The 49,483-nt window shown below is 55.6% G+C and carries 36 protein-coding genes and 1 pseudogene; 16 read left to right on the forward strand and 21 right to left on the reverse strand.

The annotated features are described in order from the left end of the window. On the forward strand, positions 1-912 hold a 912-nt coding region (locus H5P30_RS14780; protein WP_185693688.1), incomplete at its 5' end, for a transposase. 6 nt (positions 913-918) lie between these two features. Here the strand turns inward: H5P30_RS14780 and menH are convergent. The 6 genes from menH to ilvB all read right to left on the reverse strand — a co-directional run bounded on the left by menH (position 919) and on the right by ilvB (position 9,410). Next, entirely contained in the window at positions 919-1,671 is a 753-nt protein-coding gene (gene menH / locus H5P30_RS14785; protein ID WP_185693689.1) for a 2-succinyl-6-hydroxy-2,4-cyclohexadiene-1-carboxylate synthase, read from the reverse strand. Continuing rightward, entirely contained in the window at positions 1,668-2,444 is a 777-nt protein-coding gene (tpiA, locus tag H5P30_RS14790) for a triose-phosphate isomerase (protein ID WP_185693690.1), read from the reverse strand. Before tpiA ends, menH begins: the two co-directional genes overlap by 4 nt. A gap of 20 nt (positions 2,445-2,464) precedes the next feature. Next, positions 2,465-3,664, reverse strand: coding sequence for a phosphoglycerate kinase (locus tag H5P30_RS14795; RefSeq protein ID WP_185693691.1), 1,200 nt, complete (start codon positions 3,662-3,664; stop codon positions 2,465-2,467). A 172-nt stretch (positions 3,665-3,836) separates the two neighbouring features. Next, positions 3,837-4,862, reverse strand: coding sequence for a type I glyceraldehyde-3-phosphate dehydrogenase (gene gap / locus H5P30_RS14800; protein WP_185693692.1), 1,026 nt, complete (start codon positions 4,860-4,862; stop codon positions 3,837-3,839). A 168-nt stretch (positions 4,863-5,030) separates the two neighbouring features. Beyond that, positions 5,031-7,349 carry an alpha-amylase family glycosyl hydrolase gene (locus H5P30_RS14805; protein ID WP_185693693.1) on the reverse strand — a complete coding sequence of 773 codons (2,319 nt, stop codon included), beginning with the start codon at positions 7,347-7,349 and terminating at the stop codon, positions 5,031-5,033. Positions 7,350-7,619: 270 nt separating this feature from the next. Further along, positions 7,620-9,410, reverse strand: coding sequence for a biosynthetic-type acetolactate synthase large subunit (gene ilvB, locus H5P30_RS14810; protein ID WP_185693694.1), 1,791 nt, complete (start codon positions 9,408-9,410; stop codon positions 7,620-7,622). A gap of 95 nt (positions 9,411-9,505) precedes the next feature. Here ilvB and H5P30_RS14815 point away from each other — a divergent pair, with 95 nt between their 5' ends. Further along, positions 9,506-10,309 (forward strand): TIGR00282 family metallophosphoesterase, encoded by an 804-nt coding sequence (locus tag H5P30_RS14815; RefSeq protein ID WP_185693695.1) that lies wholly within the window; start codon positions 9,506-9,508, stop codon positions 10,307-10,309. On the opposite strand, the gene holA is transcribed toward H5P30_RS14815, so the two are convergent. Then, positions 10,306-11,421 carry a DNA polymerase III subunit delta gene (gene holA / locus H5P30_RS14820; protein WP_185693696.1) on the reverse strand — a complete coding sequence of 372 codons (1,116 nt, stop codon included), beginning with the start codon at positions 11,419-11,421 and terminating at the stop codon, positions 10,306-10,308. The two genes, H5P30_RS14815 and holA, sit on opposite strands and share 4 nt — an antisense overlap. Continuing rightward, a complete protein-coding gene (locus H5P30_RS14825; protein ID WP_185693697.1) occupies positions 11,414-11,998 on the reverse strand; it encodes a flavoprotein in 585 nt (194 codons plus the stop codon). The genes holA and H5P30_RS14825 overlap by 8 nt, the downstream gene beginning before the upstream one ends. Before the next feature lie 311 nt (positions 11,999-12,309). Here H5P30_RS14825 and msrB point away from each other — a divergent pair, with 311 nt between their 5' ends. Beyond that, a complete protein-coding gene (gene msrB, locus H5P30_RS14830; protein WP_185693698.1) occupies positions 12,310-12,858 on the forward strand; it encodes a peptide-methionine (R)-S-oxide reductase MsrB in 549 nt (182 codons plus the stop codon). An 18-nt stretch (positions 12,859-12,876) separates the two neighbouring features. Here the strand turns inward: msrB and H5P30_RS14835 are convergent, their stop codons facing one another. From H5P30_RS14835 to H5P30_RS14855, 5 genes are read right to left on the reverse strand one after another with little or no spacing between them, the layout of a single operon-like run. Beyond that, a complete protein-coding gene (locus H5P30_RS14835; RefSeq protein WP_185693699.1) occupies positions 12,877-15,561 on the reverse strand; it encodes a hypothetical protein in 2,685 nt (894 codons plus the stop codon). A 13-nt stretch (positions 15,562-15,574) separates the two neighbouring features. Next, positions 15,575-17,635 carry a DUF4340 domain-containing protein gene (locus H5P30_RS14840; protein WP_185693700.1) on the reverse strand — a complete coding sequence of 687 codons (2,061 nt, stop codon included), beginning with the start codon at positions 17,633-17,635 and terminating at the stop codon, positions 15,575-15,577. A gap of 3 nt (positions 17,636-17,638) precedes the next feature. Then, positions 17,639-19,123: a GldG family protein gene (locus tag H5P30_RS14845; RefSeq protein ID WP_185693701.1), complete on the reverse strand. Its 1,485-nt coding sequence runs from the start codon at positions 19,121-19,123 to the stop codon at positions 17,639-17,641. Continuing rightward, on the reverse strand, positions 19,120-19,884 hold the full coding sequence (locus H5P30_RS14850; RefSeq protein WP_185693702.1) for an ABC transporter permease: 765 nt from the start codon (positions 19,882-19,884) through the stop codon (positions 19,120-19,122). Before H5P30_RS14850 ends, H5P30_RS14845 begins: the two co-directional genes overlap by 4 nt. Then, on the reverse strand, positions 19,881-20,903 hold the full coding sequence (locus tag H5P30_RS14855; RefSeq protein ID WP_185693703.1) for an ABC transporter ATP-binding protein: 1,023 nt from the start codon (positions 20,901-20,903) through the stop codon (positions 19,881-19,883). Before H5P30_RS14855 ends, H5P30_RS14850 begins: the two co-directional genes overlap by 4 nt. A 26-nt stretch (positions 20,904-20,929) precedes the next feature. Between H5P30_RS14855 and H5P30_RS14860 the strand changes: the two genes are divergently transcribed. The 3 genes from H5P30_RS14860 (at position 20,930) to H5P30_RS14870 (ending at position 24,420) form a co-directional block, all read left to right on the forward strand. Beyond that, positions 20,930-22,135 carry an ABC transporter ATP-binding protein gene (locus H5P30_RS14860; RefSeq protein WP_221774379.1) on the forward strand — a complete coding sequence of 402 codons (1,206 nt, stop codon included), beginning with the start codon at positions 20,930-20,932 and terminating at the stop codon, positions 22,133-22,135. A 25-nt stretch (positions 22,136-22,160) separates the two neighbouring features. Continuing rightward, on the forward strand, positions 22,161-23,801 hold the full coding sequence (locus tag H5P30_RS14865) for an extracellular solute-binding protein (RefSeq protein ID WP_185693704.1): 1,641 nt from the start codon (positions 22,161-22,163) through the stop codon (positions 23,799-23,801). Positions 23,802-23,904: 103 nt separating this feature from the next. Next, positions 23,905-24,420, forward strand: a complete 516-nt coding sequence (locus H5P30_RS14870) for a hypothetical protein (protein WP_185693705.1) — start codon at positions 23,905-23,907, stop codon at positions 24,418-24,420. Between the two features lie 98 nt (positions 24,421-24,518). Here H5P30_RS14870 and H5P30_RS14875 read toward each other — a convergent pair whose 3' ends face one another. Then, a complete protein-coding gene (locus tag H5P30_RS14875; RefSeq protein WP_185693706.1) occupies positions 24,519-25,193 on the reverse strand; it encodes an outer membrane protein in 675 nt (224 codons plus the stop codon). 176 nt (positions 25,194-25,369) lie between these two features. Between H5P30_RS14875 and H5P30_RS14880 the strand changes: the two genes are divergently transcribed. Next, positions 25,370-25,981 (forward strand): HNH endonuclease, encoded by a 612-nt coding sequence (locus H5P30_RS14880; protein ID WP_185693707.1) that lies wholly within the window; start codon positions 25,370-25,372, stop codon positions 25,979-25,981. A gap of 67 nt (positions 25,982-26,048) precedes the next feature. After that, on the forward strand, positions 26,049-28,475 hold the full coding sequence (locus H5P30_RS14885; RefSeq protein ID WP_185693708.1) for a circularly permuted type 2 ATP-grasp protein: 2,427 nt from the start codon (positions 26,049-26,051) through the stop codon (positions 28,473-28,475). Between the two features lie 57 nt (positions 28,476-28,532). Here the strand turns inward: H5P30_RS14885 and lpxA are convergent, their stop codons facing one another. Further along, the gene (gene lpxA, locus H5P30_RS14890) at positions 28,533-29,306 is read right to left on the reverse strand and encodes an acyl-ACP--UDP-N-acetylglucosamine O-acyltransferase (RefSeq protein WP_185693709.1); all 774 of its coding nucleotides are present in this window, start codon (positions 29,304-29,306) and stop codon (positions 28,533-28,535) included. A gap of 4 nt (positions 29,307-29,310) precedes the next feature. Beyond that, positions 29,311-30,648, reverse strand: a complete 1,338-nt coding sequence (locus H5P30_RS14895; protein ID WP_185693710.1) for a bifunctional UDP-3-O-[3-hydroxymyristoyl] N-acetylglucosamine deacetylase/3-hydroxyacyl-ACP dehydratase — start codon at positions 30,646-30,648, stop codon at positions 29,311-29,313. A 133-nt stretch (positions 30,649-30,781) separates the two neighbouring features. Here H5P30_RS14895 and H5P30_RS14900 point away from each other — a divergent pair, with 133 nt between their 5' ends. The 4 genes from H5P30_RS14900 (at position 30,782) to H5P30_RS14915 (ending at position 34,661) form a co-directional block, all read left to right on the forward strand. Then, positions 30,782-31,750 carry a transposase gene (locus tag H5P30_RS14900; RefSeq protein WP_185693711.1) on the forward strand — a complete coding sequence of 323 codons (969 nt, stop codon included), beginning with the start codon at positions 30,782-30,784 and terminating at the stop codon, positions 31,748-31,750. A 17-nt stretch (positions 31,751-31,767) separates the two neighbouring features. Continuing rightward, entirely contained in the window at positions 31,768-32,808 is a 1,041-nt protein-coding gene (locus H5P30_RS14905) for a tRNA dihydrouridine synthase (RefSeq protein ID WP_185693712.1), read from the forward strand. Positions 32,809-32,871: 63 nt separating this feature from the next. Then, positions 32,872-34,020 (forward strand): homoserine O-acetyltransferase MetX, encoded by a 1,149-nt coding sequence (gene metX, locus H5P30_RS14910; protein WP_185693713.1) that lies wholly within the window; start codon positions 32,872-32,874, stop codon positions 34,018-34,020. Continuing rightward, on the forward strand, positions 34,017-34,661 hold the full coding sequence (locus tag H5P30_RS14915) for a methionine biosynthesis protein MetW (RefSeq protein WP_185693714.1): 645 nt from the start codon (positions 34,017-34,019) through the stop codon (positions 34,659-34,661). Before metX ends, H5P30_RS14915 begins: the two co-directional genes overlap by 4 nt. Positions 34,662-34,715: 54 nt before the next feature. Here H5P30_RS14915 and H5P30_RS14920 read toward each other — a convergent pair whose 3' ends face one another. Further along, the gene (locus tag H5P30_RS14920) at positions 34,716-35,678 is read right to left on the reverse strand and encodes an alpha-E domain-containing protein (RefSeq protein ID WP_185693715.1); all 963 of its coding nucleotides are present in this window, start codon (positions 35,676-35,678) and stop codon (positions 34,716-34,718) included. Between the two features lie 2 nt (positions 35,679-35,680). Next, the gene (locus H5P30_RS14925) at positions 35,681-37,120 is read right to left on the reverse strand and encodes a circularly permuted type 2 ATP-grasp protein (RefSeq protein WP_185693716.1); all 1,440 of its coding nucleotides are present in this window, start codon (positions 37,118-37,120) and stop codon (positions 35,681-35,683) included. A gap of 120 nt (positions 37,121-37,240) precedes the next feature. Between H5P30_RS14925 and H5P30_RS14930 the strand changes: the two genes are divergently transcribed. The 4 genes from H5P30_RS14930 to H5P30_RS14945 all read left to right on the forward strand — a co-directional run bounded on the left by H5P30_RS14930 (position 37,241) and on the right by H5P30_RS14945 (position 44,221). Further along, positions 37,241-39,112: a glycoside hydrolase family 15 protein gene (locus H5P30_RS14930; RefSeq protein WP_221774380.1), complete on the forward strand. Its 1,872-nt coding sequence runs from the start codon at positions 37,241-37,243 to the stop codon at positions 39,110-39,112. Positions 39,113-39,186: 74 nt separating this feature from the next. Continuing rightward, positions 39,187-39,639: a bifunctional nuclease family protein gene (locus H5P30_RS14935; protein ID WP_185693717.1), complete on the forward strand. Its 453-nt coding sequence runs from the start codon at positions 39,187-39,189 to the stop codon at positions 39,637-39,639. A 3-nt stretch (positions 39,640-39,642) separates the two neighbouring features. Beyond that, entirely contained in the window at positions 39,643-43,449 is a 3,807-nt protein-coding gene (locus H5P30_RS14940; RefSeq protein WP_185693718.1) for an AsmA family protein, read from the forward strand. Between the two features lie 61 nt (positions 43,450-43,510). Next, positions 43,511-44,221 (forward strand): SDR family NAD(P)-dependent oxidoreductase, encoded by a 711-nt coding sequence (locus tag H5P30_RS14945; protein WP_185693719.1) that lies wholly within the window; start codon positions 43,511-43,513, stop codon positions 44,219-44,221. On the opposite strand, the gene H5P30_RS14950 is transcribed toward H5P30_RS14945, so the two are convergent. The 3 genes and pseudogenes from H5P30_RS14950 to H5P30_RS14960 form a co-directional block, all read right to left on the reverse strand. Beyond that, entirely contained in the window at positions 44,218-45,120 is a 903-nt protein-coding gene (locus H5P30_RS14950; RefSeq protein WP_185693720.1) for a squalene/phytoene synthase family protein, read from the reverse strand. The two genes, H5P30_RS14945 and H5P30_RS14950, sit on opposite strands and share 4 nt — an antisense overlap. Positions 45,121-45,125: 5 nt before the next feature. Next, positions 45,126-48,851 (reverse strand): chromosome segregation protein SMC, encoded by a 3,726-nt coding sequence (gene smc / locus H5P30_RS14955; protein ID WP_185693721.1) that lies wholly within the window; start codon positions 48,849-48,851, stop codon positions 45,126-45,128. A gap of 107 nt (positions 48,852-48,958) precedes the next feature. Further along, positions 48,959-49,483 (reverse strand): annotated as a pseudogene (locus tag H5P30_RS14960) (transposase); the annotation flags it as partial.

Consider the following 49,483-nt stretch of genomic DNA (forward strand, 5'->3'; position numbering starts at 1 on the left):
TACTACCATGTGATGAGTCGAACGGTGAATGGGGAGGCTCTCTTTGGGGATCGGGAGAGGGAGGTTTTGCGGAAGATGATTTGGCAGGTGGCTGATTTCTCGGGGATTCGGGTGGTTACCTATGCGGTGATGAAGAACCACTTCCATGTTTTGGTGGAGGTGCCGGCGGAGGTGAGTATTTCGGATGAGGAGTTGGTGCGTCGGTATCGTCGGCTCTATCCGAAGCCTACGCCTTGGAATCCGATGCGGGCTGAGGTTTTGGAGGGGCACCTTCGGGATCATACTTTGGAAGGGATGGACTTGCGGAAGAGTCTGTTGCGACGGATGGGGGATGTTTCCTGGATGATGAAGACCCTCAAGCAACGATTCACGCTTTGGTTTAATCGGTCGCGGGATCGTTTTGGACCGCTTTGGTGTGAGCGGTTTAAGAGTGTTCTGGTGGAAGGGGATCGTTGGGCGCTGCGGACGGTGGCTGCCTATATTGACTTGAATGCGGTGCGGGCGGGGTTGGTTGAAGATCCTAAGGATTATCGATTTTGTGGGTATGCCGAGGCGATTGGAGGGGGGCGGATGGCTCGGGCTGGTCTTTCGGTTGTGGACAAGGATCTGGCTGGGTATCGCCAGACTTTGTATGGTGCCGGGGCCGGGGAGAAGGATGAGAAGAAGTCGATCTCTCGGGAAGAAGCGGTGCGGGTTTTGGAAGAGGAGAAGGGAAAGTTGCCCCTGTCTGTGGTTTTACGATGCCGGGTCCGGTATTTTACCGATGGAATGGTGCTGGGATCGCCCTCGTTTGTGGAGGAACAGGTGCAGCAGGATGCGGGGAAGCGTCCGAAGCGGGCGCATGTCATGACGGGAACCGACTGGGGAGGCTTGGCAGTTGGGACGGGGTTGCGGGCGAAGTTGTTCCGCTGATGGTGATTATTTTAGGAATCTGAGAATTGCTGACGCCAAATCTTCGGGATTTTCTAGATGTGGGGAGTGTCCTGCATGGGGGACGATGGAGAGATGAGAGTTTTGGAGGCGATCGCTCATTTCTGATGCAATCTGATTGAATTTCGAATCGGTTTCCCCGACGCAGATAAGAGTGGGGATCTTGATGTTGATGAGTTTATCCCAGAGGGAAGGGAGGGCTCCGGTGCCGTGATGCTCCAAAGAATGAATTAGTCCTTGGGCTTTGTTTTGTCTTCTTCGCTCGAGGAGCGCGTCGCGTTTTGGCGCTGGCAGCTGGTCGAGAGTTTGGAGCACGGGTTGTTTCCACCACTGATCAAGGAACGAGGAGATGCCTTCCTGATGAAGAAGGTCGATCCATCGCTTGTCTGCTCGTCTTCGATCTTTTCGTTCCTGTAGGGTCGGTAGACCTGGGCTTGTGCTGATCAGGACTAGCTTCTCGAAGGCGCTTTGGTTGCGGATAGCGAGATGCAGGAGTAATCGTCCGCCCATGGAATAGCCTATTCCGATTTGTGGGCTTCCGGAAAGGTTGAGGAGTTGATTCTCCAGTGCTTCCCATCGGAAATCTTCGGCCGGTGCGTCGGCATGGATTCCGTGTCCTGGAAGGTCGGGGCAGGTCCAGGAGCCACCCACACAAGAAGAAAGGGCGGAATAATCCGCCCCTTCTCCAGTAAAACCGTGCAACGCGAGGATTCGGGTTGCCGATGAAAGTAGTTGGCTCAACTCGTTTGCTTGGCAGCGGCTTCGACAATGCCGACGAAGGAGCGGGCTACGAGAGCTGCTCCCCCGATGAGGCCTCCGTCGATGTCGGGCTGGGCGAGAAGTTCGTCAGCATTTTCCGGCTTCATCGATCCGCCGTATAGGATGCGGATCTTGTCGGCCTTTTCTTCGCCGACGAGCTCGGCGAGAACGGAACGGATCGCTTTGTGAACTTCCTGTGCCATTTCGGGAGTGGCGGTTTTGCCGGTTCCGATGGCCCAGACGGGTTCGTAGGCGATGACGAGGTTCTCGGCTTGATCAGCAGTGACGCCTTCGAGTCCTTTGCGGACTTGGCCCGAGACGATGTCGATCGTCTTCTCGGCTTCGCGCTCTTCGAGGGTTTCCCCAACGCAGAGGATCGGCTTCAGGTTGTTGGCGAGAGCCGCGAGCACCTTCTTGTTGATGAAGGCGTCGTCCTCGGCGAAGAGGGCGCGGCGTTCGCTGTGACCTAGGATCACGTGCGTGACGAAGAGGCTGCGGAGCATTTCAGCGGAAACTTCGCCGGTGTAAGCTCCGGAAGCTTCCGGGTTCATGTTCTGCGCGCCCAACTGAATGTTGGATTCGTTGATTGCTTTTCCAACGCTTTCGAGGGCGGTGAATGGAGGGCAGATGACGACGCCGACGGAGGTTTCGTTTCCGAGTTGGGAAACGATGTCTTCGGTCAGCTCAACGCCTTCACTGGCGTTTTTGTTCATCTTCCAGTTTCCGGCAATCAGATATTTGCGGGACTTGCTCATAATTTTTTCAGTTTGATGGATTACTCTTGGTCGAGTGCGGCAACGCCAGGAAGGGTCTTGCCTTCGAGGAATTCGAGGCTGGCTCCGCCGCCGGTGCTCATGAAGGTCACCTTATCGGAGAACCCGCTCTTCTTGATCGCTTTGACCGAATCTCCACCACCGATGATGGAGGTTCCGCTGCTGGAGGCTACTGCATCGGCAACCGCGAAGGTTCCTTTGCTGCATTCTGAGATCTCGAAGATCCCCATTGGGCCGTTCCAGAGGATGGTCTTGGCGCTCGCGATTTCTTCGGAGAAGGCCTTGATGGTTTCGGGGCCGATGTCGACGCCTTCCCAGCCATCGGGGATGTTGCCGGAAATCGTGTCGGTTTCGGCGACGGACTTTTCCTTAAAGTCCAAGCCCTTGGCGATCAGGTTGTCAGTCGGGAGGAGGAGCTTGACGCCCTTCTCAGCGGCCTTGTTGATCGCGGCTTTGGCGGTCTCGACTTTGTCGATTTCGCAGAGGCTGTCGCCGACGGTGCGGCCGTTAGCGAGGGCGAAAGTGTAGGCCATCGCGCCGCCGATGAGCATTGTGTCGGCTTTATCGAGGAGGGAGTCGATGACGGCGATCTTGTCGCTGACTTTGGCTCCTCCGAGAATGACGACGAAAGGATGTTCCGGGTTTCCGGTTTTCTCCCCGAGATAGGCGAGTTCCTTTTCGATCAGGTAGCCAGCCACTTTAGGTGAAAGAAAATCGCAAACTCCTGCGGTCGAGGCGTGGGCGCGGTGAGCGGTGCCAAAGGCGTCGTTCACGTAGGCTTCGGCGATCGAGGCGAGTTTTTCCGTGAAGGCCGGATCGTTCTTTTCTTCGCCTTCGTGGAAGCGGAGGTTTTCGAGAAGAAGAATTTGGCCGGGTTCAAGCGCTTCGGCAGCGGCTTTTACCTTGTCACCGATGCAGTCATCCGTGAAGGCGACGAGCTTGCCGAGTTTGTTGCTCAGTTCTTTGGCGACGGGTGCGAGGCTCATTTCAGGAACACGCTTGCCCTTCGGACGACCAAGGTGGCTACCGAGGATGATCTTGGCACCCTGCTCGATGAGTTTGTTGATGGTCGGGAGAGCCGCGACGATCCGACTGTCATCGGAGATGGTGCCGTTGCTATCAAGCGGAACATTGAAATCAACGCGGACAAAGACCCGCTTTCCCGCAAGATCGACCGAATCGATGGTTTTTGCTTTCGACATAATAGTTTGAACTTCTGGTTTTGGAAATTTCTGAAAGGGAGGTCGAGTCGACCTCTTCATTGTATCTAAAGAGAAAAAAGGCCGTCACGGAATTGGAAAATCACCGTGACGGCCTGAAATCTTAGCACACCTTGATCGTCTGAATTAGATCAAGGTCACTGGACACTGTCGTTTAGAGAAGCCCCCGGACTTTCTGGAGGAGCTCGACGCAGCGGTTGCTGTAGCCCCACTCATTGTCGTACCAGGAGACGAGCTTGACGAAGTTGTCGTTCAGGCCGAGTCCGGATCCGGCATCGAAGATAGAGCTCAGTTCGCAGTGGATGAAATCCGAGCTGACGACTTCGTCTTCGGTGTAGCCGAGGATGCCCTTGAGGCTGCCTTCGGAAGCTTCCTTCATCTTTGCGCAGATGTCGGCGTAGCTGGCAGCCTTTTCGGTGCGGACGGTGAGGTCGACGACCGAGACAGTCGGAGTCGGCACGCGGAATGCCATACCGGTCAACTTGCCCTGCACTTCTGGGAGGACGAGGCCAACGGCCTTAGCAGCACCCGTGGTGGAGGGGATGATGTTGATCGCAGCACTACGGCCACCCTTCCAGTCCTTGCGGCTTGGGCCGTCAACGGTCTTCTGGGTTGCGGTGTAGCTGTGAACTGTGGTCATGAGACCTTCCACGATACCGAAGTTGTCGAGGACAACCTTGGTGATCGGAGCCAAGCAGTTTGTGGTGCAGCTCGCGTTGGAAATGATGTTGTCCGAAGCTTCGAGGGTGTCGCAATTGACGCCGAGAACGACAGTCTTCACTCCGTCGCCCTTACCAGGAGCGGAGATGATGACCTTCTTGGCACCTGCGTCGATGTGGCCTTGAGCAGCGGAGTCCTGAACAAAGAGTCCGGTAGACTCGATGACGATGTCGACGCCGAGCTTGCCCCATGGGAGAGCCTTCGGGCCTTCCTTGATGGACAGTGACTTGATGGTCTGACCGTTGACGATAAGGGTGTCGTCGTCAGGAGCCTCAACCGTGCCGTTGAAGCGACCTTGGATGGAGTCATACTTCAGTAGGTAGGCGAGGTTGTCGGCGGGGACGAGGTCGTTAATGGCGACCACTTCCACATCGCTGCCGAGCAGCCCTTTGTCCACGATGGCCCGGAAAACGAGCCTTCCGATACGGCCGAAGCCGTTGATTCCGATTTTTGTCGGCATGTTATTTCCTGTTTTTTGGATTAGAGAAATTAATTATCTGTTTAGCTGATTATCAGAGAAAGTCTCTTTCAATCAACAGATCACAGCGCCACAAGGCAAGAGAATAACGCTGGGATTTGTCGTCAGAGTAACTTTCCCGACGCAGAGTGAGACACAATGATACGACTTTTAGGTTCTCCAGAGTCCGCAGGAGAGAGCGGGTAGATAGATCCCATTCGCATTGATTCTGTGTAGTGCTCCTTCGAGTCCTCCCCGGTTCACCCTTTCCTGGTCGGCGATCTGTATCCATTCGTGCGCCGGACTCCGATGCGGAAGAGGGATCATCGCTGGCTCCAGGTGTGGGTTGATTGCAAAGAGCATCTGATCCTCTCCGTCAGCTTGATCAGCGTTGTAGAGGCAGGCGATGGCCGAAGAATTTTCCGGTCCGGAAAAAGAGAGGTAGTTGTCGCGGTGCTTGCCCGGACGGAGAAGGCGGCCGACTGGGGAAAGACGGAGGCGTGTCCACTGGGCAAAATAGTTGGCGGTGCCGGAGTAGTAGGTGCGCCGTTCGTAGTCGATGGCGTTCAGGTCTCCCCGTTGGTAGGTGTTGTGGATACCTCCTTTGGTTCGGAGTGCGTCCTGTCCAGCAGAGATCATGGGGATGCCGAGGGACGCGAAGAGGAAGGCCGCCATTAGGTGGGTGCGTCGCCGATCGGAAGGAGTTGGGCTCCACCCTTCGTGGTCGGGGTTTTCGGTGATACGGTCGAGCCAGCAGTAGTCGTCGTGAGATTCGGAGTAATTGACCGTCTGAGCTGGCCACTCCGTGCGGCTGTGGGGTGAGCCGGCGAGGAAGTAGCAGGCGGCGTCGCGATTGCTGGTGCCGCGGACATATTCAGAAAGAAAGTCTCGGTATCCGTCATTCCATGACGCCCAACCAGTGTCTTTGAGGGCGTCGGCGAGGTGTCCGCGAAAGCTCCACGGTTCGGAGATCAGAATGAGGTGGGGGAAGCGTTCCTTGAGGGCGGCCTCAATCGCCATGAGTGTAGGCTTGCCCACGAGGTCCGCGAGGTCGAAGCGGAAGCCGTCCACTCCGTACTGTTCGACGAGGTGTATGAGGCTTTCAATGATGATCCGACGCACCATCGGGGCATCCGTGCGAAGGTCATTTCCGCAGCCACTCCAGTTCATCAGGTAGTGGTGGGTGTTTAGGTGGAAATAGTAATACTTGTCGAGAAAGAGAAGATTGTTGGGCTCGCCGATGTGGTTGTAGACGACGTCGAGAATGACGGTGAACTCCTGCTCGTGCATGGCGCGGACGAGGTCGCGGAATTCTTCTACTTGGCTGGCCTTCTCCGGATGCTTGGCATAGGTGCTTTCGGGGGAGAAGTAGTTCACTGGCATGTAGCCCCAGTGGTATTCTTCTTTGCTTTGGCTGTCGAATTCCTGAATCGGCTGAAGCTCGACCGCGTTGATCCCGAGCTCGTGCAAGTAAGAATGTCCACTGCGGACCCACTTTGCCAGTCCGCTGTATCCGAGGCGGTCCTCTTCTTTCATCGGGTCGGGGACTCGGGCGAGGAGATCGCGCAGATGGCATTCGCAGATGACGAGATCATCCCAGCGGGGTGGGGTGAATCCCGGATCGACGCCTCCTTTGGGAAAAAATGAGTCCCCGAGAATAATACCTGGCCCGGAGCGGGAGTAGGCCGCCTTCGCGTAGGGATCCAGAATGGCCATATCCGGGTTGAATCGGGTCGAAGTATCCGGGCTCTCGCCGTGGACCCGATAGTGATAAAACCATTTTTCGAGATTCCGCCCTACGGATCCTTCCCAGATCCCGTCGGTGGGGCCTGCGAGCTCGAGCTTCTCCGGGTTGCTCATGGAGGGGTCTTGCTGGAATTCGACCACCACCCGGTTGGCCCGGGGAGCGAAGATTCGGAAAGTCGTCCCCTTACGGCTTGGGAGAGCCCCAAGTTCGGCATCCGAGTGGAGCTCGAGAAAGGTATGGGTCGGGGGAAGGTGCCGTATCTCTTCGCCTTCTTCTGAGGACCAGATCACCTGTTCCTGTCCGTCCGTTTCGTAATTCTCGCCGACGGCAAAGGTGAAGATGTGTTGCCCGGTTCTATCGGGATGAAACTCGAGGTTGCAGGCGCCGTTTTCGTCGAACACGGCGTTGGGGGCGCTTTGAGAGACGTCGAGCCAGGCTCCGTCGCCCGCCTGAAATTTGAAGGTGAAGGTCTGGCTGATGTCGATTTTATCCTCGGGAATACGGAGAGCGGCAATTTCGATCCCGTTCAAGCGGGTCCGTTGTAGTCGCCATTGTTTTCCTTCTTCGAGGGGGTTCCAATCGTTGAAAGATCCGGCGACGTAGACGCCTTTTTCGGCGAGCTCAGAAAGTCCTCGTTCGGGAAGCTCGAAAGTGAAAAGGAGCTTTTTGCGAAAGCGGATATACCCGGCCATCTGGCCGTAGAGGAGCGGGTCGGTCCGCTCCAGACTCTGGAAGGGTCTCATCGGTGGGCCAAAAAAGAGAGGTGGTTTCTCTTTCCGGCTGACCCAGTCGCGCGTTAGTACGACGAGTCCGGTTTGACTGGATTCCCAGTAGGCTTGAAGGATCTTCGGTTCGCCGCTCACGCCTTTACAGCAACCAGCTGGTAGGCGGTTGTCAACTGGACATGCTGAGAATTGCGGTGGGTTGAAACGTTTTCGGTACGCTTCCCCACTTCAGGGAAACGAGCGCGGAGCAAAGTGAGTGATGACCTGAGGTCGTCAGGTGCTCGGGGATCACTCTGTCAGGATTTCCTTCGCGGACTTACCTTGGGGAATCATCGGAAGAACGTGCTCGGTGTAGGGGACCACTACGTCGAGGAGGTAGGGGCCATCATGGTCGAGCATCTCTCGGATCGCTTCGCGGAGATCTTCCTTGCGGATCACACGGCGACCTTTGACGCCAAAACCTTCGGCGATCTTCACAAAGTCGGGATAGAGACCGTCGATGTTCTCGGGGCTTCCGATGTTTTCTGGATCGCCGAGGATCGTTTGGCCGCGGCAGCCCTGATAGAAACGGTCTTCCCATTGCACAACCATACCGAGGTGCTGATTGTTCAGGAGGAGGCACTTCGCGTTGATCTTTTCGATCTTGGCGGTAGCGAGCTCCTGGACGTTCATGAGGAAGGAGCCGTCACCGTCAATGTCGATGACTTCCTTGTCCGGGAACGCCGTCTTGGCGCCCACAGCGGCTGGGTATCCGAAGCCCATCGTCCCGAGCCCGAGAGAGCTGATGTAGGTCCGGGGTTCTTTAAAGCGGTAAAACTGGGCCGCCCACATTTGGTGCTGGCCGACTCCGGTCGTAATAATCGCGTCCCCCTTGGTTTCTTCGTAGAGGGTCTTGATCGCCTCCTGTGGGAGGATGTGAGGGCTTTCTTTGAAGGTGAAAGGGTATTCCTTCTTCCAGCCGTCGAGCTTGGCCGTCCATTCGGAAAGATCGGGCTTCTCGAACTTGGTGGAGTCGACCAATTCATTCATCCGCTCGAGGGCGTGGCGGATCTCTCCGAAGATTGGGAAGTGGGCCTTCTTGTTCTTGTGGTGCTCGGAGCGGTCGAGGTCGAAGTGGATGATCTTTGCGTCCGGCGCAAATTTTTCAACTTTACCGGTGATGCGGTCGTCGAAACGGGCGCCGGCGCAGATGAGGAGATCGCTTTCGCAGACTGCCCAGTTACCAGCGACAGTCCCGTGCATGCCAAACCAGTAAAGAGAGAGTGGATGATCCGGATCCATGCAGCCGAGGCCCATGAGGGTGGAGGCTACTGGGACGCCGGTCTTCTCTGCGAACTCGCGAAAAGCCTTCGTGGCGTCGCTGCTGATGATGCCTCCGCCTGTGTACAGGACCGGGCGCTTGGCCTTCTGGATGAGACCGAGAACCTGGAGCAGATCATCGTCCGATGCAATCGGAGGCTCCGGGTAACCGGGGAGATGCAGCTCGAGGGGGAACTTGGGCTTAAAGACCTCCTGTTGAATATCCTTGGGGATATCGATGAGGACTGGCCCTGGGCGGCCGCTTTGGGCCACGTGAAAAGCTTCTTTGATGACGGTCGGGAGCTCTTCGGCGGTCAGGACCATGTAGCTGTGCTTGACGACAGGCATGGAGATCCCCAGCACGTCGGTTTCCTGAAAAGCGCTCTTCCCGATTAAAGTCTGGTAAACCTGTCCGGTGATCGCGACGAGCGGAACGCTATCCATATAGGCGTCGGCGATGCAGGTGATCAAGTTGGTCGCTCCGGGGCCGCTGGTGGCCATGCAGACGGAGGCTTTTCCTGTCGCACGAGCATGACCGTGGGCCATAAATCCTCCGCCCTGCTCGTGGCGCGGGAGGATCGTGCGAATCTTTTTGGAGCGGACGAGTGCTTGGTGCAGTTCGAGAGAAGCTCCGCCAGGATAGGCAAAGACTGTGTCGATTCCCTCCCGTTCGAGGCAGGAGACGACGACGTCGGCACCCATCATTTCAGGTCCTTCCTCATACTGAGGTTGGAACGGAAGAACGGTTTCCGGCGATGGCTTTGCTGTTTTAGTGGACATGGTGGTAGGGAAAAGGGTGGAAGGAAATCGGGGTTGGCGCTGAGAGGCAAGCATTTCATCCTTCCCTTTCGGGGAAGGGAGTGAGTCAATGAGGGATGCCACGCATTTTGTTTTTGGGCGACATCGTTGGTCGCCCCGGTCGTCAGATTCTTCAACAGCGCCTACGCGAGGTTCGCCAGACCCGTCAAATCGATCGAGTTATCGCGAATGGGGAGAACGCCGCGGCGGGAGCGGGGATCACGGGGAAGTTGGCTCGTGAAATCCTGGACGCCGGTGTCGACGCCATCACTCTCGGTGACCATGTCTGGGATCAGCGGGGATTTGCCGACGAGATTGGGAACCTTGATAAGGTGTGCCGTCCAGCCAATCTGGACTCATCCTGCCCGGGTAGGACTCATTTGATCGTCGATGGGGGAGGGTTTCGACTGGGGGTCTTCACCGTGCTCGGCCGCGAGTTCATGAAGATCAAGTCGAGCTGTCCCTTCCGGGAAGCCGAGCGCCTGGCCGCTGAGTTACGACCCAAGGTCGATGCTCTCCTGGTAGAAATTCATGCCGAGACCACCTCGGAGAAGATCGCGATGGCCTGGATGCTCGAGGGTGTCGCCACGGCAGTCGTCGGCACCCACACGCACACTCCCACAGCGGATGCACGCGTCCTCCCGCGAGGAACTGCGGCGATTACGGATGTCGGGATGACCGGTCCATACCGATCGGTGCTCGGGCGAGAGGTGGATCCCGTACTCGGGCGTTTCCTCGATGGTATGCCCCGAAAGTTTACGGTTGCTCAGGAGGATGTTTGGATGCGCGGAGTCCTGATCGATTTCGACGAAACGGGCCGTGCCACCTCGATCGAGCTCTTGGCCGTGCCGGATACGGCTAGCGAAGTAGGGCTACTCTAGCGCCGTTTGGGCGTGGGAGCGAGGCAGCGGACCGCGAGTTCGCGGAAGACGGCCTCGTGGTCGTTGGGGCGATTGACCATCTCGCGGAAGGTATCCACGAAGGCGGTCTGGAAATCGAAGAGACGGCGCAGTGGGATGCGGCGGGCGGCCTCAGCGAGGTTGCCCAAATAGAAAGGATTCTGGGCGAAAACGTTGACTGGAGTTTTTTTGGATGTGTCTCCATACCACGGTTCGGCCCAAGCCGCTGCTTCCTTGAGGCTGGCCGCATCGACGCGGCGTCCACTGGCTTTCAGCATTCCGCTGTCGGAAAGGACACGCGCCTGAATCATGAGCCGATTGCGGTTCATTAGGTTGGAGAGGAGAGGGCGTCCCTCCTTCTGATTAAAGAAATGACGACGGAGCGCTTCGAGTGCGTCTCCTAAATTGCCACGGAAGAACTTGTCGGCCGCTTCGAAAAACTCGGGTTCGCCGAATTCAGGAACCTCCTCGGCGACCTGTTTCTCGGTGATCTCCTTTTTGCCCTCGGGGAGGGCCGTGATCAGCTTGCGGATTTCCTCAACCGCCATCCGGATTTCTCCGTTCAGCTTGGCACGGAGAACTTCAAGGGCCATACGGGAAAGGGTGACACCGGCGGATTTGCACTCGTCTTCAACGACCTGCTGAAAAGCGGCGGCTCCGGCCTTCTTCGCATCGATCCCCTCAAATCCCGTTTGGGTGGATACCCATTTGTAAAAAGAACGCCGCCGATCAACTGGAGCTCCGGAAATGAGAATCTTCGATTCGCTGCCCGCCATACCTTTGAGGAGCTCCTGAAGTCGTTCCACTTCCTGTTTGGCTCCGGCACTCTGGCCAAGGCGCCCATCTCCGAGGAAAGTCAGATTGCGCAACCAGACGGTCTTGGCCCCGCCCCCGAAAAGAGAGTCGGTCTGCGCGGATTCGGCAAATCGGGTGACCGCGGTCACTGCCTCATCGACAGTCTGAGCCCGCCCATCGACGATCTCGACGGAGTATTCATCCACCGCTTCTTCTTTCCACGGCTTGAAAATTTCTCCTGCGCGACGGTCGACGAGGAATTCGTCATCGCCCAGAACCATTCGGAGAGAATCAGACATCTTTTTCGGATAGCAGTGAGGTTGCGGCTGCGATGATTTCTTCGACGGGAGCCAGGCGTCCTTTGCCTTCGTAGCCGCAGGCCAGCATGCCCTCTGCGGGCTCGACAAAGTGATGACCCCGATTGCGGAGAGTTTTCAAATTTTCCTCGGTGGCCGGATGGGTGAGCATTTTCCCGTTCATCGCGGGAGCGATCAGGACCGGAGCGCGGGTAGCCAGATAAATGGAGGTGAGGAGGTCGGGAGCAAGCCCTTGAGCGAAGCACGCCAGAGTGTGGGCCGTGGCCGGGGCGACCAAAAAGAGATCGGCGTTGTCCGCGAGCTCAATATGGCCGGGCTGCCAACCTTCGGCCTCCTTCCAAAGATCCCAAGCGACCGGATTTCGGGCGAGAGTCTTCAGGGTCAACGGAGTGATGAGTTGGGTGGCCTCCTTAGTCATCACCGGAAACACCGACGCGCCCAGTTTGGTGAGTTGGCTCGTGATGTCCGCCGCACGATAGGCGGCAATACTTCCGCAGACCCCGAGGATGATGGTTTTCCCGGCCACGGGAGAGGGCGCACTGTTTTCCAGATTGGTCATGGTTATTCGAGTCCTTTTACGATGAGTAATTGACGATTGGCCGCAACGGAGAAAACGAGATGTCTGATGTCAATTATTAAACCATGTTAAAATATTGGCAACATCAAGGGTTCTGGTTTGTTTTTGGAAATGCGACAAGCGAGGGTTTTAATATGTATGGGTAAGCGGCTAAATATCCTTCCTGGGGGGAGGTTGCAATCTTCAGGGATACGACTTCGTTGCGTATTATGAGAAATCTTTTCCTGCTGGTCATTGGCTGCTTGGGAGCAGCTTTGGCTGTTTCTTTAATTTTCCCCCACGCTTTTCACTTTATGAAATCAGAATCTTGCAACGATGGTGCCTGCGGAACGCCGAGCGGAAATGTGGCCGCTGGCCGGGCTGAGGTGGTTCAACTTTCCGAGAGCCAGTGGGAGGAGGTTTTGACTCCTGCACAATTTCAAGTCCTCCGGGATCACGGAACTGAACGCCCTTTTCAGAATGCTTACTGGGACGAGAAACGACCGGGAATTTACGTCTGTGCGGCGACGGGGACTCCTCTTTTTTCGAGCGAGGATAAATTTAAGTCGGGAACTGGGTGGCCTAGCTTCACTCAGCCGATCGAAGAGGGAGTTGTCGGCGAAGAGGTGGATACTTCCTACGGCATGCGCCGGGTCGAGAATTACTGCGTGGATTGCGGCGGGCATCTTGGGCATGTTTTCGAAGACGGCCCTGCTCCGACCGGTTTGCGTTACTGCATGAATTCGACGGCAATGGAGTTCATCCCTGCAGAATCAGTCGAAGCGATTCCGGCCTTGGTGGAAGAGCAGAAGAAAGTCGCCGCCAAGCGAATTTCCGAGCTTCAGGCTCTGGGAAATTCTTGATCCGGACGGGGAGTTTTCCTACCAGCTGCGCGGATCGAGGTAGAGTCGCCAATCGAGGTCGTCGAGCTCCCCCCAGATCCGGAATTCGAAGACTCGCCCAAACGGTTTGAGAAGCATTCCGATTTGGGCCAGAATGGGGAACTTGACCGAACCCAATAGCTGCATCTGGGCGTTGAAATCGATGGATTTTTTCGCCATCTCGTAGATTCCAGAGGAGATCAGTTGGGAGCTGGGGCTCTTGAGAGTCAGATTGGGGAATTCTACGAGTCCACGATTGAGGAGGAAAGTGGAGGAGGCACTTTCGAATTGGAAGGATCCTAACGTGACGGGCAAGGGAAGCTCTTCTGAAATGCGGGAGAGAATGCCGAGGAGGCGAACGTTGGCGAGGTTTGGCGTGATGAGATTGAACTCGCCGGCCCCGATGAGGCTTTCGGGAGATTCAAGATCGCCCGAGAATTCGATGGAGAAATCCAGCTTGTGGTCCTCCGGGTCTTGGTCCTTTCCGTGATCGATTCGGTCGCCGACGGTTTTTTTGAGTTGAGGGACTGCGTCGACGACATGGGCGGGGATGCCGTCGGTAAAAGTGAGTTGAATTGAGTTGCGCCCTTGAGCGGCGCTATCGGGTCTATTGACGATCCATCCTCTACCGGTTCCTCCTCCGAGCCCAAAGGTGACGGGATCCAGGCGGAGGGTGTCGATCGAGAAAACCGCGGAAAGTTCGAGGTATTCCAGTTGGATGTCGCGAAAGGTCAGAGGTTGGTCTGTCGAAGCATCGACTTTTAGGTAGTCGCCGGGGGAGTCTTTCCCTTCGATCGGTGGATAGAGAGTTCCTTGAATTTTCAGATCGGGTGCGCCGATTAATTTGAATTGTGCGAAATGGTCCTCCAGGCTCTCCCCGAAGAGTGGGGCTATTTTGTCGAAGTCCATGGAGGTCTTCAGGTCGTATTCACGAGAATACACCTCTCGTGTCTCCATATCCAGGAGGACGGCGTAGTAGCCGGAGGCCATGCCTTCCGGGCGGTAGGCATGAAGATCGAGGAGTTCGAAAAGGTAAGGGAGATTTCGTAAGCGCGCGTAGCCGCGATCGACATGCATTTCTTTGAGGAGAATATTGCGAAACCGAAGGCCCCCGAAAATCTCCCGTTCATCGTGGTGATCCCAGTCTCCAATGATGGCGAGGTCAGCATAGGGAATTTCGTAAAATTCGAAATCTTTCCAGACTGTGTCCCACCAATCCCTCATCCACCCGCTGATGTCCATGGGCAGAAATCCCCCTTTGATCGTGAACTCAAATTCGTTGGAGATAAAATCGTGTCGATAGGTGCCTTGGAGGTGATACTTTTCCTTTTGCACCGAGAGGTCATCTACTTCGAGGACAAGGTCTCGGGGCAGAATGTTTCCATCGGCTTCAGCGTAGATACCAGTGAACCCCATGATATCGAAGGCTTCGGTCTCCGCGTGGTATTGAATCGTTTCCGGGATCAGTTCTCCTTTCTGGAAGCTCGTTCTCAGATCAAGGTAGACCCCTTGGTCAAAGGCAATGTGATGCTCCCTGGCAAGTGCTGGAACGGCGGGGTGCTTAATGGCGGCATCGATGGGGAGAGTGCCGGTGGCTCTCAAGGTTCCGCTTCTGCGGAGAAGGTTGACTGTGCCGCCTAGTGCAAAGGGACTCCCGTATAGGCTGGTCTGTCCAGAAAGGGTTGCCGTAAATCCAAGGCCCATATCGATGGAGAGAGTGGGATTCTCAAGATTTACGTAATCATTGGAGATTTCGGCGGCGGAAAGTCGGATGTCGGCTCCTGCGATGAAGGCTGCTGAGGAAAGGGTTCCGGGAGGGTCTAGCCGTAGGTTCGGATTGCTCAGTGTTGCGTCTTCTCCGTAGTAGGCTTTCTCCGACCGAAGTTGGATGGGGCCAAGTTTTAAAAAGTTCTGCGAAACAGTCATTGAGGAGGTGAGGCGAACCTCCTTTTCGAGTCTTGCACCGAATGGGAGTTCGACGCGGTCCGCAGAGAGGGAGAGATGGGCCAAGGTTTTTGCGTCCTCAGTGGCGGAGAGCCGGATGGACAGAAAGGGGTTCTTGAGACGCTGGAGTTCGGATTCCAGGCGGTAGATTTTTTCGAGGATGGGAGGAAGAGGGTCTTCGGCGTCAACAATTTCATCACTTTCGATCTTACGAATCGACTTGGGCAATGCTCCCGAGGCCGAAATTTCGAGGCCTTCTTCCCAATAAATTCGGGCGTCGTCGAGTCGCCAGGTATTGTCCTCGCGAATGATGTTGAGTGCTTCGAGAGTGAGAACCGATTCGGAGATGCCGAGGGGCTCGCGGAGGTCGAACAGTTCCACATTTTTTGCTTTGAACTGTTCGGGGTTGAAAATGCCAAATACGATGGAGGGGAGGTAGAAGTCGACTTGGATCGACTCGGCGCGGGCGATCTCGCGTCCATTGAAGTTTCGAATTTGCAGGTCTTCGAGTTCGATTGTTCCGTCCTCATTCAAATTCGCTGCGCCCACCGAGACTTTATAAAGGTCACCGATTCTGTGGTTGATGGCCTTCTCCACCCAGGGGGCGGGAATCATTAAATCGCGATGGAGGGAGAGGAAGAGAACCAGTGGAATCTGGATGACTAGGAGAACTCCAAGGAGGGCGGTGAAGACCCAGAGCAGGCAGCCGACCCACTTGCACTCGCGCTGGCGACAGAACACAGTAAGCCTCTCCTCAGCCGGCAGGTTCTTTGTTCTGACCGGAGCCTACACTTTCGGGAGTGGGCAGCACGGGTGTGAGGTTGAGTTCAGACTCCCCTGGAGAGGTTTTGTCGGGGGTTGCAGATTCGGGCGATGATTGCAGTTCGTCCTGAGAATTTTCCTTTTCGGCCTCTTCTTCGATCTGGGGAGCCGTTTTCTGGGCGGCTTCCAGTGCGGCTTCCTCATCATATTCGTCGGGTAGGGGCCGAGTCGGGAAAAGGTCTTCCCAGGCCTCAATAATCGTTTGCGGGAGGGTGAAGGTCACGTCCTTCTCCTCGGAGCCGCCTCCTTGGAGAGTGCCTTCAATCCGTTCGGTGAGGTAGTATTTTTTGGTGACGACAGTGGAGTCGCCACTGCCGGGAAGGACGACTTCCGCCTCCAGTAGGTATCGCCAAGGAATGGTTCTGTCGGCTTCGATTTTGAGTCCGTCGGTGAAAGTTGGCGAAAGGTAAGAATCTACCCGGAAGTTACGCAGCTGCTTGAGGAGGGTAACGAAAGAGGTTTTGGGTGGCTGGTCCGGATCGTCGAGCTCACCGAACGTCCAGGATTTTCCACCCTCGCCCAGCGTGCGATCAAGGAGAATTTTCTCTGTATCGAGATCCCTGACCACAACCGAGCGGATCTGCCCAGTGTCGGGAATTTGGTCGAGGAGCCGGAAACGATAGGCGAGAGCGGAGACTGGCAGGTCGCGGATGATGTCCATCGGCACAGCGTAGACGAAGGGTTGGCCCTCAACCTTGGCGTAAATGAGCCGGGTGTCCGGGTCTAGGTCGCCGAGAAGGAGTTTATGGTTGTTTTCGCCGATGATTTCCACGGTGCGCTGTGGGTCATTGAGTCCGTATTCCCGGAGGTCCGAGTCGGAGGGCGCGTCGCTGATAAATTTTTTAGCGCGGAGGGTGATGAGAGATTCGACGGTTTTCGTCAATACGCCGGGATCGGCTGGGTAGCGCACGGGTTCGACCTCTGCGCCGGAGGCGCTGACCTGCCAGGTCTGGTTTTCGAGTTTCTGCAGGCTGATCGTCCGGTCTCCCGATCCGATTTGGAGACTGGTGACGAGGGGGACGCGGAAGAGGAAAAAGGACTTCTCGCGAAGGTTGGTCAGAGCGTCGTTGAGTGTGAGGAATGCTTCTTCGGGAACGGTGACCACGGTGGGAATGCCTTCGATCTTGCCGTAGGCGTTGCCTTCTTGGTCCGGAACCGGTTTGCCGAGTAGAAAGGTTCTACGGGTGCCGCCATCTTCAAGGGAAATTCTCATCCGGGGCTCGACGAGTCCCGATTCGCTTGGAGAAATCTGAGTTTCGGGGATGAGGGAGACGACCGATGTTTCCAGAATTCGCTGGAGGCGGGAGTCGACGGCAGGTGCGCTGGCGCGGGTCTGGATCGGAGCTTCAAACATCCATCCGTCCTCAATTGCGGCGAGCCGAATTTGGAGGCTCCGACCGTTACCTGGCTGGAGGGAGATCTCCTTGATCCCAAAGAAGTCCATGGTGAAGAGGTTGCGGCTCCGGAGGTCCTGCAGGTCGAGGGCCACGGAGCGGACGACTTCCTCATCGACGACGAAGACTTCCTCGCCTGAAGGTCCGAGCAAGTAGAAGCGTCCGCCGACATCGGTGGGCGATCCGATCTTGATGGTCGTTGTTTTTCCATCACGAACGAATGAGATGACGAGAACCGGGGTATCGAGGCCGTAGTCGGCGAGGGTCTGGTTGTTTCGCTCGATGTCCTCCATTGTGAAGCGGATATCTTTGCGGAGAAAAAGGAGTGCGCGAAAGATGCGGTCGATCGCGTTGGGATTGGCTCGCCAGACGATGGGCTCTTCGAGCATCCAGGAATCGTTGCGGCGGGTGAGCACTCGGCGTTCCGGAACGGCTTCCCCCGTGATTTCGATGCGGGAGCTTTCTGCAATCGAAGAAGCCAGAACCGGTTCGGCCCGTCGTTGTTCCGGGGCCCCGTCGTTGCCGGCTTCGAGGTAATAGATAACTCCGAAGGCCAAGAGGTTCAGCAGGCCGAGGAAAACTGTCAGTTTTAGTCTCATGGGTTAGCGTCGGATGATTGCGACCAGGATGCCAATCAGCGCCAGTGCCGCTGCGGGAGTGATGAGCCAGAGGAGAAGGTTCCGCAGTTCGGTCTGGCTGAGGATGATCATATAGCCACGGATATCCTTGGCGGCGATGTTGATCTCACTGCCTTGATCCATGCACCAGTTCAGAGCACTGAGAAATAGGAGTCGGTTGCCGAAGGCGTCGATTCGCGAGTTGGTGATGAAATCAGCATTTCCAATGACGAGGATGCGTCCGCCTTGAACGGCCGAGAGATCGAAGTCGAAGGAAGTTTCGGCCTGCCGCTGCGAGGCCACAGCGATGGGAACGGGACCTTTTAAGTCTGCCCCTTCATCGAAAGAAATCGTAGATCCGGGGCGGAGCTCGCTCTCGGCCCAGCTCTGTTGGGAGCTCAAGAGAATGGTTTCGAGCTTGAGCGTGTCAGGATTGCGGGCCTCTTCCGGAGCGGGGAGGATGGGGCGGGGCAGTCCGAATAGAACTGTGACCCCCATATTCCTGAGGAAATTTCCGACCGGGTGGTCGGTAAAATCGCGGATGATGAGGTCGCCGGTGGCCGATTGGAAATCGGGGCCAACGTCGACCACGATCCGGTCGTCGATGCGGATACCCCATTCGAGTGCCAGTTCTTCGAGTCCGGTTGTTTCGCCAGGTTCCAGGAGGGCGAGAAGACTTCCGTTCTCCTCAGAGAGATAGTCCCGCAGCAGGCTCGCCTCTCTCTCGCGGAAACGGGTGGCTGGGGCGGTAATGACGACGGCTCCAGCATCCTCGGGGATACGCGCGTAATTGGTCAGCTCGATCGCTTCGACCGAGAATCCTCGTTCCTGGAGAAACGAGTTCAGGCGTGAGAGACCTTTGAGGGGGTCGACACTGTCGAGATCGAATTCGCCTTGGCCGACGAGGAAATAGACGACGCTGTTGCTCTGGCGTGTAACTTGAAGAATCGCGGAAAGGAATTCCGATTCCCCGCGGAAGGATCGCATCTTCCCCTCTTCGAAAGTGTAGAGGGAGTCGATCGAGATTTGCTTCAGGCGATTGCCGGAAGTGATGAGAATCGAGTTTTGGGTAGAGATGTTGTATCGACCGAGGATTTCCCGGGCTCGGTTACGCTGCCGGAAGACATCAATGAACTCCACGTTGATGTTGCCGTTTCCATCCGTGTCCGAAAATAGCTGGATGTTGGACAGCAGCTTCCGCAGGTCCCGAAGAACCCGACGATTGGTTTCGTCGGTTTCGATGTCGGGGATGATGATGTAAATATCGACGGGTTTCTCGACTGAAGAAAGGTAGGCCTCCGTTTCGGGCGAGAGGGAGAACTTGCGATCCTGAGTGAGGTCGCGTCGTTCAAAGTGGCCGGAGCCCAAGTGGTTGATCGCTGCGATCAGGCTGATGCAGAGCAAGACTTGCAGGAAGGCATTGAGGCGCCGCCAACGATTCGTACGCCGAAAATCATCGCGTGTAGTCATGCTTTTCTTTCAACGAGAATGACGGAGAAAATGAGGAAGAAAATCGAGCCCGACAGATAGTAAACGAACGGGCGGGAGTCGATGATCCCGGCACTAAAGTCGAGGAGGTGCTCGAAGGTCTGAAGATATTGGAAAAGGCTGTTCAGGCTGCCAACCGGGCCCGTCTCGGGCAGGGGCACTTCGAGTAGGAGACGGCTTCCGGCGATGAGAAGGAAGAGGCCGGTGAAGCAGAGCATCCCCGCGACCAGTTGCGATCGGGTGAGGCTGGAACAAAAAATCCCGAGAGCGATGAAGAGGGTGCCGCTCAGGGCGACAAAGAGATAGCCTCCAAGGAGGGAGGCGGGATCGAAGAGGATGGTTCGCGCCTGATCGACCGAGGTCATTTCACTCGCGAGCAGCGGGAAAGCGATGGTGCAGCTCCAAAGGAAGAGATAGAAGAGATAGATCGCGCAAAACTTCGCGAGGACGACGACAACCGGTCCGGTTGGGGTCGTGAGGAGTGTTTGCAGGGTCCCGAGTCGGCGCTCTTCGGCCACGCTCCTCATTGTCAGTAGGGGGACGACGAAAAATGCGGGAATCCAGAAAACCCGAAAAAACTGGGTAGCCGGGGTGTCTTCTTGCGGCGCGAGGGTGAAGCTTTTCAGGATTGCCCAGTAAATCAGCCCCATCAGCAGAAGAAAGAGAACCCCTGCGACATAGCTCGACGGAGAAAAGAGAATGACCCGGATTTCGTGCCGGAGAAAGTTGATGAAATTTCTCATTCGGAGAGTTCCTCCTCCATGTCGCGGGGTGCAGCGGAAGGGTCTCCTCCCTCTTTCCACGTCCGCTTCGTGGCGGCGAGGAAGATGTCCTCCAGCGAGGCGCGGCGAATGCGAATCTCTTGAATGACGGGTAGATCCGGACCTTGCAGCGATTCGATGATGCGGGGGACGAGGTTCGTGTTGCAGTTGGAGGAAAAGGTGATTCGGCGGACGTTTCCTTCCGGCTCGCGGTAGGAATCCTGAAGGACGAGGCTATGGTCCACGGTTTTGATCCGTTTCTCGACTTCGGAGAGAGAGCCTTCGACTCGCAGTTCGTAGGTCTGGCCCGGCGAGAATACCTCCCGCAGCTCGGATCGAGTGCCGGCGGCGACGACCTGCCCGCGATTGAGGATTACCGAGCGGTCACAGACTTTCTCGATCTCCGGCAGGATGTGACTGGAGATGACGAGCGTCATCCGGCCCCGCAGTTGCTGGATCATTTGGCGGAAACCGAGAATTTGATGCGGATCGAGGCCGATCGTCGGTTCGTCAAGGATGACAATCGGGGGTTCCGCGAGAATGGCATCGGCGATACCGACGCGCTGCCGGTATCCTTTACTGAGGTTGCCGATTAGTTTGCGCTCGGTCCCATGTTTGAGGTCGCAGAGCTCCAGAACCTCGTCGATGCGGGTTTTTCGGATTTTCCGGGAAAGCCCTTTAATCCGGGAGCGGAAGCGAAGGTATTCAGTCACCCGCATGTCCTCGGGGAGAGGGTTGTTCTCCGGCATGAATCCGATGAGGTGGCGGATCGCGGCTGGTTCTCGGGCGACAGATCGTCCGGCGACCCAGGCTTCTCCTGATGAGGCGCTCAACAGACCCGTGAGAATGCGCATGGTCGTCGATTTTCCGGCGCCGTTCGGGCCGAGAAATCCGACAACTTCTCCCGCACCGACCTCGAAGGAGATCCGATCAATTGCGCGGTTGGGGCCAAATCGCTTCGTTAGGTCGACGGCCCGAATGCTGGGGACTAGAGATACCATGGGTTCAAAGTCGGAATTCTTAGAGGATGACTCGGAGAGATTCCACAATATTCCTCGACTATGTCGAATCCTCCGCTGTTCGCGCAAAATCAGGATTGTCGGGGCCCGATTTGCATTGGGCATTGACTTGGAGGCGTTGCGGGCAAGAACCGAAAGGAATGATCGGCATCGAAGTGCAGGGAGTGGTGAAGCGTTTCGGGGAAACCGTAGCCCTGGGGGGGATCGATCTCTCGATCGAGCCGGGCGAGCTTTTCTTTCTCCTCGGTCCCAGCGGCTGTGGGAAAACAACTCTCCTGCGGACCTTGGCTGGTTTTTACTTCCCCGATGAAGGTTCGGTGAAGTTCGGCGATAAGGATGTATCGCGCCTCGAGCCTCATAAACGGCGAACCGGGATGATGTTTCAGAGCTACGCGCTTTGGCCTCACATGACGGTTCGGGAGAATGTGGCTTTCGGTTTGAAGCAGCTCAAGGTCGGCAAATCTGATCGTGAAGAGCGTGTTCGCGAGGCCTTGGCTTCCGTCCAGATGGAGGAATATGGCGAGCGGAAGCCGAATCAGCTCTCGGGCGGGCAACAGCAGCGGGTGGCATTGGCCCGGGCCTTGGTCGTCCGACCGCGGTGTTTACTCCTCGATGAGCCTCTTTCCAACCTCGATGCTCGGCTGAGGAATGAGATGCGGCTGGAGATTCGCCGGATCTGCAAAGAATTTGAACTGACGACGGTCTACGTCACTCACGATCAGAAGGAAGCTCTCTCCATCGCCGATCGGATGGCGGTTTTCGAAAAGGGCAAGATCCTTCAGATCGGCACGCCGGAGCAGGTTTATCGTCGTCCGGAGAGCCGGACTGTGGCGTCGTTCATCGGCGAAGCGAATTTTGTCCCCGGTTCCATTGTGCGGGCCGGAGTGGGCGAGGCCCTGGTGAAAACTCCCTTGGGAGACCTTACTGGACGACTTTGTGGATTTGATGGGGATCCGGCAGAGGGCAGCTCTGTCACTGTCTGCATTCGCCCGGAAACGCTGAAGATTTTTGAAATGGATCCGGAAGAAAACAGTATTCCCGGACGGATCGGGGAGTCTGTCTACTTTGGAGAGGTTGCGCATCACGAGTTTTTTCACGGAGAAGAGTGTATCCGGGTCTCGGAGTTGAATCCTAAGCCGCGATCGGGTTCTCGTCGGGAGGGGCTCTACCTCTACGCCGATTCGGAGGATGTCGTAGTTCTTCCGAGCGGATGAGTATTCGGAGAGTCGAGGAGTCATTGTGTCGGGTTTGAAGACAGTCCTTATCCTCGCGATCATCACGGTTGTGGTCGGGCTGCCGTTTCTTTTTCAGAGATCCGAAAAGACGATTGGCGACTCGGACGACGTAGTCGTTGTCATCACACCTCACAACGAGGCGATTCGCCGTGAGTTTGAGCGGGGTTTTCGGAAGTGGTATACCCAGCGGACCGGCAGGACCGTTGATGTCGATTGGCGAGTGATCGGGGGGACCAACGAAATTGTCCGTTACTTGGGTTCCGAATTCGAAAATTCATTCCGAAATTATTGGACCAAGACGCTCGGCCGGGATTGGACTTCCGAGGTTTGGCGGGGTTATGGCGATCGTAGAATGGAGGTCCCGGAGAATCCGGCTACGGAGGCTGAAGAGGCCCGGCAGGCTTTTCTGGATTCTGATGTTTCAGTGGGGATCGATGTGTTCTTCGGTGGGGGGAGCTACGATTTTATCAAGCAGGCCGAGATCGGAACCCTCGTTCCTTGGCGGGATGGGGCAACTTTGGCGGAAATGTTTCCCGATGAGGTTTATCCTCAAAATTTTGTCGGCGAGGTCTTCTGGGACCCGGAAGGGCGCTGGATCGGGGCAGTTCTCTCCAGTTTTGGGATTATCTATAATGTGAATTCTCTGGAACGGCTGGGAATCGAAGAAGCGCCTACGAAGTGGAGTGATCTGGCCGATCCTCGGCTGCTCGCTGAGGTGGCTTTGGCCGATCCGACCAAGAGCGGCTCGATTACCAAAGCCTTTGAGATGATCGTCCAGGAGCAGATGGACATTCGGGTGGATCAGTTGCTCGAGGAGGGGCTGACTCCGGGCGAAGCGGAGGCGCAGGGAATTTCCGCCGGGTGGATGGATGCGATGCAGCTGATTCAGAAGATCTGCGCCAATGCCCGCTACTTTACCGATTCGGCGACCAAGGGTCCCGCCGATGTGGCGAGTGGCGATTGTGCGATCGGGATGTCGATTGACTTTTATGGACGTTTCCAGTCGGAGATTGTCATTGCCCGCGGGGGAGGCGAGCGTTTGCGCTTCACCACTCCCGAGGGGGCCTCAACCCTGTCGGCGGATCCGATCGGGATCCTCCGTGGTGCTCCCAATCCGGAGGTGGCGGACCTGTTTCTGGAGTACGTTCTATCGGAGGACGGGCAGCGTTTGTGGGGATATCGTGTCGGTGCCGAGGGTGGCCCCGTGGAATATGCACTCCGCCGGAGTCCGGTCCTGCGTCCCATTTACGAGGGGAGCAGTCGGTTGAATCTTTCCGAGCCCGAGGTGAATCCCTACGAGAAGGTGCGCGATTTTGTCTATCGGCCGCAATGGACCGGGAGACTTTTTACCCCCCTGCGGTTCCTGATCCGGGTGGCTTTTATCGATCCGCACGATGAATTGGTTGAGGCTCGGAAGGCGATCATTGGAGCATTGGAGAGAGGCGATATCGAGGCGGCTGAAAAGGCTGAAGCCGTTTTCTCCAATTTGGATTCGATCCGTTTCGATGAGGTGGCGGGAAACATTGCCGAGACTTTGCGCACGGGAGATAAGATCGAAGAAGTCCGGCTTTCCCGTGAGTTGGCCGACTCTTTTCGTCGGCAATACCGCCAAGCCAAACGGATAGCCGATGGCCGAACCGACTGAGGCCTCGACGGACGCCGGTTTTCGGGAGAGATCCATCGGCCCTTTGCTGTATTAACCGAGATAATCCTCGTCAGAAGTGTCTCCTGAGGTCTAGAAACCTCGGATGCTATTCTTCGCTTCAGCTTGGGGTATTCTTGGAGTCCTGGCGATTCTGTCTTGCGCTGTGTATCGGTTGCTTCCGCTCGCACTGACGGCCTTCCATGAGCATTCATTCGGAGCTTTGGAATGGATCGTATTGATCGTCTGGATGGCCTTCATGATTTATGCCGAGGGATATAAGGGGTTTCACAAAGCCTTCTCGCCCCGGGTAGTGGCCCGCGCCCGCGCATTGCGCAAACGTCCGCGTCCACTCGCCTGCATCCTCGCTCCTTTCTACTGCTTTGGATTCTTTTACGCGACTCGGAAGCGCAAGATCGTTTCGTGGTCGGTGGCTCTGGGAATCGTCGGGTTGATCGTCGCCGTCCGGTTTCTCAATCAACCTTGGCGGGGAATTATCGATTGTGGGGTGGTTGTCGGCCTCGGTCTGGGGATGCTCTCGATCCTCTATCATACCCTTCGGTGGATTGCCGGTGCGCCTAGCGATCATCCAGCGGATCTTCCGGAGCCTGAGTCCCAGTAGTTCTGGCTCACTTTCTTTGCTCGTAGCGTCGGACACGGGCACAAAAAAAGCGGAGGTTGCCCTCCGCTTTTTTTGTGAAAAAGAGATCAGATGATTTTTTAGAACATGTAGGAAGCGGAGAGCTCGAGGGATTGGTAGTCGTAGCTGTCCACGGGAACGTTCTGGTTGAAAAGGGTGAAGTTTGAGTTCTCCGGAAGAGTGTAGCGGTAGGCGAAGTCGAAGCGAAGGTGCTCGATCGGCTCATAGGAGATGCCAGCGAGGAACTGATAGGTGAAGAGCCACTTGTCGTTCGAGTCCGAAACGGTTCCGCCGGGGCCGGAGATCTTGACCTTTTGATGCAAGTTGGTTGCACCGATTCCACCACCCGCGTAGAGACCCCAGTTGGTTTCCAACGAATCCAAAACGTCGTAGTAGACGTTCAGGGCGTAGGTGTAGTTCTCGGCATTGTTCTTCGTGTAGTAGGTGCCGGTTCCGAGGTTCGATCCGGTTGCGGCGGCCGACTGGGCTCCGGTGGCCTGGCTGGTCACGCTGGAGTCAGGCTCGAAGTATTGGAATTCAAATTCAAAGTGCCAGCCGTTGGTCGGGACTTTGTAGCCGATGTTTGCGATGGCACCGATGCCGTCTTCCGGGTTGCTTTCGCCGCCCGAAATAATTGAGGTGATGGAGCTATCGGACTCCGGGAAAAAATATCCGACGCCTGCGCCGAAGTAAATTTGCCCGAAGGCAGTCGATCCTGTCGCAAGCAGAAGGGGAAGAAGAACGGATTTTTTCATGGTTACGTAGAGGTTCGGAGGTTGGCTGGCGGAGCCATTATTGTCAAACAGGTTTCCCTGCAAGTCGATTGGCGGCAGTTTTGTGAAGATTTCGTTGGATAACTCGGTATGTTTGTCGGAACTGCTTCGTTTGCAGTTGCTTCCGGTCCGTCAATTGCTTTTATCTCAGGTCCAAGATGGAGTTATCTGGTCAGCATTCAATTGAAAATGCCTACCGGATTCTTGTTCTCAATCGGGTATGGCAGCCGGTTAACATCGTGGGTGTTCGACGGGCTGTGGCGTTGCTTTTTCAAGACAATGCTCAAGTCATCAATCCCAATCAGGGGAATTATGAAATGCTTTCTGCCGAAGAATGGGTGGAGCGCTCGATGACTCATCCTCCTCGGGCCGATGAGCCCTCGATCCGCTCGGTTCGATTGGACTTACGGCTGCCGCAAATCTTATTGCTGCGAGAATTTGATCGTGTTCCTGTCCAGGATACGAAATTGAATCGAAGGAACATTTTTGAACGCGATCAATACCGGTGCCAATATTGTGGAGAGATTTTTCCCGAAGCGAAACTCAACTTGGATCATGTCATTCCGCGCGACCGCGGCGGGCGGACCAGTTGGGAAAATTTGGTGACTTCGTGTATCGAGTGCAACAGTCGCAAGGCCAACCGACTTCCCCATCAGGCGGGATTGGTGCTGCGACGTCAGCCTTTGCGACCGAAGCATCGACCGTTTCTATCCGTATTGCACCGCAACGGGTCGAGAGAGGTCTGGAAACCGTTTATCGGAAAAGCCTGATGCATTCGCATATCGTTCCTCCGAGAGGCGAGCGGATGTCTGAAAGATGACGGCTAGCCCTGATCAGATGAATCTACCCGTAGTGGCGGGTGGGTTTCCTCCGGATATTCTCACTTCCCGGGCTCGTGGCCTGAAGAGGATCGCTTCCGAGATTCGGCACCACTTCTCCCTGGCTTCCGATGAAGGAAATGCGGGAGGGTGGGATTTGGATATCTTTCCGCGTCTCCTCTCAGCCCCCGAATGGGAGCAGATTCGGGATGGAGCTGTGCAGAGAATGGAGGCCTTTAGCCGCTTTACGGCGGATGTCTACGGGAAGCAGCGGATCGTTTCTGAAGGAATACTCCCGGCTGACGTGCTGCTCGGAGTCCCCGGTTATTACCGAGAGCTTTTGGGTAAAGGAGGGCCGGAGAATTTCGGGTTTCTCTTTGGGGCGATGGATTTGATTCAGGGAGAAAGTGGAGATTGGTCCGTATTTGAGAACCACTTCTCCTTTCCCCCGGGGATTTCCCACGTCATCCAGAACCGGAGAATGTTGGCTCAGGCCTTTCCGGAAGTCTTCGAAGGACACTCCGTGGCCCCGGTCGCCGGTTTTGGCAGTGAGCTGGTTGAGGCCTTGCGCGGGAAGAAGGCCAGTCGGGATCAGCGGATTGTCCTGTTGACCCGCGGCGATACCCTTCGGCCTCATTTTGACGATTCGTTTCTCGCTCGTCACATGGGGATCGTCTCGGCGAGGCCGGCGGATTTGATTGTCCGCGATGGGCGCGTTTTCCTGAAGACGATTGATGGGTTGGAGCGGGTCGATGTGATCATGCGCAAGGTGGAAACCAATGCCGTTGACCCGATTACGTTCGTGGAAAATCCCGATCGGGGTGTCCCTGGGCTGGTTCATTGCGTCCGCCGAGGAACAGTAAGAGTGGAAAACGTTCTCGGGGCGGAGGTCGCCGACAACCGGGCGTTGCTGCCGTTTAGTGATGCGATCATTCGCTTCTACATGAACGAGGAGCCGATCTTGCCGACCGTTGAAACCTTTCACTGTTTCGACCGGGATCAGTTCGAGTGGGTCTCTTCGCGGCCGGATGAGTTCCTTTTCGATTACGTGGCGACTCCGCGCGTCATGATTTCCGCCGATGATATGGGTGCCTCGAACCCTCAGGCTGTCTCGAGTCCTTTGATGAAGGGCCCACCAGAGTGGACGATCGCCCGCCGAAAAGTGAAGGCGGCACGACTTCCATTGTGGTCGGATGGAGGAACGGCTGAGGCTCCGTTCTTTCTACGAATTTTCGGGATCCTTCGCCCGAGGCCAGTGATTCTCCCCGGCGGATTGTCTTGGCAGTCGGGGAACGCGAATTCGATTGGTTTCATCGGGGGGATGAAGGACACCTGGGTCATTGATGAGAGGCTGGGACGTGCCACTCACCAGAACAATGACCTGGAAGAGGACTTGGCCCCGGCGATTCTCTCGGCACCGAGTCGCGTCGCCGATGGTCTGTATTGGATGGCTCGCTACCTGGAGCGGGCTCGGAATGCGGCTCACCAAGCGGGCCTGTTGGAGAATATCCGTCTCACCGAACTGGGGCCCTCGGATGTGAATTACTATTGGCCTTTGTGGCGTGGAGTCGCGGCCGCTGCGGACTTTTCCCAGATCGCTGATATTGAGGAAACTCCGGCCAATTTCCCCCGGCTATTTCGCGAGTTTGTCGGGAAGGCAGCCGATCCAGCGTCGGTCATTTCGAGTCTCTACGCGGCTCGGAACAATATGGATCGTATCCAGGAGTGGGTGACTCCGGAGATGTCCGATGTCTTTTATCAATTGATCGAAGAAGTTGAGTATGCCCTCCATCGTAAAGGGCGGCTGGCGAACAGACGGAATCTGGATGCTTGCCTCATCGTTTCCCGCGAATATTCACGGTTCCTCGGAACGATGGAGAGAACCCTGTCGCATGATTCTGTCTATCGGTTCTGGGTCTTGGGCTCCTCCATTGAGTGGGCCATTGGGTCGACGCTGTTGCTTGAGTCGATCATCCCGAGTCGAATCTCGATGCAGAAGCGACATTTGGAGGACGACACCGACCTTACTGCGTTGCTTCGGCTTTTGGGGTGCTTGGATGCTTACCGTCGGGAATACCGGTCGAGGGCTTATTTGGACCGAGTGATTCGCTTGGTCTGGCGCAACGAGGATCTTCCCGGCTCGTTTCTCTATAATCTTTTCCGTATTCGCGACTCCTTACGAGCGATCGAGGATGACACGCCTATGCATTCGAATGCACCGCTCCGGCGCAGAGTGAGTCGCATGATCAATCGGGTAGAGAACTTTCCGATTGAGGAAGTTTTCCCCGCGCGGATGGTCCATCTCGATTTTGGCTCTGGGACCGATCAGGTTCATGCCAAAACCTTGAGGAAAGTCAGCTCCGAGTTGGAGTGGCTGCGGAAGAGCCTGCGGTCACTGCACGGGCAGATCGAAGATCGCTACTTCAATCACCAAGTCGGCCGGTAGTCCGGGAGCGTGGGACTCGCGGGGGAATCGCGAGAAGGCTAGCCCGGAGATGAGGGCCTAGCAGACTCCGCGGGTGCTCTGGCGGTAAAAGCTGATGATCTTCGAAAGGATTGGCTCCGAGGCGCTCGGATGTTCCTCCAGCTTGGCGAGAGATTGGCTGCGGTTGAGTCCTTCGCGGTAGAGAATCTTGAACGCTTGATGAACGAGCGAAATCTCTTCGGCGGAATAGCCTGAGCGCTCTAAGCCGATCCGATTGTGGGTGCGGGCTTTGGCCGGGCCTCCTTCGGCGATGAAAAACGGGGCTAAGTCCTGAACCAGTTTGGACGACGCCCCGACCATCGAGTGAGAACCGAGGCGGCAGAACTGGTGAATTCCGGCACCCCACCCAACATTGACATGATCTTCGCAGATCACATGCCCACCGAGGGCTGCATGACTGCTCATGATGAGGTGGTTGCCGATTTGGCAATCGTGGGCGATATGGCTGTAGGCGAGGATCGTATTGTTGTCGCCCAGAACCGTGAACTCCTCGTCCTTAGTGGCGAGGTGAACCGTTGAATATTCCCGGAATACGTTGCTGTTTCCAATCTTCAACCCTGGGTGTCCCCCGGTGAACTTGAGATCATGGGTTTTGCCACCAATCATGGCATAGGGGAAAACCTCATTGTCCCTTCCCATCTCCGTGTATCCCTCGACGGTGGCATGATGATAGACACGGCAGCCGGGGCCGAGTCGAACCTCACCACCGATGTAGGCATAGGCGCCGATCTCAGCGGAATCGGAGATTTGCGCTCCGTCTTCAATGACCGCGGTCGGATGAATCGTAGGCATCGAATCAGTGGGCTTCGCCGGCTTCGACGATCGTGAACATGAGCTCAGCGGAAGAAACGACCTTGTCGCCAACTTTGCACTTACCCGCGGCCACCGCGAGTTTGTTACCTCGCTTCTTGATTAGACGCACATGGATCGCGATCTGGTCACCGGGCTCAACGGCAGTACGGAACTTCACCTTGTCGCAGCTCATGAAAAACGCGATCCGGTTCTCGGCCGTAGTGTGGCGTAGCATGAGAATCCCCGCGGCTTGAGCCATCGCTTCGATCTGAAGCACACCAGGCATCACAGGCCGCCCTGGGAAGTGACCTTGGAAGTAGGGTTCGTTGATCGTGACATTCTTCACCGCGACCAGTTCGTCGTCTGATTTGATCTCGATCACCCGGTCGATCATCACAAAGGGATAGCGGTGCGGGATCGTGTCGAGGATCCGGCGAATATCCAGAGCCTTTTCATTCGCTGTGATCGTGGGCTGGCTCGCCGAACGTTTGGTGGGTTTCTTTCCGGAAGACTCTTCCCTGAGCTTCTCAGCCAAGGCTCGAGTAAGGCCGGCATTGAGAGCGTGACCCGGGCGAACCGCAACGATGTGTGCGTTCAACGAGCAGCCCAGCAGCGAAATGTCGCCCAGGATGTCCAGAATCTTGTGACGAACGAACTCGTCCTTAAACCGGAGGGGTTCCTTCGAGAGAATCTTGTCCCCTTTGATCACAATCGCACTGTCGAGACTCCCTCCTTGGATCTTTCCAAGCTTCAGGAGCTCTTCGATGTCTTCGTAAATAGTAAATGTGCGGGCCGAAGCGATCTGGGCCATGTAGACATCCGGATCGATTTCGAGAGTGAGGTGCTGCGTATGGATCCCGCGGTCATCGGAAGAAGTGCAGGTAATCTTCAGCTTGTCGGAAGGCAGAGCGATGATGGATCGATTTCCCTCGGTGATGGAAATCGGTTCCTTCAAATTAAATACCTTTCTCTCTTTCGTCTGCTCAATCGGCTCCGCTTTCTGGATCAGATTGACGAAATGCTTCGCAGATCCGTCGAGGATCGGAGGCTCACTCGCACCCATTTCGATAATCGCGTTATCGACGGCGCAGCCACTCAGAGCGCTAAGGATGTGCTCGACAGTGTGAACCTTCGCGTGTCCGGAAGAGAGGGTAGTGCTCCTGACCAGTTCGGTGACCAGAGACACATCCGCCTTGAGCTCCGGCTTCCCGTAGAGGTCCGTGCGTCGAAACACGATACCAGTGTCTTCCGGTGCCGGCTTAAGAGTAAGGGTAACTTCTTCCCCGGTATGGAGCGATTTTCCGCTCACCGAGGATTCCCGCAGAATCGTCCTTTGTTTCATTCAGTTTCGGTCTATATTGTGCTTCAAGAAGCAATCAGCCGAATTCGAAGGATGCAAGATTCTCTTCGCATCATAATAAGGGACAGAGTTTAATTACTTGACTCAGATTTTCGAATAGCAGAAGCTCTCCCCCATGAGAAAGGGCAGGGTGGTCTTGAAAGGGGTTGATTCGGTTTTTCACTGCATGAGCCGGACTGTGAATGGTGAGAGGGTCTTCGGTCCGGATCATTTGAAGAAATTTCGGGATGTCCTTGCGAGGGTTGCTGATTTTTCGGGGGTTTCGGTGATTACTTACTGCCTGATGGAGAATCACTTCCATGTTTTGGTGCGGATTCCTGCGGAGGATCGACCTTCGGATAAGGAGTTGGTTCGGCGCTTTCGGGTCCTCTATCCCAAGCCCGGGGCGCATCCGGTTCTCTCGCCGGAGAAGTTGGAAGATATTTTGAGTTCGGGGGGAGATGAGGCTGAACAGTTGCGTGCTGTTTTGATGGCTCGGATGGGGTGTGTTTCCGAATTTATGAAGACTCTGAAGCAGCGCTTTTCGGTGTGGTTCAATAGTGTTCATCGCCGGTACGGGCCTCTGTGGAGTGATCGTTTTAAAAGCGTACTTCTAGAAGGGGATGAGTTTTCTTTGAAAACGGTCGCTGCCTATATTGATTTGAATCCGGTTCGGGCGGGTATCGTTGCCGACCCGAAAGATTATTCATTCAGCGGATATGGCAGAGCCGTTGCGGGAGGGCGCTTTGAGAGAAGAGCCTTGGAGGCCCTGGGGGGATGGGTTGGATACCGTTCTACTCTCTTTGGGAAAGGGGGGATCGAGGAAGAATCTCGGGAGGATGGTCAGGAGAGGGAAGCCGAGGCGGATCCGGCTCCAGTCGGGTTTCGGTCGGCTTCGTTGCTTCAGACGATTCGTCATTTTTCGAATGGGAAGATTCTTGGATCCGAGGGGTTTGTCCGGCGCATTTTGGATGAGTTTGAGGTGATCCACGAGGGGGTGACGCGTCGCCGATGTCCGGTGGATGTGGGGAATCATAGCGGGCTTTTTTCGGGAACACGGGTTCGGCGACCGAAGACTTGTCTCGCAGACAGGGATTCTGTGTAGTCCGTCTGATTTCCTGAATGAGTAGAACTTTACCCGACCCAATTGAGGCTGGAGCGATTCGCACTGCGCTGGCCCCAATGCAGAACGTGACCGATCACGCGTTTCTTCACGTGATCGCGGAGATCGGACCTCCTGACTATTTCTTTACGGAGTATTTTTCGGTACATTCGACGACTTCGCTCGATGGAGAGACGCTCCGCTCGATCACGGAAAATGAGACGGGGCGGCCAATTTATGCTCAGGTTTTGGGGAATGATCCTGCGGCTCTGGCCCAGGCGGCCGCTTCGCTGGAAGATTATCCGGTTGCGGGAGTGGATCTAAATCTGGGATGTCCTGCGCCGAAAATTTATAAGCGCAACGCAGGTGGCGGATTGATGAGGGATTCTGCTTTGGTCGACGAGATCATTGCAGCGATGCGGGAGAAGGTGAAGGGGAGTTTTTCCGTGAAATGCCGTCTGGGGTTTGCGGATGATTCTCCTTTCGACGCCTGTGTGGAATCGGTGGCCCGGCACAATGTCGATTTTTTGACGATCCACGGACGAACGGTGAAGCAGATGTATCGGGGAGAGGTTGACTATCAGAGTATGAAGCGGGCGGTGGAGCGATTGGATTGCCCGGTTTTCGCCAACGGAAATCTGACCTCTGCCGCGGTTGCGGTTCAGGTTTTGCAGGATACAGGGTGCCAAGGGGCGATGATTGGGCGTGGGGCGATCCGGAATCCTTGGATTTTCCGCCAGATTCGGGAAAAGTCGTTAGGAAGAGAGGTTTTTCGCCCCACTTTGCTCGATGTTCGCCAGTATATCGAGCGGCTCAATCAGGCAAAATTCAATCCCAGTGTTGGGGATCGCTATCGGATTGCTCATTTGAAGCGCTATCTGATTTTCATTGGGGAAGGGGTCGATCCCGAGGGGCAATTTCTTTTCGATGTGCGCCGGGTGAAGGATGAGTCGGACCTCTTTCGGGTGTGCGACCAGTATCTAGTCGATGGCGGTAATGGTGCGAAACCTTTTGCGGATGAGCCCTTCCCGGGAGTGACCGCCCGTCCCAATCAGGAATAGCCTGATCGATGGACGGAAAACGAAGTTGAACCTTCGTCCGCCTATCCGCATTTTCCAAGGGCTATGAATGACGCAACCCAGCTACTTTCCGAGAACTCGTCCGACGGCGAGGTGGGGATTGTGCGTCATCATGATTTTCGATCAGACGAAGAGTTTCGATTCGAGTGTGGAGAGACGATTCCTTCGTTTCAGCTTCGCTACGAGACTTATGGCAATCTGAATAAGGATCATAGCAATGCGATTCTGGTTTGCCATGCACTCAGCGGAGATCACCACTGCGCGGGTGTCTATTCGTTGCAGGATCGTAAGCCTGGTTGGTGGAATCAAATGATTGGCCCGGGGAAGCCAATCGACACGAACCGTTTCTTCGTTATTTGCAGTAACTGCATCGGGGGGTGCCAAGGTTCGACAGGGCCGACCAGTATCAATCCTGAGACGGGCTCACCCTATCGGCTTTCCTTTCCGCTTCCGACGATTCGCGATATGGTCGCGGCGCAGGCCCGGCTGATCGATTTCTTGGAGATCGAGCGCCTCGCTTGTGTGATCGGGGGGAGCATGGGGGGGATGCAGACTCTCCAGTGGGCTATCGATTTTCCGGATCGGGTAGAATCCATTTTGGCCTTGGCGACGACTCCCCGGCAGAACGACCAGGCAATCGCCTTTAACGCGGTTGGGCGAACGGCGATCCTTCAGGATCCGGGTTGGCAAAACGGCGAATTTACCTCTGGCGCCGGTCCGGATGTGGGGCTTTCCGTCGCGCGGATGATGGCCCACATCACCTATGTCTCTGATGAAGGGTTGGAGCAGAAGTTCGGGCGGGCCCGTAGATTGTTGAATCCAGAACAGACCCTGGAGGAGATCGAATTCGAGGTGGAGAGCTATTTGCGCTATCAGGGGCAGGTTTTTGTCAGTCGTTTCGATCCGATTACCTATATCTATTTTACGAAGGCTCTCGACCGTTTCGACCTATACGGCAAGTCCGGTTCCCTTGAGGATGCTTTTGCCAACGTAACCGCACGCGCCTTGGTGATCGGTTTTACCTCCGACTGGTTGTTTCCGCCGGAGCAAAACCGTCGTATCGCCACAGCTCTCCTTCGGGCGGGGAAAAACGCGTCTTACGCTGAGGTGGATATGAAGTTTGGCCACGATTCCTTCCTGCTTGATTCTCCCGAGTTGAGCCGGTTCATCCGTAATTTCCTGATCAACCGATGACGGAACGTTTTCCCAAAAGTCCTTTTCTCCGGCGGACGAATAAGCGACGGCAGATCGATTTCGAGATCATGGTCGACTGGATCGAGGAGAAGAGCCGCGTGCTCGATCTGGGATGCGGTCGGGGAATTCTCCTTCGCGAGCTCATGGATCGGAAAGAGGTCTACGGGGTTGGAGTCGATTCGAATCCAGAGAAGATCGCCTCCTGTGTGAAGCGCGGGGTGAACGTTTTTCAGGGCGATGTTTCCAAAGCGATGGACCGCTTTAACCCGAGTTCATTCGACTATGTTGTGCTCACCCGAACACTGGAGCTCATCGAGGAGCCCGGAGAGGTGATCCGCCGGGCTTTGGGGGTTGGTCGTTCGGTGATTGTTGGGGCCGTCAATCGGGGTTACTGGCGCAATCGTATCAGCTTTATGTTACGGGGACGAACGACGCGCAATGCGGTGTACCCGCTGTGGTGGGAGGACTCGCCGTTGTCGAACCACTTGTCAGTCGGCGAACTCTATGGGTTCGCCGAGCGCTCGGGCATTGAGGTCCGGCGAGTCGTCTATCTCCGCGGAGACTGGAAAACGCCCTGCAATTTCCTCCCGAACTGGTTGGCCGGGTACGCTATTTTCGAGTTACGCAACCGCGCGGAGTGAGACGATCCCCCAATTCAGGGGGAAGTCGTCATAACCGCGTAACGTAGGCGAACTCTACTCGCCGACGCCGAAGTACGTTTCCTGAATCGCGGCTCCGACAGTATTCAGTCGCGCCTGGAGGTAGTCCAAATACTCGTGGAGGCCTTGGTCGAAGACATCTTCAACGGAGAGGTAGGTCAGGTCGCTGTAGAGCTTCCCGCATTCTCTTTCGGCATCGTTGGAGAACCGGTCGGCTTCCTTGTGCGAAATGCGGCGGAGGTATTCACCGAGGCGGGCCAAGGAGTATCGGACTGCCCGTGGGAATTTTGCCGAAAAGAGGAGAAACTCCGTAACCAGCGTCGGGTCGACATTGGTGACAAAGTTGCGGTGATAAGCCTCGAAGGCGCTGCACGAGCGGAGGACCGCGGTCCATTGAGCGGTATCCACGACCCCACCTACGTCCCGAATGCTGGGGAGGAGGATGTGGTACTTAATGTCGAGGATGCGGCTCGTCTTGTCCGCACGCTCAATGAATTTGCCCGTCTCCATGAAATAGTAGCCGAGGCCGCGAACGACGGTCGAGGCCACCATTCCCTGAAAGAGTTGGGAAAAGGTCTGGATCTCCCGGTAGAAGCGGTAGGGCCCTTCTTTCCAAATCTCGTCCGAACCAGAGTTGCGGAGATCGAGATAGGTATCATTGATGGCCTCGAAGACCTCGCTCGGGATCTGGTCCCGGATAATGCGGGCATTCTGCCGGGCGGCGATGAGGCAATTGATGATCGAGTTTGGGTTCTCGCGGTCGAAGGTCAGGAAATCCGTCGCTGAGCGCGAGCTGGGCTGGTAGCCAAGAGACTTGAAGAGGTCCCAGTCTCCGGTGCTGCGGATAATGGGCTCCCAGTGCTCGACCAGACGGGAATCATTGAGATCCTTGAAGTCCGTGAGGATGTTCAGGTTGACGTCGAGTAGACGTGCGATGTTATCGGCGCGCTCGATATAGCGACCGATCCAATAGAGTGATTCTGCGACTCTCGAAAGCATGATCAGGATTCTCCGTACAGGACCCACGTATCCTTACTGCCACCACCTTGCGATGAGTTCACGACGAGTGAACCCTTGCGAAGGGCAACGCGGGTAAGCCCTCCGGGTAGGATGGAAATTTTCTTTCCACATAAAATATAGGGACGAAGGTCGACGTGCCGGCCTTGGATGCCCTCGTCGGTAATCGTCGGGTGACGCGACAAGGAAATGGGAGGCTGAGCAATGAAGTTGCGCGGCTTGGCGATGATCAGCTCGCGGAACTCTTCGATCTCTTTTTGGGATGCGTGCGGCCCGATCAACATGCCGTATCCTCCGGCTTCGTTGGTCGATTTTACGACGAGATCCTTCAAATTGTCGAGGATGTAGCTACGCTCCTTCGGGTCGTCGGCAACAAACGTGTCAACGCTCCCGATGATGGGCTCCTCCGACATGTAGAAGCGGATCATATCCGGCACGTATTTGTAGATGAGTTTGTCGTCGGCCACACCGGTTCCGATGGTGTTGGCAAGACTGACGTGCCCCTTCCGGTAGGCGTCCACCAAACCGGCGACTCCGAGCATGGAGTCGGGGCGGAAAACTTCGGGATCGAGGAAGTCGTCGTCGATGCGTCGGTAGATCACGTCAACGCGCTTCAGCCCCTCGGTTGTGCGCATGTAGACAAAGCTGTTTTCGACGACGAGATCGTTCCCCTCGACGATCTCGATCCCCATGCGGCGGGCGAGGAGGCTGTGCTCAAAATAGGCGCTGTTGTACACCCCCGGGGTCAAGAGGACCGCGGTGGGATTGTCGACTCCGTCGGGAGCGATGTATTTCAACGTTGCGAGAAGATCTTCCGTGTATCGTTCGACCGACCGTGTGCCGGTCTGCGGGAAGAAGTGCGGGAACACCTTCTTCATAGCGTCCCGATTTTCAAGAAGGTAGGAAACTCCGGAAGGAGACCGGGCATTGTCCTCGAGAACGAGGTAATTCCCTTCGTGGTCACGAATGAGATCAGTCCCGCAGATGTGGATGTAGATATCTTTCGGCACCGGAACATTCATGAACTCCGGCCTGAAGTGGGCGGCGGACTCAATATATTCGCGGGGAATAATACCTTCTTTGATGATGCGCTGCTCGGTGTAGATGTCCTTGAGGAACATGTTGAGCGCCTGCATCCGTTGGGTGAGTCCTTTTTCGAGAACTTCCCATTCCTGCCCGGGAATGATCCGAGGGAATAGATCGAAAGGAAAAATCCGCTCGGTGCCTTGGTCGTCATTGTAAACGGTGAAGGTCACCCCTTGTCGCAGGAAGGCGCGGTCAACCGCCTTTTGCTTTTGCAACATCTCATCTGGGGGGAGATCTTTAAGGCGTTCACAAATCGCCTGGTAGTGCGGGCGAACGTTGCCGTCTGCATCGAACATTTCGTCAAAGAAATCTCCGACTTCGTATGTTGAGAAGTCCATGGTTAATAAAAGCAATTAGCATGCCCTGCGCTCGGTTCCAAACGAAATCTTAGGGCGCATTCGATTTTCGGAGCGAGGGGTGGGGTTGACCCGACTCTTGATTCCGGCTTTTCTTCTCATATGACTACCCGAACCGAAGAGGGCAGTGGGATGAATCTCGAAGATTACCCACTTATCGAAGAGTATGGAATCATTGGAGACCTTTCGACGGTAGCCCTAGTGGGGCCTGGGGCCCGAATCGATTTCCTATGTTTGCCCGAATTTGATTCCCCTTCCGTGTTCGCAGCCCATGTTGACCGGGAAAAAGGGGGATGCTTCTCGATTACTCCAAAGTTCTCCGAGGTGACGGAGAAGAAAATATATTTTCCCGAAACGAATATTTTGCTGTCACGGTTTCTTTCGAAGGAAGGCATCGCCGAAGTCACGGATCTCATGGTGGTCCACGAAAAAGAGTCCAATCAGGCCCTCGTGCGCCGAGCAAAAGCGGTTCATGGAGCGGTGGAGTTTGAGATGCGCTGTTCTCCCCGATTCGACTATGCGCGCATTGAGCACCGAGTCGAAACGCTGCGGGATGGATGCTCTTTTCACACCGATGACCTTTCTCTTCGCTTTCGTTCCGATGTTCCGGTTGAGATCGATGGGCAGGACGTCGTTGCGCGCTTTAAGCTAGAGGCAGGAGAGACGGCGACCTTTGTCCTCGAATCAGCAGAGTGTGAAGAGCGGCCGGAGACGGTTACTGTTTTTTGCTCCCGCGCCTTTAAGGAAACCGCAACCTTCTGGCGGAAATGGTTGTCCCGTTGCAGTTACAAAGGGCGTTGGCGGGAAACGGTTCAGCGATCGGCTCTCGCGTTGAAGCTGTTGACCTCGCGTCGTCACGGTTCCGTCGTGGCTGCGCCGTCGTTTGGATTTCCGAATTTTCCGGGAGGAGAGCGTAATTGGGACTATCGCTATACCTGGCTTCGCGATGCCGCCTTTACCACCTATGCTTTTATGCGGCTCGGATTCACTGAGGAAGCGGCCGGGTTTATGGGTTGGTTGGAGAAACGGGTGGAATCTCTTGAGGAGGGAAGTCATCTGAACGTCATGTATCGCATCGATGGTTCGCCAGTGGAGGGGGAGTTTGCACTCGACCACTTGGAGGGATACCGAAAATCGAAGCCAATCCGGATCGGTTCCACCAACAATGATCAGTTTCAGCTGGATATTTATGGGGAGCTGATGGATTCGCTCTATCTTTTTGATAAATTTGGTTCTCCGGTCTCCTATCAGTTGTGGAATCAAATCTGCAAATTGGTTGATTTTGTCGCAGATCACTGGCGGGAGCCGGATATGGGGATCTGGGAGATCCGAGATGGAAAGCGCGAATTTCTCTATTCACGGGTGATGAGTTGGGTGGCGTTGGACCGTGGCGTCCGCTTGGCGCTGAAACGATCCCGCCCGGCTCCTCTGGAGCGTTGGATTAAGGAGCGAGATGCGGCCTATAATAGTGTCTTTGAAGAGTTTTGGTCGGAAGAAAAGCAGTCGTTTGTCCAGTTCAAGGGGACGGATGCTCTCGACGCCAGCGCCCTGATCATGCCGCTGGTGCGGTTCATCAGTCCCACAGATCCGAAATGGCTCTCGACTCTCGAAGCCATCCGGCGCGAGTTGACCGAGGATTCGCTCGTTTATCGATATCGGGTGAACGAGGCCTTTGATGAGCATCTGGAGGGGGAGGATGGGACCTTTTCGATCTGCTCTTTCTGGTACATTGAATGCCTCTCCAGAGGGGGAAATACCCTCCAAGCCCGTCATTACTTCGAGAAAATGCTCAGTTATTCGAGCCCACTGGGGCTTTTCTCTGAGCAAATCGGGTCCGAGGGGCAGTCTCTCGGGAATATGCCGCAAGCATTTACCCATCTTTCTTTGATCAGCGCCGCCTTTGAGCTGGATCGCCGACTCGGCGAAGGTTCGGGCGATGACGTCGGATTCACTGGCGCGGCTCCGCAGCGGTAGAGACTCAAGAATCGGGATTTGGATACTGGTCGGGGGAGTTGTCTCTCCTCAGGAATTTTGCTAGGTTCGTTTCCATGAAGAACGATGTCCTTGCAGTCGAAGTAAAGGGGGTAATGCCCACCGCAAACGGGTGTGCGGTGTTCCTAGGCAACGAAGAGAAAGTCTTTGTCATCTATGTGGATCAAGGGATTGGGAATACCATCTCCATGACGATCAACAACGTGAAGAAGGAACGGCCCATGACGCACGACCTAATCGGCAACATTTTCCAAGGCTTCGGCATCCAATTGGAGCGCATCGTCATCAATGATGTCGACGAGGGCACCTTTTATGCCCGGATGATCTTACGAATGGAGAACGAGGTGGACACCAAATTAGTTGAGATCGACTCCAGACCGAGCGATTCTCTCGTTTTGGCTCTGCAACAGCAGAAACCGATTTTCGTCGACCGGGAGGTTATGGATAAGGTCGATGATATGACCGAGATTTTGGAACGGATCGTTAATCAGGAAGGAGACGAGGAGTAGTTTATGCGCAAATTTCTTCTTTGGCTCACGGCCCTATTCGTTCTTTTGCTCGTTCTCGTTGGGGTCCTCCTCATCCCAGCGGCTCAAAAGTCTTTGTTCCTGGCATTTGCCTCCAATGAGGAGCGAACGGTTTCAGTTGACTACATTCATCTAGGGCCTGGGGGCTTGAAACTCGAAAATCTCGAGTTTGCAGGAAGTGGCATCCTAGCTCGCGTTCCGATGGCCGAAGCGAAGTTTTCTTGGGGTGCTCTCCTCGATAAGCGTCTCAAGATCCAATATTTGCGCGTAGAAGATCTCTTCGTGAAGATGGAAGAGTCGGAGAAAAAGCAAAAGTCGACCGATGAGTCTAAGGATGAGGGATTTGAGGTTCCTCGGGATTTTGAGGGGATTTTGGGGCAATCGTCCCCCATTGAGATTCAGGAACTTTCGGTGACGGGTAAAGTATCGACCCCGACGAATGATGAGATGGCGTTTTCGATCTCGGGTGCGGATATCGTTCCGGGTAAGCGAGGATTACTGCAGCTGTCGTTACAACCCAGTGAAGGGGCCCTCGAGACGCTGCCTCAGGTTGAGATTTCCATTCCAGTTCAGATTGCTCAAGCGGGTGAGTTGGAGAGCATCATGCTGAGCGGCGAGATCGTTTCCCGAGTCAAAGAGGCTCCGGGAGTTCTGGACCTCAGCGGTTCGGTAAAACCGACGGAGACTGGGGAGGCATACCGGATTGAAATCACCTCCGAAAAATTGCTGAGCGGAGGAGAAATTTCTCTGGTAGGGAACTGGGCGAAGGAAGCGAATCAGCTCGGTCTCGAATTGACGGCGAAGGGGGATAATCTGGATTTTCTTCAATCTTTCGTTTCCCAGCCTTTGCCGGCTGTCTCTTTTCGCGTCAAAGGAATGACTGAACTGAGCCCGGGTGAAGGGTTCCGGAGTGCAGATTTACGTTTCTTAGTAGATGCTGATAAGGATGTTCTTCCCCAGTTTGGTGAGCCGATTCGAGCGGAAGGAGTCGTGAAGGTCTCCGCTGGAGAGGATAGTTTCACTTTTGAAGAATTTGATGTATCGGTAGCGCCCCCACAGGATGCGCAGCCGTGGGTGGCACTTCATTTGTTGGAGCCTCAAGTGTTTCGGACGACAGATCCCCTGGAGATTCCCCAGAATCGATTTGCATCGGTTGATATTTTTATCCCGAATCAGTTTCTTAACTCGCTGACGGAGGAGTGGAATTTCTCCGACTTTAAAGCGAAAAGTTCTTTTGTCGGGAGTGAAGACGGGGTTGTTCTCGAGTCTGCCGAACCTTGGGAGGTTTCAGTTCGGCGGGCAGGTGAAATGAGTCAGCCCGTTCAACTGAGCATCTTGCCTCACTTGACGTATCAAGACGATGGGCTCAACGCATCCGCGGAGATTCAATTTGAGGGCGAAGGGAAGACGCTGGAAGCCAAGGTCTCTGCGGATGCCGGGATTGCCAGCCTGCCTGCGGCTTCTTTCAAAGCCTCGCTGAAAGGATACTTCGGCGCCGTTGCCACCTTAGCGCCCAATCCCGAGGACATTCCGAAGGGTCTTGTCTCATCAGAGTGGACGGGATCGTTCGGAGAGAATTTGGAAGTCTCGGGAGCTTTCTCGGTAACAGAATTGGTTTCCGGTTCGATGGGGCCAGCGGACGTGAACCTGAAGGTTCGCGAATTCAGCCTCTCTCAACAGGATCCGATGACGGTGAAAGGGATTTTGGATTTGGATTGGGCTTCCCAAGGCCGGGCGAGTTCGGTCTCCGGCCTTAGTCTGAACGTTGTTCAGCAGGAGAATGACCGTTGGGCTTTGACGGTGGACCAAGGAATGGTTGTCGCCGATCCCCGAGCCTTCAATACGACGGAAGCCCCGTCCTCGTCCACAACCGGAGCTTCTCATTCTCCCGCTGATTCGGGGTTGCCTGATGTTGCCTTATTGGAGGGGGCGATGGATCTGCCTAGCATGCCCATTGATTTGCTCGGTATAAACCTGAAAGGCCGTATATTGATGCCTGAGGGAGATCGCGATTTTGAGATCTCTCTGGCTGATTGGGTTCCAGCTCAGGAGGGTTCCTTCGCGTTGGATCTCAACTCGGCTGGAAAGCAGGGCGTCAATGCCGTCCATGGTAAAGTTGCAGGGCAGGTCCGATTTGACGAAGCGGGATTCCCGAACCGGGTGAAAGCTTCCGCATGGTTGAAGGACGTGCCAGTCGGTGAGGAGACGATGCCGCTATACGGTGAACTCACCTTCTCACCGGACTCTCCCGTCGACCCGATTGTTTTCTTGCTGAGAACTTCTGAGGACGGTGTGCCGATCCTGCAGGCGAAGGCGACCATTGCCGAAGATCGAGCGACGGCCACCGCGGAAGCGGATTTTGCCAATTGGTTGAAGTCTCCTCTCCGGAAGCTAATCCCTAATGTTGCGACCGGACATTTGAAGGCGGATGCCGCTTTGTCGAGCGAAGGAGTTTCGAGTCGAGTGGTAGTTGATGCGCTGACGCCCTTGGATGGATTTGAAAGTTATGATTTGAATCTCAATGGTATGCTTTCGTCCCTTACGCCTTTGTCGGCGAAAGGAGGGTTGGTCCTGAATGATGCGAAGGACAAAAAGAGCGACCTGAATGTAGTTGCTGACGGTGACTTGGAGAAGTCGCTGAAGTTGAATCTCGAAGGGAATCGTTTGGATCTTGAGGCATTGGAAGGTTTCGCTCGGGTTTGGAGCGGTGCAGGCGGTTCAGACGAAATTTCTGAAAAGACAGAGCCCGGCCAGACCTCCGGCCCGGAGGGCAATGCCACATGGCCGCTGGAATCGATGCCTTTCGAGGTCGATGGTTCCTTTTCGATCGGGCAGGTCGTCCCGAAAGATATGCCGTCGATTAAAGCCTTGGACGGTCGGTTCTTCGCGAATACGGAAAAGGCGACCGTCCGGGTTTCCGCGGACTGGCTCGAAAATTCCTCGATGAGTATGGAGGGCAGGCTTGCACGCAATGGAGAAAAGGTTGAAGCGAATGTCGATGCGAAGGTGAATAATCTTCCTACTGGGGAGTTGCTGCAGCAAATGAATCCACGGGAGACTCCGGCCATCGAAGGTTTGGCGACCGTAGGAGCTTCCTTTCAGGGGAGTGCAGGTTCATTGGAAGATCTTCCCAATTGGATGGTCGGAACCTTGCAGGTCGGTGTAAAGGACGGGGTCATCCGATCACTGAAGCCAGAGGCACGTGTGACCAAGTTTGTGAATGCAGGGTCTATCGCGGGTGCTCTGCTCGGATCTTCGTTGAAACGCCCTGGGGTATCTGCGCTCGGGGAAATAACAAATCTCTTTAAAGAAATTCCCTTTTCCAAGCTGAGCGCAACTCTGGAGCGAACGGACGAGCGGGAGACTGTGGTCGATTCGATTCTTATGTTGGGGGCCTATTTCTCCATGCAGGGCTCCGGGAAAGTCGAATCGGGAGATCTGGATCAGATCCCAGTGACCCCGATGCAATTGCGCCTGAATTTGGGAAGCAAGCCCCCACTAACCGAACCTTTGGGGGTTCTCGCTTTACTGGGACCGAATACGGACGCCAATGGTTATCGGGAATGGAAACAGCCTATTGAGATGACTGGGACACTGGCTAAGCCCGACGTCGGTGAACTCTGGGGTATGCTGATTGGCGCGGTGGAAAGAGCGGCAACCATGAGCGAAAAAGATTTGGCGAAGGAACGACAAGCGCAAGGCCTAGAGCCCGCGGAAAAGAAGAAAAAGCCTTCCACGGAAGAGCAGATCGAGCAGGGTGTGAACAGCATTCTCCAGATGCTCGGGCGATAGGGTGATATTCGAATCGCGGAGAGAGCTGGAAAAACGGCAGTTCTTCCGGTAGGGTAGTCTTATGGAAAAACCGATCTTAGTTACCGGAGTAAGTTCAGGGCTCGGACGCGGACTAGCCGAAGTGTATCTGGAGAAGGGCTACAAAGTATATGGTTGCAGCCGCAGGGCGCCGGAAGAGTTGATCGAAAGAGGTTTGATTCACGAGTCGGTTGATCTTGGGAGCCCCGAGCAAGGGGCGGAGAAGTTTCGCAAATTGATCCGGGGTGTGGAGGCTTGGGAACTCGTTTATTTGAACGCAGGAAAGCTTGGAGAGATTCGGGATATGAAAGATGCTCCACTGGACGATTTGCGAGAAACGATGGAGATCAATGTGTGGGCGAATAAATGGATCCTGGATCTGCTTTTCGAGGAGGCCTCCGAAGTGAAACAGGTGATTGGAATTTCCTCGGGTGCCTCGAAGTCCGGAAGCCGCGGATGGAATGGGTACAGTCTTTCCAAGGCGGCTTTGAATATGCTGATGAAGCTATACGCTGGAGAGCGCCCGGATACTCATTTTACAGCCTTGGCCCCGGGCCTTGTTGATTCAGGGATGCAGGACTACTTGACGAATCTTCCTGCCGATGATCGATTTCAGCCGTTGGAGATTCTTAAGGCAGCGAAGGGCACCGAAAAGATGCCCGACGGGAAGACTTGTGCGGGAATGATCGTGGATCTACTGCCAAAGATTCGAGCAGGAGAGAGCGGGGAATTCGCGGATATCCGAAAGCTCTAAAAGAGGGCGAGCCGAAGTTTTCGGGGGAAGGGGACGTAGTGGCGTCTCCGGATGTCGTAGTCAGCCTTCTCGATTTCGTTGAGGATCCCACTGTAGACTCGGCCCATGATGCGAGCGGTCCGGGCGCAGGTTCGGTTTCGTAAGTAGGGGAGACCGGTCTCTGCAGATTGGTACCATTCGCGCGCCATCTGGATGAGATGGTCCAAGTAAGTTTTCCACTTTTCGTCAGGGCCGTTTTTCAGCAATTCCTCAACGCTCAAACCTCGTTTCGCGAGTTCCTCGGCGGGGAGGTAGATACGATCTTTTTCGTAGTCTTCGCGAATGTCGCGGAGGATGTTCGTCAGCTGCATGGCGAGGCCCATCTCTACGGCACGGGGGTAGGCATCGGCCGAACTAACCCCGAAGATGCGGCACATCATCAGTCCGACGACGGAGGCGACCAAATAGCAGTATTCCTCCAGTTCCTGTTGGGTCTGGATCCGAACCTGCTCCCGGTCCCGGCAGCAGCCCTCAACTAGGTCGTCCAGGAGTTGGATTGGGATGGCTCGCTCGCTGCACGTCCAAGAGAAGGCAGCTGCGAATCGTTGCGAGTGGTTCCCTTTCAGTAGTTGCTGGTTCTCGGAGAGGAGAACCGATTGAGACGGTGGAGGGGTGTCGGGTTTATGCTCGTCGATTCGGTCATCAATGTAGCGACAGTAGGCATACACCGAATAGGATTCCTTTCGTTTCTGAGAGCGTAGGAAGTGGGAGGCGAAGTAGAAGCTCTTCGCGTGATGGCGTGTGATCTCTGCCGAGCAGTCAAAGGAGTGGTTCAGTGAGGAGGGTGGACTCGCCGCCGCTTCCAGGGAATCGACCGGGAGAGGAGGGATCCGTTGGAAAAGGTGTCGGGGGATCGGCACGAGGGTTACTCGGTTGCGATTGCCTTGCCCTGCAGTTCGCCCTCAGCAAATTCCGCCTTCTGGGTGCTGTGGTTGAATCGCATGGAGACCAAGCGGGATACTCCCTTTTCCTGCATGGTAACCCCGAAGACCGAGTTCGAGGCAGCGATCGTTCGCTTGTTGTGGGTGATGATCAGGAATTGGGAGAATTCGGTGAAGCTTTTGAGCATCTCCGTGAAGCGGCCGATGTTGGCGTCGTCGAGGGGAGCGTCGAGTTCGTCGAGGACGCAGAATGGGCTCGGCTTCACCATGTAGATCGCGAAGAGAAGAGCAACTGCGGCCATGGTTCTTTGGCCTCCGCTGAGGAGACTGAGGGTAGCCGTGCGAACACCGGGAGGCCGGGCTTTGATCTCGATGCCGGAGTCCAGAATGTCTTCCGCTTCGATCAACTCGAGATCGGCAGTGCCACCATTGGTGAGATGGTCGTAGGTGTATTTGAAGTTTTCGCGGATCTTGTCGAAGGTCTTCTGGAAGAGAGTCTGCGACGTTTCGTTGATCTCGTCGATGGCGCGGAGGAGTTCTTCCTTGGAGTTCCAGAGATCCTGGCTCTGAGCCTTGAGGAATTCGTAGCGTTCTTTGAGGTCTTTGTATTCCTCGATGGCGACGAGATTTACGGCACCCATGGATGAGATTTTGTCGCGAAGTTTTTTCGACTCATCTTCCACCGCGGTCCAATCCGTGTTCTGGTATTGGCTGAGATCTTCTTCGGAAGGCGAGCCTCGGCGGTCGACCGGGTCCAGGTCGAGGTCTTCACCGTCTTCCATATCGTCGAGGGAAATTCGTGATTTGAAATCGCGATCAGCATCCCAGAGCGAACGGCGCCAGTCGATCTTGCGAACGTCGACAGCGTTTTCGCCGGAGGACTTTTCCAGAATGAACTCCACACGGGAGCGTTGTCGGGTCAGCTCAACTTCTTTGCGGTTTAGCGTCTGATCCAGTTCTTGCAGGGCCTTGCGGCTGTCGGAAACGGATTCCTCCTTCTTGCTTAAAAATTCTTCGAGCTCCCGGAGTTCCCCGCGCTTGGCTTCGAGCTTTTCCTTCAGTTCTTTGAGGTTGGTGAGAGCATCCTCGTGGGTTGCCTTCTGCAGCTCGATTTCTTCCGCGGCATCCGCGATCTGAGTGTCCAGTTGATCGATTTCTGCGGAACGGGATCTGCAGATGGAGTCGATCTCCTGCGTGCGTCGTTGGATTTCTGAAATGCCCTTTTCCACCATTTCCAAGGCCTGCTTTCGGCTGGCATGGTCGAGGCGTGTATTGGTCCAATCCTCCCGGCGCTGGTCGCGGTCGGCGCGAAGTTTTTCGATCTCCGTCTCCATCTCGCCGATCTGGTTGCGGTTCCCATCCAGATTTTGCTCGGCATCGGCGAGGTTCTTGCGGGCGTCGGCGAGCTCCTGTTCGCTCTTGGCGCGGGATTCTTCGAGGGCAGCGAGTTTTTGCTCGGCCTCTTGAAGGTTGCGGGCGTTTTTCTCGCGATTGTTATGAAGTGCCTTCGCCTCGGCTTCGAGGGTGGCTCGTTCACGGTGAATCTCGTTGCGGCGTTCGCGACTCTGTTCGAGTTCGGCTTCCAGGTTTTCGATGGATTCCTGGTCGGCTTGGATTTTCTCGCGTTTGCCGTCGAGCTCCTTTTCGAGGGCGGAAATTTCTTTGTCGATCCGGCGAATCTCCGCTTCACGTCCGAGAAGACTCTTACTGCCCTCAAGGGTCTTCCCTGCTACGAGGAGCCCGTTGGCGCTGAAGACCGTGCCCTCTTGGGTCACGACTCGGTCAAAACGGGATGACGGGTTCTCCGATTTCCACTGGAGGAAAGCTTCTTCGGATTCAGCAAAATAGCATCCGTCTAACAGCGCATTTAGGAGAGGCGCGAAAGCCTCTTCCTTCGGCTTGATGATGGAGAGTGCGGCGGTCAGGCCTTTGACGGAGGATTCGGCGGTGTTCTTGCCTGGGGTTGAGAGGAGTGCGGTGCGCGGGATGCCCTTGCTCCTCAGGGTTTGCAGTAGCTGCGGGAGTTCGTCCGCATCATTCCAAACGATCGCGTCCACTGCATTGCCGAGAAGGGCTTCAGCAGCGGCCGTGTGTTCGGAGTCCACTTCAATCAGAGCGGAGACGAGTTTCATGCGGTCGCCAGTGAAAGGCTCGCCCAGTTTTCCTTTCAGGATCGACTTCGCTCCTTCTCCGAAACCTTCCATGCGGTCCTGCAAATCCTGGAGGACCTGCTTGCGAGCGGCAGTGCGGGCCAACTGGCGGTCAATCTCCTGGATGTTTGTTTGGGCGGTGCGGAATTCTTCGCGGATCCGGGCCAGGTCGGCCTTTTTTGATTCGAGAATCTGGTCGGCTTCTTCCGCATCTTTGCGGCGTTGCTCGAGGGTTTGAACGGTTTGGCGTTCGCGTTCGGCGATGCGTTCGGCTTCTTCTTTGGCGGAGTGAACCGTTTCGCCGTGCGAGGCGTGGCGGACTTCGAAAGATTTCAGGTCAACCTCGAGGGTGGTGCAGCGCGAGCGGAGGCGGGTGATCGAGTTCTCGACTTGAACGACAGCTTCGCGCTCTTGGCGGAAGGCCGACTCCTTTTCCGAAAGGGCTCGGGCGACAGCTTCAAATTGTTTCTGTTTCTCAGCGGTTTCAGAGTCTGCGTCTCCGAGGAGGTTCAGCTTCTCTTGGCGGGATTGGCTTTCTTCCGCTCCGCGTTCTTCCAGTTCTTTTTTTTGTTCGGTCAGCCGCTGGATCTCAGCTCGCAGGCGCTGAATCCGTTGGCGGTGGTCGCCTTGACGAGTTTCCAGCATCTGAGCCTGACTCTCGGCGCTTTCGGCGGCCGAGCGGAATTTGAAAAGGGTTTCCTGAAGGTTTTCGATCTCCTGATAGGTCTCGGAGCGGCGGGCGCGTTCCGAGGAGAGACTTTCTTCAAGCTCTTCGATTTTCTTGCGGTGGCCGTTGGCCTCGGTGCGGATCCGTTCGGATTCGGCTTCGATTTCCGCAATAGAGGCGTCGAGTTCGCGAATCTGAAAGGCATAGAGGGCGACCTCAAGGTGGCTCTGGCGGTGGGTCAACCGTTTGTAGCGAACGGCCTTTGAAGCCTGGCGCTTGAGGGACCCGATTTGTCGACTGACCTCGTCGATAACATCCGAAACCCGGGAAAGGTTACTGTCGACCAAGGCGAGTTTGTTGAGGGTCTCGCGCCGTTGGCTCTTGTAGCGGGTGATCCCCGCTGCTTCTTCAAAAATGGTACGCCGTTCCGCTGGGTTGGTCGAAAGAATCTGGTCAACTTGTCCTTGAACCAAAAAGGAGTAGGCCACCTGGCCCACACCGGTATCCATGAAGAGCCGCTGAATGTCCTTGAGGCGGGACACCTTCCCATTGATCCGGTATTGGCTGGAACCATCACGGGTGACTCGACGGGAAACCTCGACCTCATGAAAACTGGCACCGAGGTCCGCTTCGCAGTCGGAAAAAGTCAGGCTGACTTCACAGTAGGGGAGCGCTTTGCGCCGCTCGGATCCCCCAAAGATGATGTCCTGCATAGACCCGCCGCGGAGTGATTTGGCACTCTGCTCTCCGAGAACCCAGCGAATGGAATCGGAAATATTACTTTTCCCGCATCCGTTGGGCCCCACAATGGCAGTCACCCCCGGCTGGAGTTCCAGTCGGGTAATATCGGCAAAACTTTTAAAGCCGTTGAGAGTGACTTCACGGAGATACATTCTGAGAAAGAGTGTAGGAAAAGGCGCTGGAGGCCGTATCGGCAATCAAATTTTAGAACACAGCAACAGGGACAAGCTTTCGGACGGCGGCAGATAGGAGGAGGATTTTAGCGAAATAGCTTCGTTCTTAGCCCAGTTCCGACGGCCAAGCCGCCCCAGTCGGTCCCACTCATCGCATGCGCCCGTTTGGGACGCTTCCCCGCATCTCCCTGCACCTGCTCCTCCACAAATGAGGGCGATCCCAGCACCATCCCGTCGGTAAAATAACGCACCCGGCACCGCAAAACCACAGACAGGGGCAATTTTCCCTTCTCCTCTTCCAACACCCGCACCGCTTCTTCCCGAGAGATCGACTTCTTCTCATCCTTCTCCCCGGCCCCGGCACCATACAAAGTCTGGCGATACCCAGCCAGATCCTTGTCCACAACCGAAAGACCAGCCCGAGCCATCCGCCCCCCTCCAATCGCCTCGGCATACCCACAAAATCGATAATCCTTAGGATCTTCAACCAACCCCGCCCGCACCGCATTCAAGTCAATATAGGCAGCCACCGTCCGCAGCGCCCAACGATCCCCTTCCACCAGAACACTCTTAAACCGCTCACACCAAAGCGGTCCAAAACGATCCCGCGA

This window comes from Puniceicoccus vermicola (assembly GCF_014230055.1).
GTDB lineage: Bacteria > Verrucomicrobiota > Verrucomicrobiia > Opitutales > Puniceicoccaceae > Puniceicoccus > Puniceicoccus vermicola.

Coding starts and splice junctions, on each gene's coding strand:
- H5P30_RS14920 (WP_185693715.1), bottom strand. CDS start 35,678: ATGCTTTCGAGAGTCGCAGAATCACTCTATTGGATCGGTCGCTATATC.
- H5P30_RS14860 (WP_221774379.1), top strand. CDS start 20,930: ATGACTCGGAGAGATTCCACAATATTCCTCGACTATGTCGAATCCTCC.
- H5P30_RS14795 (WP_185693691.1), bottom strand. CDS start 3,664: ATGTCGAAAGCAAAAACCATCGATTCGGTCGATCTTGCGGGAAAGCGG.
- H5P30_RS14925 (WP_185693716.1), bottom strand. CDS start 37,120: ATGGACTTCTCAACATACGAAGTCGGAGATTTCTTTGACGAAATGTTC.
- H5P30_RS14840 (WP_185693700.1), bottom strand. CDS start 17,635: ATGAGACTAAAACTGACAGTTTTCCTCGGCCTGCTGAACCTCTTGGCC.
- H5P30_RS14905 (WP_185693712.1), top strand. CDS start 31,768: ATGAGTAGAACTTTACCCGACCCAATTGAGGCTGGAGCGATTCGCACT.
- H5P30_RS14885 (WP_185693708.1), top strand. CDS start 26,049: ATGAATCTACCCGTAGTGGCGGGTGGGTTTCCTCCGGATATTCTCACT.
- holA (WP_185693696.1), bottom strand. CDS start 11,421: ATGTCTGATTCTCTCCGAATGGTTCTGGGCGATGACGAATTCCTCGTC.
- H5P30_RS14935 (WP_185693717.1), top strand. CDS start 39,187: ATGAAGAACGATGTCCTTGCAGTCGAAGTAAAGGGGGTAATGCCCACC.
- H5P30_RS14900 (WP_185693711.1), top strand. CDS start 30,782: ATGAGAAAGGGCAGGGTGGTCTTGAAAGGGGTTGATTCGGTTTTTCAC.
- H5P30_RS14930 (WP_221774380.1), top strand. CDS start 37,241: ATGACTACCCGAACCGAAGAGGGCAGTGGGATGAATCTCGAAGATTAC.
- H5P30_RS14870 (WP_185693705.1), top strand. CDS start 23,905: ATGCTATTCTTCGCTTCAGCTTGGGGTATTCTTGGAGTCCTGGCGATT.
- ilvB (WP_185693694.1), bottom strand. CDS start 9,410: ATGTCCACTAAAACAGCAAAGCCATCGCCGGAAACCGTTCTTCCGTTC.
- smc (WP_185693721.1), bottom strand. CDS start 48,851: ATGTATCTCCGTGAAGTCACTCTCAACGGCTTTAAAAGTTTTGCCGAT.
- H5P30_RS14825 (WP_185693697.1), bottom strand. CDS start 11,998: ATGACCAATCTGGAAAACAGTGCGCCCTCTCCCGTGGCCGGGAAAACC.
- H5P30_RS14940 (WP_185693718.1), top strand. CDS start 39,643: ATGCGCAAATTTCTTCTTTGGCTCACGGCCCTATTCGTTCTTTTGCTC.
- H5P30_RS14855 (WP_185693703.1), bottom strand. CDS start 20,903: ATGGTATCTCTAGTCCCCAGCATTCGGGCCGTCGACCTAACGAAGCGA.
- metX (WP_185693713.1), top strand. CDS start 32,872: ATGAATGACGCAACCCAGCTACTTTCCGAGAACTCGTCCGACGGCGAG.
- H5P30_RS14875 (WP_185693706.1), bottom strand. CDS start 25,193: ATGAAAAAATCCGTTCTTCTTCCCCTTCTGCTTGCGACAGGATCGACT.
- H5P30_RS14805 (WP_185693693.1), bottom strand. CDS start 7,349: ATGAGACCCTTCCAGAGTCTGGAGCGGACCGACCCGCTCCTCTACGGC.
- msrB (WP_185693698.1), top strand. CDS start 12,310: ATGAAATCAGAATCTTGCAACGATGGTGCCTGCGGAACGCCGAGCGGA.
- H5P30_RS14850 (WP_185693702.1), bottom strand. CDS start 19,884: ATGAGAAATTTCATCAACTTTCTCCGGCACGAAATCCGGGTCATTCTC.
- H5P30_RS14815 (WP_185693695.1), top strand. CDS start 9,506: ATGCCACGCATTTTGTTTTTGGGCGACATCGTTGGTCGCCCCGGTCGT.
- H5P30_RS14845 (WP_185693701.1), bottom strand. CDS start 19,123: ATGACTACACGCGATGATTTTCGGCGTACGAATCGTTGGCGGCGCCTC.
- gap (WP_185693692.1), bottom strand. CDS start 4,862: ATGCCGACAAAAATCGGAATCAACGGCTTCGGCCGTATCGGAAGGCTC.
- tpiA (WP_185693690.1), bottom strand. CDS start 2,444: ATGAGCAAGTCCCGCAAATATCTGATTGCCGGAAACTGGAAGATGAAC.
- H5P30_RS14895 (WP_185693710.1), bottom strand. CDS start 30,648: ATGAAACAAAGGACGATTCTGCGGGAATCCTCGGTGAGCGGAAAATCG.
- H5P30_RS14945 (WP_185693719.1), top strand. CDS start 43,511: ATGGAAAAACCGATCTTAGTTACCGGAGTAAGTTCAGGGCTCGGACGC.
- lpxA (WP_185693709.1), bottom strand. CDS start 29,306: ATGCCTACGATTCATCCGACCGCGGTCATTGAAGACGGAGCGCAAATC.
- H5P30_RS14915 (WP_185693714.1), top strand. CDS start 34,017: ATGACGGAACGTTTTCCCAAAAGTCCTTTTCTCCGGCGGACGAATAAG.
- H5P30_RS14880 (WP_185693707.1), top strand. CDS start 25,370: ATGGAGTTATCTGGTCAGCATTCAATTGAAAATGCCTACCGGATTCTT.